General features: G+C 61.9%; 56 protein-coding genes (2 of these 56 running past the window's edge). 25 read left to right on the forward strand and 31 right to left on the reverse strand.

Annotated features, from left to right (window positions below):
* The 3 genes from ABH945_RS32160 to ABH945_RS32170 form a co-directional block, all read left to right on the forward strand.
* Window positions 1-964, forward strand: partial view of an NAD(P)/FAD-dependent oxidoreductase gene (locus tag ABH945_RS32160; RefSeq protein WP_074768174.1) — the 3' portion only. It extends 377 nt beyond the left edge of the window; only the last 964 of its 1,341 coding nucleotides appear in the window; its start codon lies beyond the left edge, outside the window; its stop codon occupies window positions 962-964.
* Window positions 965-1,015: 51 nt separating this feature from the next.
* The gene (locus ABH945_RS32165; protein WP_429253346.1) at window positions 1,016-1,648 is read left to right on the forward strand and encodes a C39 family peptidase; all 633 of its coding nucleotides are present in this window, start codon (window positions 1,016-1,018) and stop codon (window positions 1,646-1,648) included.
* Window positions 1,649-1,722: 74 nt separating this feature from the next.
* Window positions 1,723-1,986 (forward strand): hypothetical protein, encoded by a 264-nt coding sequence (locus tag ABH945_RS32170; protein ID WP_074768178.1) that lies wholly within the window; start codon window positions 1,723-1,725, stop codon window positions 1,984-1,986.
* A 113-nt stretch (window positions 1,987-2,099) separates the two neighbouring features.
* Here ABH945_RS32170 and ABH945_RS32175 read toward each other — a convergent pair whose 3' ends face one another.
* On the reverse strand, window positions 2,100-2,324 hold the full coding sequence (locus tag ABH945_RS32175; RefSeq protein ID WP_429253347.1) for a hypothetical protein: 225 nt from the start codon (window positions 2,322-2,324) through the stop codon (window positions 2,100-2,102).
* Between the two features lie 20 nt (window positions 2,325-2,344).
* Between ABH945_RS32175 and zwf the strand changes: the two genes are divergently transcribed.
* Together zwf and ABH945_RS32185 are read left to right on the forward strand one after the other, a co-directional pair.
* Entirely contained in the window at window positions 2,345-3,829 is a 1,485-nt protein-coding gene (gene zwf, locus ABH945_RS32180) for a glucose-6-phosphate dehydrogenase (protein ID WP_429253348.1), read from the forward strand.
* A gap of 321 nt (window positions 3,830-4,150) precedes the next feature.
* Window positions 4,151-5,254: a nucleoside hydrolase gene (locus ABH945_RS32185; protein WP_429253349.1), complete on the forward strand. Its 1,104-nt coding sequence runs from the start codon at window positions 4,151-4,153 to the stop codon at window positions 5,252-5,254.
* Window positions 5,255-5,315: 61 nt separating this feature from the next.
* Here ABH945_RS32185 and ABH945_RS32190 read toward each other — a convergent pair whose 3' ends face one another.
* Together ABH945_RS32190 and ABH945_RS32195 are read right to left on the reverse strand one after the other, a co-directional pair.
* The gene (locus ABH945_RS32190; protein WP_429253350.1) at window positions 5,316-6,272 is read right to left on the reverse strand and encodes a LysR family transcriptional regulator; all 957 of its coding nucleotides are present in this window, start codon (window positions 6,270-6,272) and stop codon (window positions 5,316-5,318) included.
* Between the two features lie 851 nt (window positions 6,273-7,123).
* Entirely contained in the window at window positions 7,124-8,176 is a 1,053-nt protein-coding gene (locus ABH945_RS32195; RefSeq protein WP_074768188.1) for an NAD(P)-dependent alcohol dehydrogenase, read from the reverse strand.
* Between the two features lie 331 nt (window positions 8,177-8,507).
* Here ABH945_RS32195 and ABH945_RS32200 point away from each other — a divergent pair, with 331 nt between their 5' ends.
* Complete coding sequence (locus tag ABH945_RS32200) at window positions 8,508-9,476, forward strand: AraC family transcriptional regulator (protein WP_074771079.1); 969 nt, start codon at window positions 8,508-8,510, stop codon at window positions 9,474-9,476.
* A 234-nt stretch (window positions 9,477-9,710) separates the two neighbouring features.
* Window positions 9,711-10,022, forward strand: coding sequence for a putative quinol monooxygenase (locus ABH945_RS32205; RefSeq protein ID WP_429253351.1), 312 nt, complete (start codon window positions 9,711-9,713; stop codon window positions 10,020-10,022).
* Window positions 10,023-10,050: 28 nt separating this feature from the next.
* Here the strand turns inward: ABH945_RS32205 and ABH945_RS32210 are convergent, their stop codons facing one another.
* The gene (locus ABH945_RS32210) at window positions 10,051-11,562 is read right to left on the reverse strand and encodes a sensor domain-containing diguanylate cyclase (RefSeq protein ID WP_074768192.1); all 1,512 of its coding nucleotides are present in this window, start codon (window positions 11,560-11,562) and stop codon (window positions 10,051-10,053) included.
* 311 nt (window positions 11,563-11,873) lie between these two features.
* On the opposite strand from ABH945_RS32210, the gene ABH945_RS32215 reads away from it, so the two are divergent.
* Window positions 11,874-12,806, forward strand: coding sequence for a 2-hydroxyacid dehydrogenase (locus ABH945_RS32215; RefSeq protein WP_429253352.1), 933 nt, complete (start codon window positions 11,874-11,876; stop codon window positions 12,804-12,806).
* 155 nt (window positions 12,807-12,961) lie between these two features.
* On the opposite strand, the gene ABH945_RS32220 is transcribed toward ABH945_RS32215, so the two are convergent.
* Window positions 12,962-13,252, reverse strand: coding sequence for a hypothetical protein (locus ABH945_RS32220; RefSeq protein ID WP_429253353.1), 291 nt, complete (start codon window positions 13,250-13,252; stop codon window positions 12,962-12,964).
* Between the two features lie 101 nt (window positions 13,253-13,353).
* Between ABH945_RS32220 and ABH945_RS32225 the strand changes: the two genes are divergently transcribed.
* Window positions 13,354-14,304 (forward strand): YncE family protein, encoded by a 951-nt coding sequence (locus ABH945_RS32225; protein ID WP_429253396.1) that lies wholly within the window; start codon window positions 13,354-13,356, stop codon window positions 14,302-14,304.
* Window positions 14,305-14,397: 93 nt separating this feature from the next.
* Complete coding sequence (locus ABH945_RS32230) at window positions 14,398-15,405, forward strand: sterol desaturase family protein (protein ID WP_429253354.1); 1,008 nt, start codon at window positions 14,398-14,400, stop codon at window positions 15,403-15,405.
* Window positions 15,406-15,467: 62 nt separating this feature from the next.
* Here the strand turns inward: ABH945_RS32230 and ABH945_RS32235 are convergent, their stop codons facing one another.
* Together ABH945_RS32235 and ABH945_RS32240 are read right to left on the reverse strand one after the other, a co-directional pair.
* On the reverse strand, window positions 15,468-18,074 hold the full coding sequence (locus ABH945_RS32235; RefSeq protein WP_429253355.1) for an adenosylcobalamin-dependent ribonucleoside-diphosphate reductase: 2,607 nt from the start codon (window positions 18,072-18,074) through the stop codon (window positions 15,468-15,470).
* Between the two features lie 360 nt (window positions 18,075-18,434).
* On the reverse strand, window positions 18,435-18,719 hold the full coding sequence (locus tag ABH945_RS32240) for a DUF3331 domain-containing protein (RefSeq protein WP_429253397.1): 285 nt from the start codon (window positions 18,717-18,719) through the stop codon (window positions 18,435-18,437).
* Between the two features lie 341 nt (window positions 18,720-19,060).
* Here ABH945_RS32240 and ABH945_RS32245 point away from each other — a divergent pair, with 341 nt between their 5' ends.
* Entirely contained in the window at window positions 19,061-20,176 is a 1,116-nt protein-coding gene (locus ABH945_RS32245; protein WP_074768230.1) for an AI-2E family transporter, read from the forward strand.
* Window positions 20,177-20,339: 163 nt separating this feature from the next.
* Here ABH945_RS32245 and ABH945_RS32250 read toward each other — a convergent pair whose 3' ends face one another.
* Together ABH945_RS32250 and ABH945_RS32255 are read right to left on the reverse strand one after the other, a co-directional pair.
* Window positions 20,340-21,251 (reverse strand): alpha/beta hydrolase, encoded by a 912-nt coding sequence (locus ABH945_RS32250; protein ID WP_429253356.1) that lies wholly within the window; start codon window positions 21,249-21,251, stop codon window positions 20,340-20,342.
* A gap of 92 nt (window positions 21,252-21,343) precedes the next feature.
* Entirely contained in the window at window positions 21,344-22,453 is a 1,110-nt protein-coding gene (locus tag ABH945_RS32255) for an OpgC domain-containing protein (protein WP_074768233.1), read from the reverse strand.
* Window positions 22,454-22,984: 531 nt separating this feature from the next.
* Between ABH945_RS32255 and ABH945_RS32260 the strand changes: the two genes are divergently transcribed.
* Entirely contained in the window at window positions 22,985-24,157 is a 1,173-nt protein-coding gene (locus ABH945_RS32260) for a porin (RefSeq protein ID WP_429253357.1), read from the forward strand.
* A 54-nt stretch (window positions 24,158-24,211) separates the two neighbouring features.
* On the opposite strand, the gene ABH945_RS32265 is transcribed toward ABH945_RS32260, so the two are convergent.
* Window positions 24,212-24,541: a hypothetical protein gene (locus tag ABH945_RS32265; RefSeq protein ID WP_429253358.1), complete on the reverse strand. Its 330-nt coding sequence runs from the start codon at window positions 24,539-24,541 to the stop codon at window positions 24,212-24,214.
* Window positions 24,542-24,912: 371 nt separating this feature from the next.
* Here ABH945_RS32265 and ABH945_RS32270 point away from each other — a divergent pair, with 371 nt between their 5' ends.
* Window positions 24,913-25,329, forward strand: coding sequence for a hypothetical protein (locus ABH945_RS32270; protein ID WP_429253359.1), 417 nt, complete (start codon window positions 24,913-24,915; stop codon window positions 25,327-25,329).
* Window positions 25,330-25,935: 606 nt separating this feature from the next.
* Window positions 25,936-26,979, forward strand: coding sequence for a peptidoglycan DD-metalloendopeptidase family protein (locus ABH945_RS32275; RefSeq protein ID WP_429253360.1), 1,044 nt, complete (start codon window positions 25,936-25,938; stop codon window positions 26,977-26,979).
* 12 nt (window positions 26,980-26,991) lie between these two features.
* Here ABH945_RS32275 and ABH945_RS32280 read toward each other — a convergent pair whose 3' ends face one another.
* The 3 genes from ABH945_RS32280 to ABH945_RS32290 all read right to left on the reverse strand — a co-directional run bounded on the left by ABH945_RS32280 (window position 26,992) and on the right by ABH945_RS32290 (window position 28,934).
* Window positions 26,992-27,819, reverse strand: coding sequence for an alpha/beta fold hydrolase (locus ABH945_RS32280; RefSeq protein ID WP_429253398.1), 828 nt, complete (start codon window positions 27,817-27,819; stop codon window positions 26,992-26,994).
* A gap of 397 nt (window positions 27,820-28,216) precedes the next feature.
* Window positions 28,217-28,618 carry a hypothetical protein gene (locus ABH945_RS32285; protein WP_429253361.1) on the reverse strand — a complete coding sequence of 134 codons (402 nt, stop codon included), beginning with the start codon at window positions 28,616-28,618 and terminating at the stop codon, window positions 28,217-28,219.
* A gap of 40 nt (window positions 28,619-28,658) precedes the next feature.
* Entirely contained in the window at window positions 28,659-28,934 is a 276-nt protein-coding gene (locus tag ABH945_RS32290; protein ID WP_429253362.1) for a hypothetical protein, read from the reverse strand.
* Between the two features lie 137 nt (window positions 28,935-29,071).
* On the opposite strand from ABH945_RS32290, the gene ABH945_RS32295 reads away from it, so the two are divergent.
* Genes ABH945_RS32295 through ABH945_RS32305 form a run of 3 tightly spaced genes read left to right on the forward strand, consistent with a single transcriptional unit; the run spans window position 29,072 to window position 33,080 of the window.
* Entirely contained in the window at window positions 29,072-29,527 is a 456-nt protein-coding gene (locus ABH945_RS32295; protein WP_074768245.1) for a (2Fe-2S)-binding protein, read from the forward strand.
* Between the two features lies 1 nt (window position 29,528).
* Window positions 29,529-31,775 carry a molybdopterin cofactor-binding domain-containing protein gene (locus ABH945_RS32300; protein ID WP_429253363.1) on the forward strand — a complete coding sequence of 749 codons (2,247 nt, stop codon included), beginning with the start codon at window positions 29,529-29,531 and terminating at the stop codon, window positions 31,773-31,775.
* Between the two features lie 12 nt (window positions 31,776-31,787).
* Window positions 31,788-33,080: a c-type cytochrome gene (locus tag ABH945_RS32305; RefSeq protein WP_429253364.1), complete on the forward strand. Its 1,293-nt coding sequence runs from the start codon at window positions 31,788-31,790 to the stop codon at window positions 33,078-33,080.
* Window positions 33,081-33,176: 96 nt separating this feature from the next.
* On the opposite strand, the gene ABH945_RS32310 is transcribed toward ABH945_RS32305, so the two are convergent.
* The 7 genes from ABH945_RS32310 to ABH945_RS32340 all read right to left on the reverse strand — a co-directional run bounded on the left by ABH945_RS32310 (window position 33,177) and on the right by ABH945_RS32340 (window position 39,649).
* On the reverse strand, window positions 33,177-33,833 hold the full coding sequence (locus tag ABH945_RS32310) for an amino acid ABC transporter permease (protein ID WP_074768251.1): 657 nt from the start codon (window positions 33,831-33,833) through the stop codon (window positions 33,177-33,179).
* Window positions 33,834-33,835: 2 nt separating this feature from the next.
* Entirely contained in the window at window positions 33,836-34,603 is a 768-nt protein-coding gene (locus ABH945_RS32315) for an amino acid ABC transporter permease (RefSeq protein WP_429253365.1), read from the reverse strand.
* 70 nt (window positions 34,604-34,673) lie between these two features.
* Entirely contained in the window at window positions 34,674-35,504 is an 831-nt protein-coding gene (locus tag ABH945_RS32320) for a transporter substrate-binding domain-containing protein (protein ID WP_429253366.1), read from the reverse strand.
* Between the two features lie 67 nt (window positions 35,505-35,571).
* Window positions 35,572-36,651, reverse strand: coding sequence for an ABC transporter ATP-binding protein (locus ABH945_RS32325; protein WP_429253367.1), 1,080 nt, complete (start codon window positions 36,649-36,651; stop codon window positions 35,572-35,574).
* Window positions 36,652-36,696: 45 nt separating this feature from the next.
* The gene (locus tag ABH945_RS32330; RefSeq protein WP_429253368.1) at window positions 36,697-37,593 is read right to left on the reverse strand and encodes an ABC transporter permease; all 897 of its coding nucleotides are present in this window, start codon (window positions 37,591-37,593) and stop codon (window positions 36,697-36,699) included.
* Window positions 37,590-38,558, reverse strand: a complete 969-nt coding sequence (locus ABH945_RS32335; RefSeq protein WP_429253369.1) for an ABC transporter permease — start codon at window positions 38,556-38,558, stop codon at window positions 37,590-37,592. The genes ABH945_RS32330 and ABH945_RS32335 overlap by 4 nt, the downstream gene beginning before the upstream one ends.
* The gene (locus ABH945_RS32340; protein ID WP_429253370.1) at window positions 38,555-39,649 is read right to left on the reverse strand and encodes an ABC transporter substrate-binding protein; all 1,095 of its coding nucleotides are present in this window, start codon (window positions 39,647-39,649) and stop codon (window positions 38,555-38,557) included. Before ABH945_RS32340 ends, ABH945_RS32335 begins: the two co-directional genes overlap by 4 nt.
* 509 nt (window positions 39,650-40,158) lie before the next feature.
* Here ABH945_RS32340 and ABH945_RS32345 point away from each other — a divergent pair.
* Window positions 40,159-41,061 (forward strand): LysR substrate-binding domain-containing protein, encoded by a 903-nt coding sequence (locus ABH945_RS32345; RefSeq protein ID WP_074771083.1) that lies wholly within the window; start codon window positions 40,159-40,161, stop codon window positions 41,059-41,061.
* A gap of 55 nt (window positions 41,062-41,116) precedes the next feature.
* Here ABH945_RS32345 and ABH945_RS32350 read toward each other — a convergent pair whose 3' ends face one another.
* Both ABH945_RS32350 and ABH945_RS32355 read right to left on the reverse strand, forming a co-directional pair.
* Window positions 41,117-42,199 (reverse strand): calcium:proton antiporter, encoded by a 1,083-nt coding sequence (locus tag ABH945_RS32350; protein WP_074768265.1) that lies wholly within the window; start codon window positions 42,197-42,199, stop codon window positions 41,117-41,119.
* A gap of 469 nt (window positions 42,200-42,668) precedes the next feature.
* The gene (locus tag ABH945_RS32355) at window positions 42,669-43,031 is read right to left on the reverse strand and encodes a BON domain-containing protein (RefSeq protein WP_074768267.1); all 363 of its coding nucleotides are present in this window, start codon (window positions 43,029-43,031) and stop codon (window positions 42,669-42,671) included.
* A 467-nt stretch (window positions 43,032-43,498) separates the two neighbouring features.
* Here ABH945_RS32355 and ABH945_RS32360 point away from each other — a divergent pair, with 467 nt between their 5' ends.
* Window positions 43,499-44,140, forward strand: coding sequence for a DNA-3-methyladenine glycosylase (locus ABH945_RS32360; protein WP_429253371.1), 642 nt, complete (start codon window positions 43,499-43,501; stop codon window positions 44,138-44,140).
* A gap of 293 nt (window positions 44,141-44,433) precedes the next feature.
* Complete coding sequence (locus ABH945_RS32365) at window positions 44,434-44,778, forward strand: DUF4148 domain-containing protein (RefSeq protein WP_074768271.1); 345 nt, start codon at window positions 44,434-44,436, stop codon at window positions 44,776-44,778.
* Window positions 44,779-44,864: 86 nt separating this feature from the next.
* On the opposite strand, the gene ABH945_RS32370 is transcribed toward ABH945_RS32365, so the two are convergent.
* Both ABH945_RS32370 and ABH945_RS32375 read right to left on the reverse strand, forming a co-directional pair.
* Complete coding sequence (locus ABH945_RS32370) at window positions 44,865-45,080, reverse strand: hypothetical protein (protein ID WP_429253372.1); 216 nt, start codon at window positions 45,078-45,080, stop codon at window positions 44,865-44,867.
* Window positions 45,081-45,177: 97 nt separating this feature from the next.
* Window positions 45,178-45,621 carry a CBS domain-containing protein gene (locus tag ABH945_RS32375; RefSeq protein ID WP_074768273.1) on the reverse strand — a complete coding sequence of 148 codons (444 nt, stop codon included), beginning with the start codon at window positions 45,619-45,621 and terminating at the stop codon, window positions 45,178-45,180.
* A gap of 336 nt (window positions 45,622-45,957) precedes the next feature.
* Here ABH945_RS32375 and ribA point away from each other — a divergent pair, with 336 nt between their 5' ends.
* The gene (gene ribA / locus ABH945_RS32380; protein WP_074768275.1) at window positions 45,958-46,608 is read left to right on the forward strand and encodes a GTP cyclohydrolase II; all 651 of its coding nucleotides are present in this window, start codon (window positions 45,958-45,960) and stop codon (window positions 46,606-46,608) included.
* Window positions 46,609-46,713: 105 nt separating this feature from the next.
* On the opposite strand, the gene ABH945_RS32385 is transcribed toward ribA, so the two are convergent.
* The 3 genes from ABH945_RS32385 to ABH945_RS32395 are packed head-to-tail and all read right to left on the reverse strand — an operon-like array spanning window position 46,714 to window position 48,104.
* On the reverse strand, window positions 46,714-46,932 hold the full coding sequence (locus ABH945_RS32385) for a hypothetical protein (RefSeq protein WP_074768277.1): 219 nt from the start codon (window positions 46,930-46,932) through the stop codon (window positions 46,714-46,716).
* Window positions 46,933-46,956: 24 nt separating this feature from the next.
* The gene (locus tag ABH945_RS32390) at window positions 46,957-47,859 is read right to left on the reverse strand and encodes an NAD(P)H-binding protein (protein ID WP_429253373.1); all 903 of its coding nucleotides are present in this window, start codon (window positions 47,857-47,859) and stop codon (window positions 46,957-46,959) included.
* A gap of 38 nt (window positions 47,860-47,897) precedes the next feature.
* Window positions 47,898-48,104: a hypothetical protein gene (locus tag ABH945_RS32395; protein ID WP_429253374.1), complete on the reverse strand. Its 207-nt coding sequence runs from the start codon at window positions 48,102-48,104 to the stop codon at window positions 47,898-47,900.
* Window positions 48,105-48,115: 11 nt separating this feature from the next.
* Here ABH945_RS32395 and ABH945_RS32400 point away from each other — a divergent pair, with 11 nt between their 5' ends.
* Window positions 48,116-49,039: a helix-turn-helix domain-containing protein gene (locus tag ABH945_RS32400; RefSeq protein ID WP_429253375.1), complete on the forward strand. Its 924-nt coding sequence runs from the start codon at window positions 48,116-48,118 to the stop codon at window positions 49,037-49,039.
* A gap of 99 nt (window positions 49,040-49,138) precedes the next feature.
* On the opposite strand, the gene ABH945_RS32405 is transcribed toward ABH945_RS32400, so the two are convergent.
* The 3 genes from ABH945_RS32405 to ABH945_RS32415 form a co-directional block, all read right to left on the reverse strand.
* The gene (locus tag ABH945_RS32405) at window positions 49,139-50,044 is read right to left on the reverse strand and encodes an anti-sigma factor family protein (protein WP_429253376.1); all 906 of its coding nucleotides are present in this window, start codon (window positions 50,042-50,044) and stop codon (window positions 49,139-49,141) included.
* Window positions 50,041-50,559, reverse strand: coding sequence for a sigma-70 family RNA polymerase sigma factor (locus ABH945_RS32410; RefSeq protein ID WP_074768287.1), 519 nt, complete (start codon window positions 50,557-50,559; stop codon window positions 50,041-50,043). Before ABH945_RS32410 ends, ABH945_RS32405 begins: the two co-directional genes overlap by 4 nt.
* A 171-nt stretch (window positions 50,560-50,730) precedes the next feature.
* Entirely contained in the window at window positions 50,731-51,465 is a 735-nt protein-coding gene (locus ABH945_RS32415; RefSeq protein ID WP_429253377.1) for an anti-sigma factor family protein, read from the reverse strand.
* A gap of 246 nt (window positions 51,466-51,711) precedes the next feature.
* Here ABH945_RS32415 and ABH945_RS32420 point away from each other — a divergent pair, with 246 nt between their 5' ends.
* From ABH945_RS32420 to ABH945_RS32430, 3 genes are all read left to right on the forward strand, one after another.
* A complete protein-coding gene (locus ABH945_RS32420) occupies window positions 51,712-51,987 on the forward strand; it encodes a DUF4148 domain-containing protein (protein WP_429253378.1) in 276 nt (91 codons plus the stop codon).
* Between the two features lie 161 nt (window positions 51,988-52,148).
* Window positions 52,149-53,255 carry a catalase family peroxidase gene (locus ABH945_RS32425; protein WP_429253379.1) on the forward strand — a complete coding sequence of 369 codons (1,107 nt, stop codon included), beginning with the start codon at window positions 52,149-52,151 and terminating at the stop codon, window positions 53,253-53,255.
* A complete protein-coding gene (locus ABH945_RS32430; RefSeq protein ID WP_074768293.1) occupies window positions 53,252-53,791 on the forward strand; it encodes a cytochrome b in 540 nt (179 codons plus the stop codon). Before ABH945_RS32425 ends, ABH945_RS32430 begins: the two co-directional genes overlap by 4 nt.
* A gap of 49 nt (window positions 53,792-53,840) precedes the next feature.
* Here ABH945_RS32430 and ABH945_RS32435 read toward each other — a convergent pair whose 3' ends face one another.
* A protein-coding gene (locus ABH945_RS32435) for a GcvT family protein (RefSeq protein WP_429253380.1) crosses the window boundary here: on the reverse strand, window positions 53,841-55,704 show its 3' portion. 632 nt of this gene lie beyond the right edge of the window; 1,864 of the gene's 2,496 nt are visible here — the last part of the coding sequence; its start codon lies off the right edge, out of view — the gene reads right to left on this strand; its stop codon occupies window positions 53,841-53,843.

Consider the following 55,704-nt stretch of genomic DNA (forward strand, 5'->3'; position numbering starts at 1 on the left):
TCAATACGGGCTCGACACCCGCACGCTTGACCGCAAGCAGATCGACGCCGTCGTGACCGGCATGCAAGGTCCGGCGCTCGGCGGCCTCTACACGCCGAGCGACGGCCAGGCCGAACCGCGCCGCGCCACCGCCGCGTTCGCCGCGCGCGCCGCCGAGGCCGGCGCATTGTTTTTCGAAGGATGCGGCGTGGTCGGCGTCGAGCGCGCGGGCGGCGCGATTGCGGGCGTGGTCACCGAGCGGGGCACGGTGCGCACCTCGCGCTTCATCTGTGCGGCGGGCGCCAGCAGCTGGAAGCTGCTCAGAACGCTCGGTCTGGAATTGCCGCAGCAGGTCGTGCGCGGCACCTGTTCGCGCACCAATCCGCTGCCGCAGATCACTGCGTCCACGTTCTGGGGGCACGGCCTCGGCGTGCGGCAACGCGCGAACGGCGCGATCAACCTCGCCGACGATATGCAGGTCGACGTCGACATGACGCTCGGCCATTTCCGCGCGCTCAAGTGGTTCTTGCCCGAATTGTGGAAGCAGCGCGAGAAGTTCAGTTTCCATCTGAATGGCGCGTGTTTGCGCGATCTGCGCGAGCGTCTGCCGGGCGGCGTGCCCGAAGCCGAGCGCGTGCTGTATCCGCGTGATCCGCATCCGCAGCCGAATGCGAGCCAGGCGCCGAGCGCGTTGAAAAAATTGCGCGCGTTGTTCCCGGCGCTGAAGGACGCGCAGGTGGTCGAATCCTGGGCTGGGCTGATCGACGTGCTGCCCGACGGCATCCCGGTGATCGATGCGCCGCCGCAGGTCAGCGGGCTGACGATCGCCACCGGCTTTTGCGGACACGGCTTCGCGATGGGGCCGATCGTCGGCAAGCTGCTCGCGGAAATGAACGACGGCGGCAAGCCTTCGCTCGATTTGTCCGCGTTCCGATTGCAGCGCTTCTTCGATGGCACGATGCAGCGGCCTCGCAGCATGCTGTGAATGTAAAAGCATCTATTCGCAATTTTTGGCCATTCACGCTCAACGCAATCGATGAACGAACCGGCACTGCGCCACACGGGCGTACCGTATTACACGCAATGGGGCAGCCCCGAGTGGGTTCGCCATATCGTCGAGCGGCAGGGCGATCCGTGCGACGATCCGCACTGGCGCAGGAGCGGTTTCGCCGACCCGGAGCGCTACCGCTTCTGGGCCAAACGCCTGTGCGGTTTGACATGTCTCGAATCCGCGCTCGATTATTGGGGTGTCGCGCACGCACCTCGCGCCGCGTTACTCGATGAAGCCCTGCAACACGGCGTGTACCGGATGCGCGAGGACGGCGGCGTCGACGGATTGATTTACCAGCCGTTCGCCGACTGGTCGCGCGGCGCGTTCGGGATCGAGGTCGAGGTGTTGCCGCAGGTGTCGCTTGAAGAGATCGCGGCGCGGTTGAACGCCGGTACCCTGGCTATCATTTCGGTGAGTGCGGAGATTCGTTATCCCGAGCGGCCGAACCAGCGGCAGGGCGGTCATCTGATCCTGCTGCACGGACGCGATCGCGACGGCGTGTGGTTTCACAATCCTTCGGGCATCGCGCCGCATCAGGCCGACGTGTATCTGCCGTTTGCCATGGCGGCCAGGTTTTACGCGGGGCGGGGCATGACGCTGAAGCGGACGTCGGCATAGGCGAGCCAGGCACAGTGTTCAGGCCCGTTTTCTGCTCATGTGATTTCGTCGACATCTGCAATACCGGACCTGACATGAATCGAATCTATTGCCTGTTTGCTGCCAGCCTTGTCGTCCTCGGAGCCGCCAGCCCGGCGAGCGCCGCGAGTGAGGACGAACAGGCGAAAGCCTGTCGCGGCGACGCGATGCATTTCTGCGCGGCCGAGATCCCGAACAAAGAGAAGATCACTGCCTGCATGAAGCAGCACCTCGACGAACTGAGCCCGCCGTGTCGCGCGATGTTCAAGGGCGGCAAGAAGGATGGCGGCAAGAACGGCGACCAGGGCGCGTCGCAATAAGCGTTCGGGATGGGGCGCTGTGTGCGGTCTTCGCAGATCCAAAGGTGAGGATCAGTGGGCAGACCGCACGCACACAGTGGGCAGACCGCACGCACACATTAGCCAGCTGAATTTCATTCTCCGCGCGCCTTAAAAAAACGCCTTAAAAACAACCGCCTGTCCGCCAGGTTGGCAAATTGCGCCAACCTGAGGCACATGTTGCCGTGCAAACAATCCCAAAAAGTTGCACCATAGGCGTTTGCCAGAAAAAAGTGCCGGTGCCGGATGCCGTTATTTGCAGCTTTTTGTGCGGCTACCGCGCCAGACTTTTTCTGTCCTTTGACCGACGCCTTCTTCATCACGACGCTGCGACCGCGCTATGACGACCCAACACGCTTCTGCCATTCCCGATTTGCCGCTCGACATGATCATTTTCGGCGGCACCGGCGACCTGTCGTTTCGCAAGCTGCTGCCCGCGCTCTACATGGCGCATCTGCATTGCAACCTGCCGCCGGACACCCGCATTCTCACGATTGGCCGCAAGCCGTGGTCGCGTGACGAATACATCAACGAATTCATGGAAGCGAAGGCCAAGCCCTTCATCGAAAAGAAAGCGTTCGATGCCGCCGCATGGGACAAATTCATGGCGCTGTTCGAATACGTGCGGATGGACGTCGATTCGATCGACGACTACCAGCGCCTGAAAGAAGTGTCGCGCGAAGGCGTGCGCCGCGTGTTCTATCTCGCGACGTCACCGGATCTGTTCACGAATATCTGCGACAACCTTTCGTCGGCGGGGCTGGTCGATGAGAATTCGCGCGTCGTGCTCGAGAAGCCGCTCGGTCACGATCTGGCGTCCGCGCAGGAAATCAACACGGCGGTCGGCAAGCACTTCAACGAAGCGCAGATTTACCGGATCGACCACTACCTCGGCAAGGAAACCGTGCAGAACCTGATGGTGCTGCGCTTCGGCAATCCGATTTTCGGGCCGCTGTGGCAGGCTCCGTATATCAAGAGCGTGCAGATCACGGTCGCGGAAACGGTCGGCGTGGGCAGCCGCGCGGGTTTCTACGACAAGACCGGCGCGCTGCGCGACATGGTGCAGAACCACCTGCTGCAACTGCTGTGCATCGTCGCAATGGAGCCGCCCGTGTCGCTCGACCCGGATGCGGTCCGCGATGAAAAGCTGAAGGTGCTGCGCTCGCTGCGTCCGATGACTGCCGAAGATATTTCGCGCGATACCGTGCGCGGTCAGTACACCGCAGGCGCGGTCGACGGCGAGGCGGTGAAAGGCTACCTCGAAGAAGACAACGTGCCGGCCGGCAGCCGTGCCGAAACCTTCGTCGCGTTGCGCGCACATATCAACAACTGGCGCTGGGCCAACGTGCCGTTTTTCCTGCGCACCGGCAAGCGGATGCAGAAGAAGGTGTCGGAGATCGTCATCGAGTTCTCCGAGTTGCCGTTCTCGATCATTCCGAGCGGTGGCCGCAACTATGGCAACAAACTCGTGATCCAGCTGCAGCCGGAAGAATCGATCCAGTTGCAGATGCTCGCGAAGGAGCCGGGCAGCGGCATGCATATGCTGCCGGTGAGCCTGAATCTGGATTTGCAGCAGGCGTTCACCGAGCGTCGCGCGGAAGCGTACGAGCGTTTGCTGATCGACGTGATTCGCGGACGCCTCACTCACTTCATGCGCCGCGACGAACTGGAAGCCGCATGGGCATGGGCCGAACCGATTCTGGAAGGCTGGGCCAAGTCGGGCGAACGGCCGCGCGGTTATACGGCGGGGACGTTCGGGCCTGCGGCGTCGACGGCACTGATGGCTCGCGAGAAGAACGCCGTGTGGGCGGAAGAATCGCAGTAAATGTGAAGGTTTGATCTCGCGCGCCGCTATTCTGGCGGCGCGCTTTTATTGCGCGGGTGTTGGCGCGAGTCTCTGACTGTTCTCATTGCTTTTGTCCCGTTGCGCATCGTTCATTAGTCATCCCTGGTATTGGGCGGCGCGTTTGCGTCATCGTTATTCTGATCTCGTCAATAACTCAACGACCATGACGATTTGATTTCATCAAGTTTACGTCTATGATGATTTTCCTTACCCGCATGGCACTGCGGCGTGACACGACACGATAAAAAGGAGACATCAGTGAGACGAGTTTTCCTGGCACTCACCTGTGTAGCAAGCGTAATGACCGTTATAAGTATCTCAGCGTGCGGCGGCAATGAACTCAACGCACCTGATAACGCACCCAAAGTAATTATCGACAGCGATTACAACACGCTGAGTGACGACGGCCAGCTCGGCGTCATGGCCGCGCAATTACAGGCGCAAGGCTCGCTGAAAGTACTCGGTATTACGGTCGTGTCCGGTAATCAATGGCTGAAGCAGGGCGTCGCGGATGCACTGAAATCCGTCGAACGGCTCGGTGTGGAAAATCAGATCGGCGTTTATGCGGGCGCCAATTACGCTTTATCGCATGACTTCGCGACGATTCAGGCCGAACTGAAACAATTCCCCGGTGGTGACGGTTATCTCGGTGCGTGGAGTACGCCCGAGCCGGCATCCGACAGCGACCTCGTTGCGCCGCCCGACGGTTTCGCAACACACACCAAAGTGCAAGGCAAAAGCGCGGTCGATTTCATTGTCGATTCGGTCAAGCAATATCCCGGCGAAGTGACGATCCTGGCCATCGGCCCGCTGACCAACATTGCACTCGCAACACGTCAGCATCCCGAGATCGTGCCGTTGATCAAGCAGATCATCTACATGGGCGGCGCGATCGACGTGCCCGGCAACACGACGCCGACTGCCGAATTCAACTGGTGGTTCGACCCGGAGGCAGCAAAGACGGTATTGCATCTGCCGATCAAACAGGTGGTCGTGCCGCTCGACGTGACGGACACCGTAAAAATGGACAAGGCGCTTTACGACCGGGTTGCGCATGATCCGGCGAAGCAGACCATCATTACGCAATTGTTCAAGACGTTGAACGGCTATGGCTTCGACGGCAAGAATGGTTTCGAAACCAATCCGGACTACACGACGAATATCTGGGACACATTGACGCTCGCCTATCTGATGCATCCTTCGTTCGCGACGCAGACGGTCGACGAGTGGGTGGACGTGGATACGAGTTTTGGCGCCAATGACGGCAAGGCAACGGGTTATACGAGTTCGCCGCCGGCGGGTTTGCAGAAGATGACGATCGTCAAACGCTTCGACAATCCAGCCTTTTTCAATTTCTACGTTGATCTGCTGACGCGGCCGGTGCCGGTCAAATTATCGAATTAATGCGCTGAGCCGCGCGAGTTCGTGCGGCGCGTGCCTGCATTAAAACTTTCGTTAACCCGCCTCAGGCGGGATGCAGGCCGCGCAACAACTGGCGCACGCGCGTGAGATCCTGATCGACGTGTTCCGCCTTTTCAAACAACTCCGCGAGCCAGTCGACGAAAGCCCGCACGCGCGGCGAGACCCGGCGGTTCTTCACATACGCGACCGAGACCGGCATCGGCACGGGCTTCCATTGCGGCAGAACTTCGCGCAGTAATCCCGAGTCGAGGTAGGGCTGAGCGGCGATCCGCGCGGGCTGAATGAGGCCGAGGCCTTGCAATCCGCAGGTGAGATACGCCTGTTCGTCGCTGACCTTCACGAAGCCTTTTACCTTGACGCTTTGTGCTTCTCCGTCCACTTCGAAATCGAAATCCACTTCGCGGCCGTTATGCGGCGACATGCAATTGACCGCTACGTGTCCGCGCAGATCGTCGATATCGACAGGTGTGCCTTGACGCGCCAGGTACGCGGGACTTGCGCAGGTCACGTGTTCGAGCGTGCCTAGCTGTCGCGCCACGAGATTCGAGTCGGGTAACTCGCCGAGCTGGATACTGCAGTCGATTGCTTCGGAGATCAGATCGACCGTGCGGTTGCTGATGCCGATTGCCAGATCCAGGTTCGGATAGCGCGTGTGGAAGTCGTCCAGTGCCGGCAGCACGATTGCGCTTGCCACCGCGCCCGGTATTTCGATGCGCAGGCGGCCCGTGAGGTTATCCGTTGCGTGACGGATGCTTGCTTCCATATCGTCGATATCCGCAAGGATCTGCGCACAGCGTTCGTAGTAGGCGGCACCTTCTGGTGTGACGCTTAAACGTCGCGTTGTACGGGCGAGTAATGCTGTGCCCAGCAGGGCTTCCAGGTTCTGGACGATCGTGGTCGCCGTCGCTCGCGGGATGTTTAGGGACTCCGCTGCGCGGGTGAAGCTGTTGGTGTCCACGATTCGGATGAATGTGCGCATGGCGGTTATTCTGTCGATCATTGGTTGCTCCGGTTTTTGGGGTTTTGCTTTTTTTGCAGCGGGGTTTCGGGTTTGTTGTTGTTGTTGTTGTTGTTGTTGTTGTTGGCCTTTCCTTGTGATCACGGTGGTCTATTAGCGTTGCCCCTGTGCGGGGCAGCACTTACTTTCTTTGCCGCCGCAAAGAAAGTAAGCAAAGAAAGCGGGCTCACACCGCTAACTCTTAAGCGGGTCCCTTGGCTTGGAGGGGGCAGTGGTGCATCTGGAATCTGTGCTCCCGCACACTCCGCGCTCGTGACAAAGCAGTCATTCTTCCGGCGGCGCTTCGCGCGCCGACGCGTAATTCGCGGGGCGCAGATGCCTTATTTCAATCCGAACGGAACTTCGAGCGCCAGGAACCAGGGACTGGTTCTTACGCATTTTTTATTCTTCGTTTTTGAAGGCGACCACCAGCTTCGCTATGCGGAAACTCGACCGGTTTCCCACGCAAACCCATCCGCGACGCACGCAGTGCGGAGTGGGAGCGAATGATGGCTGTGTCACTAAAGCGGAATGTGCGAGTGCACGGATTCCAGATGTACCACTACCCCCTCCAAGCCAGGGGACCCGCTTAATGGTTAGCGGTGTGAGCCCGCTTTCTTTGCTTACTTTCTTTGCGGCGGCAAAGAAAGTGAGTGCCGCCCCGCACAGGGGCAGTGCTAATAGACCACCGTGAATTCAAGGAAAGGCCAACATCCAAAAAGCACAACCAAAAAAGCGAAAAACAAAAAAGCGAAAAACAAAAAAGCGAAAAACAAAAAACAGCAACAGCCCCACGCAGCAGCGGGCCAACAAAAACCACCGCCGCCGCGCAGGCCCAAACCCAAACCTTTACATCACTTCCGCAAAGAATCCAGATCAATCACAAACCGATACTTGACATCACTCTTCAGCATCCGTTCATAAGCCTCATTGATCCCCTGCATCGGAATCACCTCGACATCCGAAGTAATTCCATGTTCACCGCAGAAATCCAGCATTTCCTGCGTCTCGGCAATGCCGCCAATCAGCGAACCGGCCAGACGGCGACGCTTCATGATCAGGTTGAAAACCTGCGGCGACGGATGATCGTGCTCCGGCGCGCCGACCAGCGTCATCGTTCCATCACGCTTGAGCAGCGTCAAAAACGGATTCAGATCGTGCTGCGCAGCCACCGTATTGACGATCAGATCGAAGCTGTTCGCATGCGCTTCCATCTCAGCGGCATTCTTCGAAATCACCACTTCGTGCGCGCCAAGTCGCTTCGCGTCTTCGATCTTCGACGGCGACGTCGTGAACAGCACGACATGCGCGCCCATCGCGCGAGCCAGCTTCACGCCCATATGGCCGAGGCCGCCGAGGCCGACAATGCCGACCTTCTTGCCAGGACCCGCACCCCACGTGCGCAGCGGCGAATACGTGGTAATGCCCGCGCACAACAGCGGAGCGGCGCCCGCCGGGTCGAGATTCTCCGGCACACGCAACGTGAATTCTTCGTCGACGACGAGTTGCGTCGAATAGCCACCGAAAGTGATCTGACCATCGACCTTGTCGACGCCGTTATACGTGCCGACAAAACCGTTTTCGCAATACTGTTCGAGATCTTCCTTGCAACTCGCACACGTGCGGCACGAATCGACCAGACAGCCGACGCCCACCAGATCGCCTGCCTTGTACTTCGTCACGTCCGGCCCGACAGCGGTCACGCGGCCGACGATCTCGTGGCCCGGCACCACCGGAAACACAGTGTTTTTCCACTCATTGCGCGCCTGATGCAGATCGGAATGGCACACGCCGCAAAACAGGACTTCCATCTGCACGTCATGGGCGCGCAGTTCGCGACGCTGGATTTCGAACGGGGCGAGCGGCGCGGTAGCGTCGGTCGCTGCATAGGCATAAGTCGTGCTCATGGGTAGCTCCAGCAAAGAAGATGAAGATGGCGCGAGGTCCGGGCAATCGGCAAACGCAGAGAGAAAAACACGCGATGCAGAGCCCGCCTCGACATGAACCGGGATCACGGCGCAGACGGTGGCTGACGAATTCGCCGAAGCGTGAATTGACAGCCGGGCCCGGCGCAGCGCGGAAAGATTGATCCGGCAGGGTTCCCATAATAGGATCGGGTCGCGACTCCGGGAATACCTGAATGTCTTGAAGATTTGCCTAAAACTCCTGGCGAGAAGCGCTGTAGGTTGTTTGGTGCTAAATTTCAAGCATTATTCTCTTGCAGGTCACCATACCGTCATGTCAACCCATTCCGCAGCGCCCGTCAACGCAGATTCCGCGCAGCAGCGTCTGGTCGAATTATTCGACCTGCTCGCGCCCACGCCGGGCTTTACACGGTCGAGCCTGGAAGGCGTCAGTCTGATGCGCGCCAACACGCCGATGCCGCGCATGCCGGTGATGTACGAGCCGAGCATCGTGATCGTCTGCCAGGGCCGCAAGCGCGGTTTTCTCGGCGATCAGACGTTCCAGTATGACGCGCAACAATATCTCGTGCTGTCGGTGCCGCTGCCGTTCGAATGCGAAACCGAGGCGAGCCCCGAAGAACCGTTTCTGGCGATCTCGGTGCGCGTCGATCTGACGATGGTGGCCGAGTTGTTGATGGCGCTCAACGAATCGCAGGGCGCGACGCAGAACGAGCCGGTCGGCATCTATTCGACGCCGCTCGACCCGGCGCTCAGCAGCGCAGTGCAGCGTCTGATGGAAGCGTTGGCATCGCCGCTCGATGCACGCATTCTCGCGCCGGGGGTGGTGCGGGAAATCTGTTATCGCGTGCTGACGGGCGAGCAGGGCGACGCGATTCGCGCGGCGCTCACGCATCAGAATCATTTTGGCCGCATCGCGAAGGCGCTGCGCCGCATTCACGCCGACTATCACGGGCAGCTCGATGTCGATACGCTTGCTTCCGAAGCCGGCATGAGCCTCGCCGTGTTCCATGCGCAATTCAAGGCCGTGACCGCGACTTCGCCGATGCAATACGTGAAGACCACGCGCCTGCATCACGCGCGTTTGCTGATGGTGCAGGATGGTCTGAACGCGGGCGCGGCAGCGGCGCGGGTCGGTTATGAGAGCGCGTCGCAATTCAGCCGCGAGTTCAAGCGTCTGTTCGGCCTCAGTCCGGTGGATGAAGTCAAACGCATGCGCACGGTCTACGATGCGCCGCCGCCGCGCGTGGTGAAGCCGGTTGCGCGCTATGTGACTGCGGTTTGAAGGCGCTCGGCGAAAGAGGGGGCGTGTGCGGGTGCAGGATGTGTACGGCCCTCGAGCATCAAACCTGCTTCAGACGTGCGCCCTTCGTTCTGAAGTTGCCCGTGTTCTGTCCAACGCGGGCCTATACTTTTTTGACGGCAGACCAGCGTTTGCCGGCGTGTCCCGCGTTGCATATAACCTGAAAAAAACAGCAAGGCGGACCCATTCCCTTCGTCTCACCTCAGGAGCCGCGTCATGGTCAAACTCGCGTTGTACGTGCATCTCGAAGCGAAGCCCGGCAAGGAAAAGGACGTCGAGGCTTTTCTGCTCAGCGGCCTGTCGCTCGTCGAAGACGAGCCCGCGACGACTGCCTGGTTCGCGTTGAAGATGGGGCCGTCCACGTTCGGTATTTTCGACGCCTTTCCCGACGAAGCCGGCCGTGACGCACATCTGAACGGCAAAGTCGCGGCCGCGTTGATGGCGAAGGCCGGCGAGCTGCTGGCGTCGCCGCCGAGCATTACGAAGGTCGATCTGCTGGCCGCCAAATTGCCGGGGTCGGGGAGCTGAACGGGCGGACCTGCTTCAAATCCGCTTCCTACTTCGAACTGTCGCCGGCGTTCGTCGACGGCTGGTTCGCATAGTGCAGGCGTTTCTCTTCATACATCAGCAGATCGGCGCGCTGCACGCCCGCTTCGAGCCTGTCGCCGCGCTGACAGGTCGCCGCGCCCATCGAGAAACTCAGCGGCGAGCCCGGATAGAACTGGTTGTTCATCTCCACCAGTTGGCGGATCGAGTCGATCATCGCCGCGCCGCCGCGTTCGTCGGTGTCCGGCATCAGGATCGCAAATTCGTCTCCGCCGATCCGCGCCGCGTGGAACGGCGCTTCCATCGCCTTCGCGAGCACTTCGCCGGCACGCCGCAGCAGCGCGTCGCCGGCGGCGTGGCCGAGCTGATCGTTCACGCGTTTCAGACCGTTCAGGTCCGCCATGATGATCGTCACCGGCCAAGGGCCTTTGCGTTCGAGCCGGTTCAGTTCGTCGACGTAAAAAGAGCGGTTGCGCAGCTTGGTCAGCACGTCGTGTTTGCCGAGGAATTCCAGGTAGGCTTCGGCTTTCTTGCGCGCGGTGATGTCCGTGAGTGCGACCAGCACCAGGTCCCAACTCTGTTCATGCCCCGGCAGCACCGAGAATTGCAGGTGAACGTGGACCTCGCTGCCGTCGAGCGAATAGTTGAGCACTTCGCGCTGCTGGAACAGCTTGTTGTCCCACAGGTCGATCAGCTGCTCGCGAAAATGCGGACGCATGTCGTCGCGGAATACGCTCGGCAGGTGCGCCAATAGCGTTTTTTTGTCTTTGGCGGCGAACATGTCGAGTGTGTGCTGGTTCACGTCGAGCACGTGAATCTCCTGCATGCAGCGTTCGACAAACTCCGGGTGCACGTCGGTAAACACGCGGAAGTCGTTGATGCCGGCCGCCCGCGCATCGTCGAGCAGACGTTTGACCGCACTGAAATCCTCGACCCACAGCGACACCGGCGAGTGTTCGAACAAACCGCGCACGTACTGTTCGGCGAGCGTCACGCGGTGCCGTGCGCCTTCAAGTTCCGTAATGTCTTCAACCGACACCAGCACGCGGTCCCAGTTGCCTTCGTGGCCCGGCAACACCACGCCCTTGAGCAGCACGTCGAGGCGCCGGCCGCCCAGCGTGTAGTTGACCGTGTGGCTCGTGAACTGCGATTTGCCTTCCCACAACTGGCAAAGCTCTTCGAGATGGGTCTGCAGCATGTCGTCGCGGAACACCGACGCGAGATTGCCGGTCAGCGCGTCGAAGTCGGCGGCTTCGAACTGAGTCAGCGTCTTCTGGTTGACCTTGATCACGCGGATGCTGTGCGCGCATTCGGCAACCCGCTCCGGGTCGGCGGCGAAATGGGCGCGCAGATCGGTCACGCCGTCGGCTCGCCATCCGTCGAACAATGCGCGTACAGCGCTGAAATCTTCGAGCCACAGCGAGACCGGCGCGAGTTCGAACATCTCGGAGTCGTCTCCGGTGGAGACGTTCTTCGGGGCGCCATCGTCGGGCGTGGAGCCGCGTGCAAGGATATCCAGCATGGGGTTCTCGTAAGCGGAATTGCGGCTATTTTAAGGCGGCTTGGGCGTTCAACGAAAAGAAACGCGTGGAGTGCATGATTTCGCTCGGTTTCTCTCAACGGAATAACGGCCGGGGTTCAACGGATTTGAGGCTCGTAAGGGTTGTCGAGCCGAGAGGTAGTTCTAAAAGCGGTCCCCGCCGTTTCCAACCATCTCGACGGGTGCCGAAGACCGCGTGTTGCGACCCAGGCGGCCAGCAAGCCTTCAGGAGCCTTGTTAAACTCGGCCGTCCCGGATTTCGTCCATCAACGCAGTCAAGAAAAAGCGCCGTCATGAAGCCATCCCTGCTGGTCCTGATCCATCTGAACGACGAGAGTCTCGCCAAAATCGGCGCGGACTTCGACGTCATTTATGCCCCCGACACCGACCGGCGCGCCGCTGCGATTGCCGACCACGGCGCCACGATCCGCGCGGTGCTGACCAATGGCGGGACCGGTGTCACCGCTGCGGAAATCGACCAGCTGCCGCAGGTCGAACTGCTCAGCGCGATCGGCGCGGGCTACGAAAACCTTCCCGTCGACCACGCCCGTTCGCGCGGAATCGTGCTCATCAACGGTGCGGGCACCAACGACAGTTGCGTCGCCGATCACGCGTTCGCTTTGCTGCTCGCGGTGGTGCGCGACATGCCTTATCTCGATCGGGCCACGCGCGATGGCGTCTGGCGCGACGAACTGCCGTTGCGCCCGAACATTTCCGGCAAGCGGCTGGGCATTCTCGGGCTGGGCAATATCGGCGAGAAGGTGGCGCGGCGCGGTGCCGGGTTCGACATGGAAATCGGCTATCACAATCGCAAGCCGCGCGAAGGGTCGCCGCTGCGCTACTTCGACAGCGTGACAGCGCTCGCGCAGTGGAGCGACTTTCTGGTGGTGGCGACGCCGGGCGGTGCGGGCACGCATCATCTGATCGACGCGAAGGTGCTGGAGGCGCTGGGTCCGCAAGGGTTTGTCGTCAACGTGTCGCGGGGCAGTGTGGTCGATACCGCCGCGCTCGCGCAGGCGCTGACTAGCGGGACGATTGCCGGCGCGGGTCTCGATGTGTACGAGGGCGAGCCGAATCCGCCGCAAGCGCTGCTGGCCTTGCGCAATGTCGTGTTGACACCGCATCTGGCCGGGCGCTCGCCGGAAGCAATCACGGCATCGGTCGATAACTTTCTGAACAACGCGAAGCGGCACTTTGCAGGCGAGCCGGTGTTGACGCCGATCTAACGCGGGGCATCTCGCTTCTCTTATAGCCGCGCCCGCCTGGGTGCGGCTGCGGAATGTCTGATCGGCGCTTGACCCGGTGGTCAAATCGGAGCGCGCGATAGTTCACGCATCAGATCGGCATCAGTTCCGTATCCCTAACTAAATCGCGCGCGACGTCACTCGACCAGTACGGCCGAATATCGCGGCACGTTGCATCGTCGGCGCGCCTTTAAATCTTGCGAATTCTTAGCGCAAATTTCAGGTGCGTACGCCTCCTGTAAGACGCCGCCGGTATATTGAACGCCGTCTTTCGCGCACAAAAAACACGCACATTGCCGCTGCCGGTTTGTCGCGGCAATTTCTGCCTCCGGCGCGTGTTTTTTGTCATCGGTAACGTCGGTATAAACGTTAGAGAGTGTGATGGTCTCGACAACGGCGGTTATCCGACGAATGTCCGACATGTTCATTACATTCCACTTCTGTTTTCTTCCGCGTGAATACGATCCCCATGCCATTTTCTATCGTTTCCATTACAAGGATCGGAGCGCTCGCTGCATCGCTATGCGGCATGCTGGCCATCACGAATGGCGCCTATGCCGCCGACCGCGTGATCGTGCTCGATTCAGGTGAAGCGCAACTCACGCTGATCGACCCCGTCACGCACAAGGTGGTCGGCACGGAGCCGACCGGCAAGGAACCGCATCACCTGATGATCACGCCCGACGGCAATTCACTGATCGTCGCCGATTCCGTGTCGAACAATCTGATGTTCGTCGACCCGCACAGCGGCAAGGTGCAACGCACCGTGCCGGATATCGAGGACCCGTATCAACTCGGTTTCTCGCCGGATCACAAGTGGTTCGTCACGGCTGCGTTGCGCATGGACCGCGTCGATATCTACCGCTATGACGGCGCGAATATGACGCTGGCGAAGCACATCGAACTTGCGAAAACGCCGAGCCACATGACGTTCGCCTCCGATAACCGTACGGTGTTCGTCACGCTGCAGGACTCCGGCGAACTCGCAGCGATCGATCTGCCGACGCAAACCGTGCTGTGGAAAATGCACGTAGGCAACGAGCCCGCAGGCTTGTGGATGACGCCTGGCGACCACTACCTGCTGGTCGGCATGACCGGCGAGGACGACGTGACCGTGGTGGACTGGCGCAAGCAGCAGGTCGTCAAGAAGATCCATACGGGGCGCGGCGCGCACAACTTCCGCAATCTCGACGACGGCAAGCATGTCGTGGTCTCGAACCGCGTGGACAGCACGATCAGCATCATCGACTACACGACGCTCACGAATACCGGCGACATCACCGGCCTGATGCCCGGACCGGACGACATGGAACTGACACCGGACAAGCGCTACCTGTGGGTGGGTTTCCGCTTCGCGCGGCATGTCGGCGTGATCGATATGACGACCCACAAGCTGGTCGATACGATTGCTGTTGGCCGCTCGCCGCACGGTATCTTTTTCGACAACCGTGCACCCGTTATTGCGCCGAATCCTGACTGATTGCAGGCGCAATCGGCTCAATCGGCGTTATCCGTTTTGAAACTGCTGCTCAACAGGCAATCGCAGAACCGGTAAAACACGAGGCTTTTTTTGATGTTTCATGAAATCGTCGCGCAACTCGACAACATGGTGTCCGCTTTGCAGACGCTGTTGTACGTCGATGTCGTGCAACCGTTCTTCTATCGCTTTGGCCTGATGGGCTATGACGAAGACACCTATGACGCGCTGTACTGGGTGATCGTCGGCGTGCTCGAAATTGGCGTGACGTATCTCGCGTTGCGTCCGCTCGAAGCACTGCGGCCCGTCGAGCAGTGGCAAAACCGCAAGGCGTTGCGCGCGGATGTGATTTACACGTGGATCGTGAAGCTCGGCATCATCAACATAGCGTTTTTCTTCATGTTGCAGCCGCTGTTCGATCATTGGCAGAGTCTGATCGCGATTCACGGCATACCGAATATCGATATCGACAGCCTCTGGCCGGGCGTAACCGATCAGCCGTTCGTGTCGTTCGCGATCTACCTCGTGCTGCTCGATTTCGCGGGCTACTGGTATCACCGCTGGCAGCATCGCTTCGGCGTGTGGTGGGAATTGCACGCGGTGCATCACAGCCAGCAGCAGATGTCGCTGTGGGCCGACGACCGTAATCATTTTCTCGACGACATCATCCAGGCCGCGTTTTTCGCGTCGATCTCGCTGTTTATCGGTGTGCAGCCGAACCAGTTCGTCGTGTTGATTGCCGTCAGCAATTTCATGCAGAGCATCCAGCACGTCAATGCGCGTTTGCCGTATGGATGGCTGCTGGAGCGTCTGATCGTCAGCCCGATTTTCCATCGCCGTCATCATGCGATCGGGTATGGGCATGAAGGTACCGCTTATGGCTGCAATTTCGGCGTGCTGTTTCCGTGGTGGGACATGATGTTCCGCACGGCATCGTGGAACCGCGCGGTCGAGCCGACCGGGATTCGCGATCAGCTACCCGCGCCGCACGGCTCGGGTCGTTCATACGGCGATGGCCTGATTTCGCAGCAGTGGCGCGCGTTGGGGCGGATCGTGAAGCGTCTGCGCGGGCAGCGGAATTACGCGGGTAGCGCGGCGGAGTGACTTTGATTGTTCCGCCGCGTGTTAGTCAGAGCGGCGGAACACGAACTGTATTCAGCGTCGCATCATCCGCACGCGCCGACTTCTCCGCATGCGGTACAAAAGTCGCAGCCGTCCTTGCGAATTACCGCATTCGCGCCGCACGATCCGCATTTGCGTCCGAGCATCACATGCATGCCCGAGGCTCCCTCGGATTGCGTGACCGCCCTGGCGTCCGCTTCCGAAGGAAATGGACGAATACCAAAGTCCGCCGGTAACGCGCTCTCCGCTTTCATCTGCCCGCGCGGCAAACGCGCCAGCACACGCGACGGCAACTGGTTGCCTTCGGCGTCGAGAAAGCCGCGCCGATGCAGAATCTGTTGAATCGCGAACGCCAGCGCGGCGACTTCCGAATCGTGCCAACGCGGCGTGCGATGACCGTCGAGCCGCTGCACTTCGCCGAGCCTCACTTGCCCGCGATCCCACGACACCTTGCGCATATCCTGCAGGTTTCGCCCGACAAAACCGCCGCGCGCGGCGAGCGACAGCGACCGCATGGTCGCCGTGATCCATTGCTGCGATTCGTCGCGCTGACCGGTCGGAATAAAGAACTCGATAGGCCGCTCGATCGTCACGTCTTCACCGCCCAGGCGCCCGGTCACTTCAATGAACGACACCGCCACATACAGCGACTTCTTGCCCGCCTGCGTCAGATACTCGACTTTCTCGATGATCGCCGGCAACTCACCTTTGGGCCGATGATCGATCGCAATCCGCAGCGGGTCGAGATCGGTGTCGGCGAGCGTGTCGTCGCTGGTTTGCGGCGGCGGACTCACGCTGAGCACCGCGCCGAGCGTCTCGTTCGGGCGATAGGTGGCAAGCCCCTTGAGGCCGCTTTTCCAGGCATCGAAGTAAAGGCTTTCGAACGCGTGGAATGGATAATCGGCGGGCACGTTCACCGTCTTCGAGATCGATGTGTCCACGTACGGTTGCACGGCCGCCATCATCTCGAGATGGTCGCGCGCCGACATCTGCAGCGCGCTGACGAAATAGTCCGGCAGCTTGTCTACATCGCCACCCAGCTCGCGATACAGACGGTACGCGTAATCTTCGACATCGAACGACTCGCGGCCGCCGTCGGCCATCACCTTCATGCGCGTATAGGTCCACGAGAAGGCCGGCTCGATACCGTTCGACGCGTTGTCGGCGAACGCGAGGCTCACCGTGCCGGTCGGCGCGATCGACAGCAAATGGCTGTTGCGAATGCCGTCGCGGCGAATGGCCTGCTTGATGTCTTCGGGCAGCCGCGACGCGAAAGTACCCGCTTCGAGATAGCGCTCCGCGTCGAACAGCGCAAACGCGCCGCGTTCTTTCGCCAGTTCGACCGACGCGCGATACGCTTCGTCGCGCATCAACTTCGCGATGCGCACGGCGAAGTCGCGGCCTTCCTGCGAGTTGTAGCGCAGACCGAGCATCACGAGCGTATCGCCGAGACCGGTAAAGCCCACGCCGATGCGCCGTTTCGCACGCGATTCATCGTGTTGCTGCTGCAGCGGCCACAGCGTGACGTCGAGCACGTTGTCGAGAAAACGCACCTGCGTGCGCGTGCGTTTCGCGAGCCCGTCCCAGTCGAACGACGCTTGACGGCCTTGCATTTGCGCGAACGGATCGATGACGAAACGTGTCAGGTTCAACGGCCCAAGATTGCAGCAGCCGTACGCGGGTAACGGTTGCTCGCCGCACGGATTGGTCGCGCGGATCGTTTCGACCGCGCGCAGGTTGTTGTCCTCGTTCATCCGCGAAATGAACACGATGCCGGGTTCGGCGACGTCGTAAGTGGAGCGCATGATGCGATCCCAGATCTCGCGCGCCGGGCGTTCGCCGTACACCCACAGGCCGTCTTCGCGCTGACGCACGTCGTCGGCCGAGCGCATGGCCGGCGACGGCTCCGCGCGATGCACCAGTTGCCAAGGCTGATCTTCTTCGACCGCGCGCATGAATTCGTCGGTGACGCCGACCGACACGTTGAAGTTGTTCCAGCGTCCCTTCGAATGCTTGGCCTCGATGAATTCGAGCAGGTCGGGGTGATTGCAGTCGAGCACCGCCATCTGCGCGCCGCGCCGTGAACCGGCGCTTTCGACGGTGCGGCACGACGCGTCGAACACGTCCATATAACTGCACGGGCCCGACGCCGACGAACTCGTGGTGCGCACGCGAGCGCCCTTGGGCCGGATCGCGGAGAAGTTGTAGCCGACGCCGCCGCCGCGCCGCATCGTTTCGGCCGCTTGCAGCAACGCCACGTAAATGCCGGGCAGACCCTGTTCGTCGACACCCTGAATCGCGTCGCCGACCGGTTGCACGAAGCAGTTGATCAACGTGGCCGCGATGCCGGTGCCCGCCGCGCTCATGATGCGTCCCGCGCCGAGCGCGCCGTGCCGGAGGTTGTCGGCGAACAGCGCTTCGACCGATTCACGCAGCGCAGCCGGTTCGGCCTGGGCGACGCCTCGGGCGACGCGCTGGAAGACGTCGTCGGCGGATTGCTCGTCGCCTTTCGCATACTTCTCGAGCAGGACATCCACGGAAAATTGTTGCGGCGCGACGAGGGGAGCGGGCGGGGTGATTGGCGCGGATTGTGCGGATGGTGCGGCAACAGCAGGTGTTGCGGCGCGGGTGCTGGGCGTGTCTTCTGCCATGGTAGGCCCTCAAACGGCGCCGCAGCGGCACGGCGCGGTGGTGGATGCCGGTCAGCGTAACGCCGCGGATCGAGCCGGCGGCTGACGTGACGCAATGAGGTCCACCTTAACGCACGCGGCGAAGGGCCGCAATCGGCGGGTTTTGACCTTTGAGGGAGCGCGGGTTACGCGGTCCGCCGCGTCCCGCACGAGGCAGTTTTTGCGCAGATGGCGGGGCGGGCGATCACAGATAACGACAGGCGGGTGGACATGAACGGCTCCAGGCGCGTTCGCGGTCACTAACGGCGTGGCCCAGGCAAGGAGGGTTGAAGCAGAATCAGAACAGACTCGGAACAGAACCCGGCTCGCCCGATAAAACCGTCAGGCTTCAGCCAGCGCACCCAGAATTTCAGCACAGATCATCGCGGATGCATTCGACGGAGCCGGCCGCTCAGCCGGTTTGAACACTGCGTCACCGCGACGGATCTTGCGGCGCGATACCGCGCAGGTCCCGGAGGTATGCGCCGAGCGGCGACGCCAGCGCTGTTCTCCGTAATGACATCGCCCCGGCTCTACCCAGCGGATCACCAGCGCCGTGTCGGAGCGCTCGAGAATCTCGATGCGTACGCCATTGGTACCGTCAAGGGGGATGGACTCTAAGGTCATCATCATCGGCTCCGTATTGTGGTGTGCCGAATGTAGTCCCGCGCGCGCCGGATAGCCATTGTGCCGCGGTTGAAACACTGTTCTCGAAATAGCAATAATCCCCCTTGACAAATGCGGTCAGCCGCAATGACGGGCTTTGCGGGTCGTTTTGTATGTGAATTTTTAATAGTGTGGATTTTTGCAACGCAGTGTTGTGCGTAGCGCGACGAAAGTGCCGCCTGGAAAGGGCTCCGGCGCTTCCTTTAAGATGTGGTTATTGACGAGCGACCGTGCGCTGCAAGTGTAGCGGTTTTGATTTTTTCCGGTCGGCTCGCGCACATCTCCCCAACCGACGAGTCCACATGATTTCACGCCCGCCCGCTGCACCGCCTGCCGCACCGCCCGCCGCACCCCCCGAATCCGCAGCCACGCCGCCCAGGCCGGATCGATTGAAAAAGCAGAAGGCTGCGTCGCTCGCGCTGTATATCGGGCTGGTGCTGCTGGCGCTGTGGGTCGTGCGCGACTTCATTGCGGTGGTCGCGTGGGCCGGTGTCGTGGCGATCGCGCTGTGGCCGCTTTTGCGCAGGGTCGAGGGCAACCGCTGGTTCACCGGCCGCACGACGCTGATCGCGGTGGCGATGACGCTTGCGATTGCGCTGCTGGTGGTGCTTCCGGTCGGGATCGTGATCGCCCAGGCGTTGGGGGAGGCGCACGACCTGAACGAATGGTTCAAGTCCGCGCAGGAGAACGGCATTGCGGTTCCGGACTTTATCGGGCGTTTGCCGTTCGGGGTTCAGCAGATTTCAGACTGGTGGCAGGCCAATCTTGCCCAGCCCTTGCGCGGATCGGCCGCGATGAAAGGCCTGCACAGCACCACGGTGATTACGCTCGGCCGTCATTTCGGCGCGCGCGCGGTTCATGCGATGGTGGTCTTCGCGTTCATGCTGGTCACGCTGTTCGTGATTTTCCAGGCGGGGCCGCGGCTGTCCGGCTCGTTGCTCAAGGCAATGCGCAAGGGTTTCGGCGAGGACGGCGCAGCACTGCTTCAACGGATGGCGGCAGCCGTGCGCGGCACCGTGTCGGGCCTGGTGGTGGTTGGACTCGGCGAAGGCGCGTTGATGGGCGTCGCGTATTTCGTGGCGGGTCTGCCGCATGTCGCGCTGCTCGGGTTCATCACCGCGATCGCCGCGATGTTGCCGTTCTGCGCGCCGATCACTTTCGGTCTCGCGGCGTTGTGGCTGGTGGCGCAAGGCTCGGTGGCCGCGGCGATCGGACTGGCGGTATTCGGCTCGGTGGTCGTGTTCATCGCCGAGCACTTCGTGCGGCCGGTGCTGATCGGCAACTCGACGCGCCTGCCGTTCCTGCTGGTGCTGTTCGGCATTCTCGGCGGGGCGGAGACGTTCGGCCTGCTCGGCATTTTCATCGGCCCCGCGCTGATGACCGTGCTGATGGTTTTGTGGACCGATCTGGTGAAATAGGCGGGTGGTCAGTCAGGCCAACGCACGCCGCGTGCATGCCACCCGGCGTGCGTTGGCGCTTCGTGCGGATTAGCCGTTCGGATCGATACCGCCACAGTCGAAGCGGCAGTAATCGCGATCGCACACCGCATCCCACGTATGCCGCCAACCGGCAATCAGCCGCTCAAGGCCGCATATACGACGGATGTTCCTGCGCCGGCACGCCCGAAGCCGACGACGGCCCCTGAGCCGCAGGTTTCACGCAGCCGAGCGTGTATTTCAGCGCGGCGGGCAGCAGCGCGCTCCAGACATCCCAGGTGTGACCGCCGTCGATAATGCGCAGCGCCGCCGGGTTCCCCGCCTGCCGCAAATGCGTGTACAGCACGGAGGCATCGGCCTGGATATCGAGGTCGTCGTCGCCCGCTGCGATGAACATCGGCAGGCGATACGGGCGGCTTATGTAGCGCTCCCACTGCGCCGGATAGTTCAACTCGTGCCAGACGCGCGGATCGAACTGACGGTCGCCGAACACGCCCACACGCCGTGCCGCCGATGCGCGCGGCGGCTCGTTCGAATAAATCGCCGGACTCAGCAGCAACGCGCCGCAGAACAGCTCCGGCTGCGTCAACGCGTAACGCAGCGCGCCGAACCCGCCCATCGACACGCCGCCGATCATCCTGCCGCCGCGTTGGGTCGACACCGCGTAGTGCGCTTCGATCTCGGGGATCAGGTCGTCGAAGAACGCGGTCTCCATCTTTTCCTTCCGGTCGACGTACCAGTCGGTGCCGCCTTGCGGCATCACGATCACGACGGGCGGCATGTCCTTGTGGTCGATCAGCGCGTCGGCGGCGCTTTGCAGATGACCTTGCGTGAGCCAGTCGTTGGCGTCGCCGTTGTTGCCGTGCAGGAGGTAAAGCACGGGCAGGCGTGGCGCGTCGTGGCGATAGCCAGTCGGCAGATAGACCGTGTAGGACCAGTCACGGCCGAGCGCGTCGGAGTGGAAGCTGCGGCTGACGACAGTGCTGGCTTGAGCCGACGTGTTGGCCGTCGTCACGGCGCATAGCGAAACAAGTGCGAGAGGAAGGAATGGACGCATGTCAGTGTGAGAGGCCGGCGCGGAGTTTGCGCGGCCGTCATGCTATCAGCATCGGAGGCAAAATTGAGATGGGGAAAGTGCGATTTCGCCGCTCAAGGCGAGGTCCGCAACCGCGTGCCGACGAAGCGGCCCACCAGGCGCTTCAGCGGCTCGACCCCCAGCGCGACGGCGAACAACGCGCCGACGGCGATCGCGTCCGCGAGCAGCCCGAGCGGATAGTTCAGGTAACCGTCCGTGGCCGCATACAGCACCGAGTCGACCACCAGCGAGATCACCGCGCCCGCGATAAAGCACAGCAGCCCCTTGCGGCCTATCACACCGACCCACGGCAGCCATTGAGCCAGCTTCCTTGCCCAGCCAAGCTGGATCAGGTTGGCGACGAGCCACGCAATCGCGAGAAAGTTGATCGCCCGCAAGTAGGACAGATTCTGCTTGAGGCTCGCGCTGAGCGGTTCATGCGCCATAAATAGCTTGTAGTACGCGGCGGCGATTACCACGCCGAACGCTGTCACGCTGACGATCCACCCGAGCCGGTGCGCGCTGATCCGCTGATACACCGGCTGGCAACGCGCCAGTACGCCGAGCACGAACAGCAGTTGCCAGGCGAACGGATTGAAGTCCCAGTGCATGTCGGGCGCGGCGGGCAGATACGCGTCGATTGCCGGCGCACCGGCCCACAACGCGACGCTACCGGCCAGCAGCAGCCATGGCTTGCTGCGCGCGAGCGGCAGGATCATCGGCACCAGCAGCGCGAAGAACGCGTACATGGGCAACACGGAAGCCAGATAAGGCTGGCGGCGGAACAGCAGAATGTCGCGCAGCGCCGACAGCGGGGCGTCGATCAGGTCGTCGAGGTCGGTAGTCGCGAGATTCGGCCCGTCGATGCTGAGCGCGCTCAACACGGCGCTGACCAGCAGCATCAACCCCGCCGTGACGAGGAACGCGCGATAGATTTCGAGCGAGCGTCGCAGGAAGCGGCTGCGCGCGATCGTCTCGTTGCGCCGCTCGGCAAGCGCGGCGTAGGCCGTGGCCGTGGCGAATCCGCCGAGGAACACGAAGACTTCGGCGGCATCGCACAACGCGTACGCGTGCAGCGTGACGCGCGACAGGATGCTGCCGCCGATGTGATCGACAACGATGATCAGGAGGACCAGTCCGCGGAAAAAGTCGAGTTCGATCAGCCGGGAGGATGATTGTTGCATTGTTTGCGCCAAAAGCAGCCCCGTGCGACGGCGCGCTGATTCAGCGCGGCGGACGTCTCACAAGGCTTTTTAGAAATTGGATTGGGTATTGCGGCGGATTCGCGATCCGCGTTGCCCCGATGGCCGGCCTCGCGAGGCTGTGTCAGGGGACTGTAAAAATGACCTGCTGAGCAACGCGGAGTTCCGCTGCGCTGCCGCAAAAGCCGGGGATTATATTTCCTTCTGTGACAAATCCGGCGCGGATCGCGCAGGTCGTCCAGTGGACGACCTGCCGCTACTTTCAAGTCCCGGCGGCGCTTTGCCGTTTACCTGAACACGCGCGGAGACAGAAGAGGCACGCGCTTGCAGTGGAGAATTAGCAACATTTTAAAAGATCAAAGCGTACCCCAATGGACGGCCAGCTAACGGCGTGTGAGGATTTCTGAACAGCGCGGCGCGTTAAAAAGCAGCCTGTCGAAGCACCAGAAAAGCGTCGAGAACAACGAGCGGCCGGATCGAGTTGTCCCATTACTCGAGTGCAGGGAGATCTTCATGAGCAGGCAAGTGTTCGCGCTGGCTGTCTCCGCCACTTTGTCCGTCACTTCTGTCATCGGCTTCGCTTCGTCGGCGTCGGCGCAAACCAGCGTCACGCTGTATGGCGTGATCGACGAGGGCATCAACTACACCAATAACGTAGGTCGCGGCCATGTCTACGAACTGGCCAGTGGTTTTGCGCAAGGCAGCCGCTGGGGTTTGAGCGGAGCCGAGGAACTGGGCGGCGGCCTGAAGGCCATCTTTCAGCTCGAAAACGGTTTTGATCTCAGTTCCGGCCGACTGGAACAAGGTGGCCGGATGTTCGGCCGCCAGGCTTTCGTCGGACTCAGTTCGGCGCAGTACGGCACGTTGACGTTCGGCCGCCAGTACGACTCGCTGGTCGACTATCTGGCCCAGACCACGGCCAACGGCAACTGGGCCGGTCAACTGTTCTCGCATCCATACGACAACGACAACACCGACAACTCGTTTCGCCTCGACAACACCGTCAAATATACGAGCCCGTCGCTGGCCGGGTTCCAGTTCGGCGGCACCTACAGCTTCAGCAACGATGTGGGCTTTGCGAACAATCGCGCGTATAGCTTTGGCGGCCAGTATGCGTACGGCGGCCTGCTGGTGGCCGCGGCCTATTTGCAGGCCGACAATCCGGGCAACGGCGCCAACGGTGCGATTGCGGGCAACGACGCCAATTTCATCGCCGCGCGCATGCGGGTGTTCGGCGGCGGTATTACCTACACGTTCGGTCCGGCGACGGCGGGGTTTGTCTACAGCAACTCGAACTATCTGGACCCGACCGCCAACGGCTATCTCGGCGTGACGCCGCTGGTGCCTCCCGGTGTGCTGCTGAACTCGTTGAAGTATCAGAACTTCGAGGTGAACGGCAAGTATCAGATTTCGCCGATGTTCTTCGTCGGCGCGCAGTACGTGTACACGATGGAAACCTACGATGCGTCGACCGGCGGCGTGAAGCCGCACATTCACTCGTTCGGTCTGATGGCGGATTACAACCTCTCCAAGCGCACTGACGTTTATCTCCAGGGCGAATATCAGCAGGTGACGGGCGACCCGACCTATTCGATTCTCGACGATGCCTTTACACCCGGCACCCAGGCGCCTTCATCGACCTCGCGGCAGGTTGTGGTGCGCGCGGCGATACGGCATAAGTTCTAGCTTCGCGGCGCTGCACGTGTCGCGCGTCATGGATCACACGTCACGTCATACGGCTCAGTTCATCACGTAGTTCTGGATCAGAATGCCGAGAATCACGCCGGCCGGAATGCCTGAGGTTCTGCCGCGCAACGTTGCGCCCAGATCTTCGTCGAGCACGAAGCTGCTGCGGCGCTCGCGCCAGAAGCTTTTATAAGCCAGCGGTTTTATATCGACGATGACCAGCGCGACGAGGGCGGTCACGATCACCTGTTGCCACGCGTTGAGCTTCGCGGCCAACGGCGAAAAATTACCGGCATTGCACAGCAGAACCATGATGACGGCGGCGACGACGGTGCTGAAGAAAAAGCCGCCCATGAAGCGGTTGGCCGAATGAAGAGAATCCACTTGCGCCTCAACTGTCTTCGCGATGTCGATGTCGATGCCGATTCAACGAGCGAAGTAAAAAATAATCTGATAGACATCCGTTTCCCTTTCGATGTAAAGCCGACCTGCGTTTCACGAAAATTCAAACGGACGCGTAAGGATATTGACTTCCGGTTTGCGAGCCTATCGTTTTTGTCTTAATGCTGCTTCCGGGAATTCCCGAAACGTCGCTGCATTGCGATGCATGAGTGCGAACCTGGATCACGTATCGGCTGCAATGAACTCCCGCGTCATGGCAGGCTCAAACAGTACCGCGCTGTTGTCGCGCTGCTGCTTCATCGCGCGCCTTACGTTTCGTCATCGGCAAGCCGGTTTTCTTTCACGGAGACTTCATGAGTAATCGTGCAACGCAGATTCTTCCGCATCATCGTTATGTTCATTCGCTGGGCGCGCCGCTCGCCTGCGTACAAGGGACGATCAGCAAGGTGTTCGATAGTCCCGAGAACCACCACGGCGCGAATCATCAGCAGTTCGTGATCAAGATCGACACGGTGGTGAAGTTCGAAGGCGGCACGGAGAACCTCGTCGGCACCGAGGTATTCGTCGCGGTGCGTTTCGGCGATAACGAAGGCCTGGCGCAGGAGATTCCCGGGCTTCAGGCGGGGCAGCCCATCGAGGCTCAAGGCGAATACATTCCCGAGGCAAAAGCCTATCCCACTGAAGACAATGACAATCCCGTGCTGCCGGTGTTGCACTTCACGCATCATCCGGTGGGGTATGTGAAGTACCAGGGGCAGTACTACAGTTGACCAGCGCTCATTTCGTCGGGCGCACAGATGACGTTCTGTCCGCTCGATGAAATGCGTTTGCGTGACCCACGCGGCCGCGATCCGTCCGCGATTCAAGTTCCGACGACGATTGCCGTTAAAGGTCTAATTAGCGACCGTTAGCGCGTGATTACGAGGGCATTTCTTTTTCACCGCTTCTCTACCGCTTGTTTGCTGCTTTTTTCCGCAAATTTATCGATGCGTGCCCGCATGAAAGGGCTGTCGGGCGCATCCGCATCGGCGCGTAAAACGAAGCTGGAAATACCGTGCGTAATGTTTGTATCAGTTTGTTTGGAGCGGGGCGTTTGAGGTTGAGCGCACTTTACAATTCCGCGTGAATTTTAATCGGCAACCCCGCTGGCTTCGCTGAAAACCGGCTGTTTTGAAGCACCGGCATCCGGGCGCTGGGCGTCTGTGTTTCCGGGCATCCGGCGAGCAGCAAGCAGGGTTGATCAGCAGGGCATTGGATGAGCGCCGCACGAGGCGGCTCGCCATGTCGCGAAGGTGGCTGCGCGGCGCAAGACCGCGCGCATCTTACGCGTCAGGTGGCATCCGGCCAGCCCAGGAACGAGGCAGGAATCGAACAAGATGGTAAAACGCTTCAACAGAACAATGATGGGCAGTCTGACCGGCGTCTGGGTTGCGCTGGCCGTGAGCGGTTGTGCCAACGTGGGCCAGCAGGGCGCGCAAAACGGCGCGGCAACGGATCCGGCGTCCGGCGTACCGGCAACCTCGACGGCAACGGCGACGGTGGCAAATCAGGCCGCTGCGCCTGGAAGTAATGCGTTGGCTGCGCGAACGTCGGTCCGCATCAATGCCGATGAGAGCAAGCCGCTCAGGAAATCGCCGCCGCTGGTTTATCGCGTGAAACACGGCGACTCGCTCGCGCGCATCGCGCAGCATCACCACTGCAGCGTCAAGCAGTTGCAGGCGTGGAATGGATTGAAGAACTCGTCGCGGCTTAAGTTGGGGCAGGTGCTGCACGTGGCATCGCCGGAAACGGTGCGGGAGGTTAAGGCGGCGCAAGCAGCGCAGGCAGCGCAGGCAGCGGCTGCGAAGTCCGCGGCGGCTTCGGTGGCTTCGTCGACTACGGCTGCACCGGCTGCACCGGCTTCACAACAGGCAGTGGCGTCAACTATCGCAACGCAGCAGTCCGCAGTGCCCGCTACGTCAACCGTCGCGGCTCTGCAATCCGCCGCACCCGCGCCGTCCGCTGCCGAAGTCCGCGAGGTCGCGCATGAGACCGCTCGCCATGCGAACAGCGTGTCGTTGGCATGGCCGGCAGGGGGCCGCGTAGTCGAAGGATTCCAGCCCGGCGAAACGCGTGGGATCGAGATTGGCGGCAAGCCTGGCGATCCCGTGATGGCCGCCGCCGACGGCAAGGTGATGTACGCCGGCACCAGCCTGAACAGCTACGGCAGTCTGATCATCGTGCAGCACAACAAGGACTTCCTGACCGCGTACTCGCATAACCGCAAATTGCTGGTGAAGATCGGCGACGTCGTTCGACAAGGCCAGCAGATTGCGGAAATGGGCGACGAAAACAACTCGCGTGTTTCCGTCGGCTTCGAGGTGCGCCGCGACGGCAAGCCGGTCGATCCGATGCCGTATCTGCCGCAAGGGCGCGGCTAATTTCCCTGCGGGTCACGCATCGTCATTGAACCAGCGTAGCGCCGCGGCGACGATCGCCTCCGGCGCGTCCTCCTGCATCAGATGACCGGCATCCGGCACCGCGTGAAAGCGCGCTGCCGGAATCACACCGGCCAGGTGGCGGCCACGTTCGAGTGGAATCCACTGATCCTGCTCGCCCCACAGAATCTGAACCGGACAGCGGATCTGCGAATAGCGCGCTTCGATCTCGTCGGTGTAGCGCTGGTCCATCTGTGCGATCTGCCGGTAGAACGCGGCTTGTCCCGTTACGCCGAGCCACGGTGCGACGTAAGGCGCGAGTTCCGCATCCGGGATCTCACGGGCGATCGCGCCGCGCACATACGCGTTAACCACCGCCTCGTGGATATAAGGCGGCAGTCCCGCGAACGCGTCGATGTGTTCGCGCACGTGCCGCACGAACGGCGAACCCCATGGCGCGACCGCGACCGGGTCGATCAGCGTGAGGCTGCGATAGTCGCACTGATCGATCAGATGCGCGCGTAACGACGTCGCACCGCCGAAGTCGTGCGCAATCACGTCCGGTTTCTTCAACCGCCAATGCGCGAGCAATTGCGCCAGCAACACGTTCTGCACGCCGAGCGAGACATCCTGAGCGTCGCGCTGCTCCGACTGGCCATAGCCGAGCAGATCGTAGTAATACACGGTGCGAGTTTCGGCGAGATGCGCAGCGATGCGATGCCACACATACGAAGAAAACGGCGTGCCGTGAACCAGCACCAGCGGCGGACCATTGCCGGTCACGCGATAGCGCACGGTTTGATCGCGGAAGGTATAGCTTTCGGGAAGCGGCCAGTTTTGCATGAGATCGAATGGGGAAATCGGCATTGGCGTCGGCATCGTAAGAATGTGCGCTTACGTTTGAGCAGGGGTGAGTCGAGTGGGCTGGCCAGGTTGTCGATAGCTTCCCGTAGAAGCTCACCTTTGTTTTATTCAGCAACGCCAGGCAAATTGAAAGCTCGGCGAGCTACAGCCTGGTCTGGACCGGAAGCAGAGAGTGCCAGCCGCTCATACTCTTACTGATCGAGCATAAATCGGCTGAAAATAACGGGTATTTTCGATGGCTGCGCGCGGGAACGCCGCTAATCTTTCGACGGCCTGCTTGTGAGATTCCTAGCCCGACGACTGGAAGCCATCGAAACACCCATTTTCAACGGTGAGGGAATACAGGAGCCGACCGCGTATTCCCTCTTGCCACGAGCTACTTTTTCTCCTGCACTCCGCGCAACAGTTGCGACACCTGGCCATGCTGATGCAGGATCGCCGGATCGGCCTGCAGCAATGGCAGGTAGCGCGGCAGGAACATATTGTTCGGTTGATCGGCGGAAAACAGACCTGTCACGGCTTCCGCTGCGGCCAGCCGGTCGGTGGCGTCGGCTTCGTGGTCGTCGAGAATTTCGTCGACGTTCGCAATCACCGTCGACAGCGGCGTCAGCCAGCGAAACCCCGATCCGTTGATGAGCACCTGCAGAAACGCAGCAGGCGTCACCGGACCGAATTCCTTCTCATACACCGCTCGCTCGTGATCGAGAATGGCCTTGTGCAGCGCCAGCAGCGGCCGGCGAATGTCCGAGAGGAATTGGGTGCATTGCGTGTCGTTCATGATGCGGCTCCTTCGGATATGTTCGGATCAGGCAGCGGATTCAGCCAGCACTCATGCTAACAAAATCGCCGCCTGGATGATTCGGCGGGAATCGACCGCCACGCGCCGGTGGGAGCCCGCTGTGTGCTAGCAGCAGGCCGCCACGCGCCAGCACGAGCCCACCACGCGCCAGCATGAACCCACCACGCAGTCGCAACGCATGCCGCCTTGCAGCCACCTCACCCACAAAGCAGATTTCTTTTTCCACGACTACAATTTTTTCGTTTGCGCTCGCACGGTCGTGCCGCGCATGATTGCCGTGGCGCTTAAGCTTCATCGTCGATTTGCAGCAGGCAGCCGGAACCATCGTGCATTAGTCCGGCTGTCCGAATAAACGCAGCAAGTCTTTACGTTTTGGTTCGACGTCTCTGTCTAAACAGCCTCATCAACAATAATCCCCACCCGGAGCCGCTCATGACAACGTTCAACATCAACGGTCAGACTCATACCGTCGACGCCCCGCCCGACATGCCCCTGTTGTGGGTCCTGCGCGATCTCGTCGGCCTGACCGGCACCAAGTTCGGCTGCGGCATCGCGCAGTGCGGCGCGTGCACCGTGCATCTCGACGGCGTCGCGATCCGCTCGTGCGTGTTTCCGGCGGCGGCAGTAGGCGAGCGCAAGGTCACCACGATCGAAGCAGTCGGCAGCACGCCCGCTGGCGCGAAGGTGCAGCAGGCATGGCGTCAACTGGACGTGGTGCAGTGCGGCTACTGTCAGTCCGGGCAGGTGATGTCGGCGGCATCGCTGCTGACCAGCAACCCGAACCCCAGCGACGCGGATATCGACGCCGCCATGGCCGGCAACATCTGCCGCTGCGGGACCTACAACCGCATCCGCGCGGCGATCAAGCAAGCCGCGAAGGGGGCATGACATGTCCCAGGGACTGCTCGATGCACAGAACGGCGCAGAGCCGTCGGCAGCGCACGCCAGAGGCTTGTCGCGCCGCACGTTTCTGAAGTTCGGCGTAACGATCGGCGCGGCGGCGAGTGGCGGTCTGCTGCTCGGCTTCAGCATGCCGGCCGCGAGCCAGGATCAGAAGGCGGGCAAATCGGTGATCGGCGGAGACGGCGTCGAGACGCCGCAAACCGGCGTATTCGCACCCAACGCGTTTATCCAGATCGACAACACGGGCAAGGTCACGCTGGTGATTCCGAAGGTCGAGATGGGCCAGGGCGTGTACACATCGATTCCGATGCTGATCGCCGAAGAACTCGAAGTGCCGCTCGGTTCGGTCACGGTCGATCACGCGCCGCCGAACGAAAAACTGTTCATGGACCCGCTGCTCGGCGGCCAGCTTACCGGCGGCTCGACCTCGATCCGTTTCGCGTGGGAGCCGATGCGCCGCGCCGGCGCGACCGCTCGCACCGTGTTGATCGGCGCGGCGGCGCAGCAATGGCAGGTCGATCCGGCGAGTTGTCACGCGCAGGCCGGCCAGGTGATTCACGCGGCCAGCAATCGCAGCATCGGCTACGGACAACTGGTGGACGCCGCCGCGAAATTGCCCGCGCCGCAGAACGTGCCGTTGAAAGACCCAAAGGATTTCAAGCTGATCGGCACGCCAGCCAAGCGCCTCGACTCGCCGGAGAAAGTGGACGGCACCGCGCTGTTCGGGCTGGACGTGCGCGTGCCCGACATGGTCTACGCGGCGATCGCGAACTGCCCGGTGTTCGGCGGCACGCTCGCCAGCGTCGACGACACCAACGCGAAGAAGATCCCCGGCGTGCGGCAGGTCGTGAAGATCGACAACGCGGTCGCGGTGATCGGCGATCACACGTGGGCCGCGAAGCGCGGCGTGCAGGCGCTCGACATCAAGTGGAACGAAGGCGCGGGCGCGAACGTGTCGATGCAGCAGATCGTCGACGATCTCGCCAATGCCGCCGCCAAAGGCAACGGCGCGGTGGCCCGCAAGGAGGGCGATGTCGGCAATGCGTTTTCGAACGCGAAGTCACGCGTCGACGCGGTGTACCAGCAGCCGTTCCTCGCCCACGCGACGATGGAGCCGGTCAACTGCACGGTCCACGTGCGCGCGGACGGTTGCGATATCTGGCTCGGCTCGCAAGTGCCGACCCGGGTGGTCGACGCAGCCGTCGCGGTCACGGGCCTGCCCGCCGACAAGATCGTCGTGCATAACCATCTGATCGGCGGCGGTTTCGGACGGCGGCTCGAATTCGACATGGTCACGCAGGCGGTCAAGGTCGGCAAGCAGCTGCAAACGCCGGTCAAGGTGGTGTGGACGCGCGAAGAAGACATTCAGCACGACATGTACCGGCCGTATTACTACGACAGGATCTCCGCCGGGCTCGACGCGAACGGCAAGCCGGTGGCGTGGCAACACCGGATTGTCGGCTCGTCGGTGATGGCGCGCTTTGCGCCGCCCGCGTTCAAGAACGGGCTCGACCCGGACGCGGTCGAGGTTGCGTCGGACCTTCCGTACGACCTGCCCAATCAACTGGTCGACTATGTGCGTCAGGAGCCGCACGCGGTGCCCACTGCGTTCTGGCGCGGCGTGGGCCCGACGCGCGGCACCTTCGTCGTCGAGAGTTTTATCGACGAACTCGCCGCGCAGGCGAAGATCGATCCGGTCAAGTACCGGCAGGACCTGTTAGGCAAGACACCGCGCGCGCTGAACGTGCTGAACACCGCGACGCAGGCGGCCGGCTGGGGCAGCGCGTTGCCGAACGGGCAAGGGCGCGGCGTGTCGGTCATGCACGCGTTCGGCAGCTTCTTCGCGATCGTCGTCGATGTCGCGGTCGATCAGGGCGAGGTGGCGGTCAAGCGCGTGGTGTGTGCGGTCGATTGCGGGATGGTGGTCAATCCGAACACGATCGAAGCGCAGGTGCAGGGCGGCATCATCTTCGGGATCACGGCGGCGTTGTACAGCGAGATCACGATCAGGGACGGTCGCGTCGAGCAGAACAATTTCACCGACTACCGGATGTTGCGGATCGACCAGACGCCGCCCATCGACGTGCATATCGTGAAAAGCACCGAGGCGCCGGGCGGTATCGGCGAACCCGGCACAGCCGCGCTCGCGCCCGCCTTGACCAACGCGATTTACGCAGCCACCGGCAAGCGGCTGCGGCAATTGCCGGTTGGCAGCCAACTGAAAACCGCCTGACCGGAGCCCGACATGAAAAACACACTGAAGGGTGTCGGTGCGGCGTTGTGCGTCGCACTGCCGTTTATTTTTCAGGCCTCGGCGCATGCGGCGGACAGCACGGCCGACCAGGCGCTGGTACAACACGGCGCGTATCTGGCGAAGCTCGGCGATTGCGTCGCGTGTCACACGGCGCCGAAGGGCAAACCGTTCGCGGGCGGCCTGCCGATGACCACGCCGATGGGCCAGATCTACACCACCAACATCACGCCCGATCCGCAAACCGGTATCGGCGGCTACACGCTCGCGGACTTCAAGCGGGCGATGCGCGAAGGCGTCGCCAAAGACGGCCACAACCTGTATCCGGCGATGCCGTATCCGTCGTATGCCAAGGTCAACGACAACGACATGGCGGCGCTGTACGCGTTCTTCATGCACGGCGTCGCGCCCGTGCAGCAGGCGAACCGCGAGCCGGACATCAAATGGCCGTTGAACATGCGCTGGCCGCTGAAGTTCTGGAACATGGTGTTCCTCGACAAAAACGTCTATCAGGACAAACCGGGCAAGGACGTCGCTTGGAATCGCGGCGCGTACCTGATCCAGGGACTCGGACACTGCGGCTCGTGCCACACGCCGCGCGGCATCGCGTTCCAGGAAAAGGCGCTCGACGAAAGCGGCAGCGAGTTCCTGACCGGCGGCGTGCTCGACGGCTGGTTCGCGGCGAATCTGACCGGCGAGCATAACGTCGGGCTGGGTCGCTGGAACGAGCAGGATCTGCAGGCGTTCCTGAAGACCGGCGCGAATCGCCACGCCTCGGCGTTCGGTTCGATGACCAGCGTGATCAACAACAGCACGCAGGCCATGACCGACACCGATATCGCGGCGATGACGACGTACCTGAAGTCGCTGCCGCCGGCGGGAGGCAACGGCAAGCCGCCTTACACGTACGATCCGCAGGCGACGAAGGTGTCGCTGAACCGGCCGGCCAACGATGCGGGCGCACGGGTCTATACGGCGTATTGCATGCATTGCCACGGCGCAAACGGACAGGGTTTCGCGCCGATGCTCGCGCCGCTGGCGGGTAATCCGAACGTGCTGGAAAAGGACGCATCGTCGTTGATCAACGTCACGCTGAACGGCACTGCGGATCTGGTGATTGGCGGTGTACCGTCGCCGTTTCCGATGCCGAAGTTCGCACCGGTGCTCGACGACCAGCAGATCGCCGATGTGCTGAGTTTCGTGCGCGGAGGGTGGAACAACGGCGCGGCGGCGGTAACGGCGGCGGACGTGGCGAAGTTGCGCAAGTCGACCCAGGCGGCGAGGTAGCGGCGAGTTTTAACTCGTAAGCAAAGAAAAAGCGGCACCCGTGTTTTGCACGGTTGCCGCTTTTAACATGAGGTTCTTTTCGCGTGCGCCGCTTTTTCAGCGATGCTGCCCGACCTTCTGCCGCTTCTCCAGTACCCTTGCATACCACGTCAACGGGAAGCACATCGCGAAGTAAATCATCGCGACCATCCCGTAGATCGGAAACGGGCGGAACGCGGCATTGGTGATCATCGTGCCGGTCTTGGTCAATTCGGTGAACCCGATGATCGACGCCAGCGCCGTGCTTTTGACGACCTGCACGAGAAAACCGACCGTCGGCGCGACGGCGATTTTCAGCGCCTGCGGCCACACGATGTAGCGCAGTTGCTGGCCGAACGTCATGCCGAGACTGGCGCCCGCGGCCCACTGTCCGCGCGGCACGGCTTCGACACAGCCGCGCCAGATATCGACCAGATAAGCGCTCGTATAAAGCGTCAGCGTAACGGTGGCGGCGACCCACGGCGAGACGTCCACGCCGAGCAACGGCAAGCCGAAGAACGCGAGGAACAACTGCATCAGCAGCGGCGTGCCCTGAAACACTTCCACGTACACGATAACCACGCGCCGCAGCCACGCAACCGGCGACACGCGCATGCCGAGCAGAATCAGCCCAACCACGCCGCCGCCGACAAACGCGATCAGCGACAGCAGCACCGTCCAGCGCGCTGCGAGCAGCAGATTGCGGGCGATGTCCCACAGAGTGAATTCGACCATGATCAGCGCTCCGTCGGCAGGGTGCGCGCGCCGCGCCACATCAGGCGGCTGCGCCAGTTACGCGGCGTGCCGCTGTCGCTATTGCTATTGCCGCATTGATTGCGCGCGACACGTCCCGCGAACAGCCCACGCCCGAAGCGGTTGAGAATTTGCCGCAGCACGATCGACATCAGCAGATAGGTCGCGGTGATGATCACGTAGCTCTCGAACGAACGGAAGTTGCGCGATTGAATGAAATTGGCCGCATACGTGAGATCGGGCACGGAGATTTGCGATACGACCGCCGAGCCGAGCATCACGATCAGCACCTGGCTCAGCAACGCGGGAAACACGTTGGCGACGGCCTGCGGCAGCACAACATGGCGAAACACCTGGCGCTTATGCAGACCGAGCGCCTGCGCCGCCTGAACCTGTCCGCGCGGAATCGAATCGATCCCGGCGCGCACGATTTCGATCGCGTACGCACCGAGATTGACGGTCATCGCCAGAATCGCGGCCTGGATTTCGTCGATATGAATGCCGAGGCTCGGCAAGCCGAAGAACACAAAAAACAGTTGCACGATGAACGGCGTATTGCGGATCAGTTCGACGTAGCTCGCGACGATCCAGCGGGCCCATTTCGGACCGCCCACCGCAATACTCGCGCCGCCAATGCCCACCAGACCGCCGAGCACCGTGGAGACCGCGGTCAGCCCCAACGTGACGGCGGCGCCGTGCGCGAGCATGCCCGCATAGAGGCCGAAGCCGCTGAAATCGAACGCATAGGTCATTGCGTGGCGCTCATCATGAGGTCAAACTCCGCCGCGAACCGGGGTCCTTCCCGGTCCGCGCAAAAAAGGTTCAGAGATCGGCCGGCAGCGGTGCGCGCAGCCATTTCTGCGAGATCGCGTTCATCGTGCCGTCCTTGCGGGCCTTGGCAATCGTGTCGTCGATCTTCTGCTTCAGGCGCGGTTCGTTCTTGTTCAGACCGACGTGATCGGGCGAGCTGAACAGCGAGAACTTCTGCTCCGGGTCGTTCGCCGGATGACGCGCGAGAATCGTCGCGCCGACGTCGTTGCCGACCACCATCAACTGTACCTGACCAGAAAGAAACGCCGAAATAGCGCCGTTCGGATCGTCGAAACGTTTGATGTTGGCGGACGGCGGCGCGATCTTCGTGACGCTCAGGTCTTCCAGCGTGCCGCGCGCGACCGAAATCGACTTGCCGGCGAGGTCGGTGGCGTTCTTCACGGGCAGGTTTTTCGGGCCGAACACGGCGAGGTAGTAGGGCGCGTACGGTTGCGAGAAGTCGATCACCTTTTCGCGTTCCGGCGTCTGGCCGACCGACAGCAGCATGTCGGCCTTGTGGTCGGCGAGATAGGCCATCCGGTTGTCGCCGGTCACCTGCACGAGTTCGACCTTCGCGTTCAGCGCCTTGCCGATCAGGTTCGCGACGTCGATGTCGTAGCCCATCGGCTTCATGTCCGGGCCGATCGAGCCGAACGGCGGGTAGTCCTCGAACACGCCGATACGCACAGTGCCCGATTTCGCGATGTTGTCGAGTGCGTCGGCATGCGCGGTGCCCGGCAGCGCGGCGAGTGCGCCGAGGGCCGTGAACGCCAGCGTCGCGGCGAGCGTGGCGAAGGTGCGGCGGGTGGTTGATTGAATAACGGAAACGGGACGCTGATTCATGATCTTTCCTCTGTCTAAAACCGTGGTTCTTTGAATTGATTGGTTGCCTGTTTATTGCGCGGCGGATTCAGTGCGCCGCGCGTGCGGCGATCAGTTTGCATGCGTGAGGTGGCAATTCGGCGAACACCGGCATGCCAAGCGTCAGACCCGGCGTTTCGCGCGGCGTGGTGGCGGCCGTCAGCGTGAAGCCGGTGCAGTCGATGGTCGCCTCCAGTGACGCGCCCACGTCGCGAATAAACGTGACGGTGCCGCTCAGGCGGTTCGCGCTCGCGGCCTCGTCCTTCGAAGACGCCTTCAGACACACGTCTTCCGGGCGGATCAGCAGACGGATTCCGTCGTGCGATTCCGGCACGCGCGCGTTCTGCGCGACCGCGATACGCCGGCCGCCCGGCAAGCTCACGCCGCCCGCGCCATCGTACGTGACCGGCAGGATATTACCGAGGCCGATAAAGTCCGCGACGAATTCGCTGACCGGTTCGCGATAAATATCGAGCGGCTTGCCTACCTGCGCGATGCGGCCTTTTTCCATCACGACGATTTCGTCGGCCATCGTCATGGCTTCGCGCTGGTCGTGCGTGACCATGATCGTCGTGATGCCCAAGCGCTGTTGCAGCAGGCGGATCTCGACCTGCATCGCTTCGCGCAGCTTGGCGTCGAGCGCGGACAGCGGTTCGTCGAGCAGCAGCAGTTTCGGCTCCGACGCAATGGCGCGCGCAATCGCCACGCGCTGACGCTGGCCGCCCGACAGTTGCGTGACCGGCCGGTTTGCCATGTGCGGCAACTGGATCAACTCCAGCAATTCGGCGACGCGCTTCGTCTGCCGATCTTTCGCGGTCTTGCGCAATTTCAGCGGATACGCGACGTTTTGCGCGACCGTCATATGCGGAAACAGCGCGAGTGACTGGAACACCATGCCGAAGTCGCGCTGGTTGGCGGGCACGCGCGTGATGTCGCGTCCGGCGAAATGGATGCTGCCCGAGCTTGGCGTTTCGAGCCCGGCGATTATCCGCAGCAGCGTGGTCTTGCCGCAGCCGGACGGGCCGAGAAAGCACACCAGCTTGCCGTCCGGCACGCTCAGATCGACGTTGTCGACGGCGTGCGCCGCGCCGAAGCGGCGGGTCACGGCCTGCAAGGTCAGATGGGTCATCGGAGGCTCCAGCAAAGAAGTGTCGTGAGCGGGATCAAAGCCGAATCAAAGCGCCACGCCTTCGTCGCCGATCAGCTTTTCGAGCAGCCAGATCAGCGCGAAATCGATCGCGACGATGAACACGGCAAAGCAGAACACGGTCGGATCGAGCGACGACACCGTGCGGCTGTAGAGCCACACCGGCAGCGTCATCGTGTCGATGCCGTAGAGGAAAAACGTCACCGTGAATTCGTTGAACGAGATGATGAACGCGAACAGCATGCCGGCGAGAATGCCGGGGCGCATCAGCGGCAGGATCACATCGACGAGCGCGCGGCCGGGGCTGGCGCCCATCACGCAGGCGGCTTCCTCGAACTCCGGCCCGATCGACGCCACCGACGCCGCGCAGTTCTTCACCGTGAACGGCAACGCCAGGATCACATGCGCGATGATCAGCCGGAACACGCCGAGTTCGACCGGCAGCACGTTGAACACCAGCAGCAGCGACAGCCCGAGCATCACCAGCGGATAGACGAGCGGCAGCGCGACCAGTTGCTCGACCATCGGCTTGCCGCGAAAACGGTAGCGGGAGAGCGCGTAGGCGGCGGGAACGGAGACGAGCGTGGCGATCAGCATCGTCGACAGCGCGACGATCAGGCTGGTGCTCAACGCGGCGCCCATCGACATCGAATCGCTCGCATCCGGCGACACGAAGCTCTGCCATGCCGCGCGATACCAGTGCAAGCCGTACGCGTGCGGTGGGAATTCGAGCGTGTCGGCGGCGCTGAACGACATCACGATCATCGTGAGGATCGGCAGCGCGGCGAGGAACAGAACGACCGCGGCGAGCAGTGCAGTGGCCTTGCCGAGCTGGCCTGGCATCACGTGCGGCAAGCGTGGAAAGCGCGGTGAAGGCGGTGCACTTTGCGGCAGACGCGCGGAGGTTGGGATCGGCGTGCTCATGCGTGCGGCTCCTCGGCGAGACGTTGCGTGCGGCGGACGAGGCGTTGCGACAGCGCCATCACGCTGAGCGTGGCGATCATCAGCACGACGCCCGATGCAGACGCCGCCGGCCAGTTGAGCAACGGCGCGACCTGATCGTGGACCAGCACCGCGAGCATCGGCACGCGTCGTCCGCCGAGCAGCAGTGGCACGGCGAACGCGCTCGCGTTGTATGCGAACACCAGCAGCGCGCCGGACACGAGGCCGGGCATCGCCAGCGGCAACAACACGTGACGTAGCGTCTGCCAGCGCGTTGCGCCGAGCGTGGCCGCGGCTTCTTCAAAGGACAGGGAAACGGCGCGCATTGCGCTGGACAGCGGCAGCACGGCGAGCGGAAACGCGGTCTGGATCAGCCCGAGCAACACCCCATGCTCGCGATACAGCAACATCAGCGGACGCTGCACGAGGCCGCTGCCGAGCAGCGCGTGATTGAGCAAACCGGCCGGTCCGAGAATGATCAGCCAGCCATAGCCTTGCAGCAGCAGATTCACGAGCAGCGGCAGCAGCACGCCCGCCAGCAGAAGCCGGCGCGCGAGCCGCGATTTCGTGCGCGCCATCGCCAGCGCGACGGGAATGGCCAGCAGTACCGCGCAGACCATGCTCTGGAACGCGAGCTTCAGCGTGAGCCACAGCGACTTCATGAAATAGCCGTCAAGCAGGTCCGCGTAATTCTGCAGCGTGAAGCCGCGCCACTCGTCGCCCTGCGCGCCGAAGCTCATGCGCAACACGACGAGCGCCGCCGCGCCGAGCACGGCGAGGAACAGCAGGATCGGCGCGAGCAGCAGCCACGGGCGAGCTTTCGACATGGCCGTGGCGGAAGGTTCGTCCAGTGGGCCAGGCACCGCGCCCGGCGACGAACTAGGCGCCGCTGGATCAGCCGGCCCCGCTGCGCCACGCCGCGAAAAGCGCGCGAGCATCGTCGTCATGCCGAGAAGATTTCGGTGTAACGCTTGATCCACGCCGGTTGCACGACGGCGAGCGCCTTGTCGTCATGCAGCACGGCTTTTTCGGCGATCTGTTGCGGACTCGGCACGAACGCGCGGCTCTCGACCGGAATCACGGCTTTCGAATTGACCGGACCGTTCAGTACGTCGGCGGCCATGCGGCCTTGCACGCCGGCATCGAGCGAATGATTGATGAACGCGTGGATCACGTCGCTGTCGCCGGGATGCGCTTTGGGGATCACGGTGAACATCAGTTGCGTCGCGAAGCCTTCCTTCATCCCGTAGGTCACGCCCATCTTGTATTCGGGCTTGCGGATCTGGTCGGGGAAAAACGCCGGCGAATAGATGCCGCCGATATCGAGCGAGCCGGTGCGGAACAGGTCGGCCACCTGGTTCGGGTTCTCGCCGAGCGTCATCACGTGATCTTTCAGTTGCATCAGCTTCTTGAAGCCCGGCTCGATGTTCTGCTGCGAACCGCCATTCATTTTCGCGGCGATGATCGCGAGGTCCACCGCTTCGGCCCACTCGGGCGGCGGGAGGAACACGCGGCCGGAATACTTCGGGTCCCACAGTGCTTCATACGAAGTGGGTGCGCTTTTGACCGTCGCCGTGTTGTAGATCAGACCGTCCGACCACAGCAGATAGCCGACCCCGAAGCCGTTCGCGCCCGTGCGGTATTGCGGCGCGACGTCCTTCAGATTGGGCAGCTTGTCGAGATCGGGCTTCATCAGCAGACCGGCGTCGCCGAGACCCGACGCGCCGACGCCCGCCAGCGTGATCACGTCGTAAGTGGGACGATCGCCCGCAGCCTTGAGCTTGGCGACCATGCCGGAGGTGCCGTCGGCGCGATCGGCAATCACCTTGCAGCCGGTTTTCGCGGTGAACGTCGCGGCGATGTTGCGCAGCGCGGCCGCGCCGGTGTCATCCGACCAGGTCAGCACGCGCAGCGTCTTGCCGCTGAAGTTGTGCTCCTGCGCGCGCAGGTTCACGAACGGCATCGGCAGCGTGGAGGCGGCGAGCGCCGCGCCGATCGTCTTGATAGCCTGCCTTCTGCCCCGTTTGATCTCTTGCATGGCGGTCTCCCTGTGTTGAACGCCTGTTACCTTGACCGGTTACCTCGGGTTGTCTGAGGTGTCCGCTTTGACCGCTGCGCTTCGTTGCGTGTTGATGCACTCTAGGTTTGTCAAAATCCCGCGCCAAACGAAATATGCGCATGGGCGGTATGACATAAGCTCATGCGGCTGACCTCGTGGGGTTCATTTCGCCAAACCCGATAAGTCGGGGAGAACGCCGACGCAGTGGCGCATGCGGGTTAACGTCCATGATTTGCGCGCATCGCGGTTCACGTCGAGGTATGAGGAAAGCTCGGTTCTGGTGCGGATGTTCTACTGCGTTGCCCTTTCCCGGTGCAGCAGCGGCGCGAAAACGCCATTTTTTAAAGCGGCATGAGCCGGACGCATGCCGATAGGGTCGAGGTATCTCGTGCGGCCCTTTCTGATCGCGTATCCTGTGGGCTTGTCGGGCAAGCGGGCGACCTGATCGCCACGCCTGCGTAATGATTTTTTTTGATCCCGGATACCCGATGCGACGACTCCCGCCGCTCAACGCGCTGCAGATTTTCGAAACCGTAGCGCGCCACCGCAGTTTCACCCGCGCCGCCGACCATTTGTGCCTGACGCAAGGCGCGGTCAGCCGCCAGATCATCGCGCTCGAGGACTACTACAAATTTCCGCTCTTCAAGCGTCACGCGAAAGGTTTGACGCTGACCGCCGAGGGCGAAATGCTGCTGCCCGCCGTCAAGGAAAGCTTCGCGCGTATTGAGGAAATTTCGCTGCGGCTGACGCGCCAACGCACCGATCTCGCGCTGAAAGTGCCGACCTGCGTGATGCGCTGGATGCTGCCGAAAATCATGCGTTTCCAGGCCGAATACCCCGATCTGCATGTGCAGATCACGACGACCTGGCAGCACGATGTCGATTTTCAGAGCGAGCCGTTCGACGCGGCGATCATCTATGCGTCGTCGCCGGGGGCGGACGTGCAGGCGGTGCCGCTGTTCGAAGAGCGTCTGACGCCGGTATGCGCGCCCGAATTGCTGAAGGACAAGCCGCTAGCCGGGGTCGCCGATCTCGCGCGCCATACGCTGCTGCATCCGACCCGCGATCATCGGGACTGGAAAATGTGGCTGGCGAAGGTGACGGAAGTGGGCGAGGTGAGCGGCCCGGCCGCTGGAGAGATCGACGCCGAACTCGGCCCGAGCTTCGATACGCTCGATATGGCGACCAACGCGGCATTACAGGGCTTCGGCGTGGCGATCAGCGACCTTGCGCTGATCGACGAGGATGTCGCCGCGCGCCGCCTGGTGCGGCCGTTCGATACGGTGCTCAAAACCGGCTGGCGCTATTACTTCGTTTATCCGGATTCGGTCGCGCATCAGCAGAAGCTGAATCTGTTCCGCGAGTGGATCGCGGAACATTGGGAAGATTAGGCCGCCCGCTTTTACGTTGCCGTGATCGGCCACGCCAAGCAGACGGCCCGTCGCCTCAAGGCGCGAACGACAGGAACAGATACGCGGCGAACAGCGACAGATGCACCGCGCCTTGCAAAATCGTGGTGCGCCCGGTGCTCAGCGTGAGCGTGCCGACCACCAGCGTGAGCATCAGCAACACCGTTTCCTTGCCGTTGATGCCGAGCACGAGCGGCTGACCGGTGTACAGAAACACCCCGGCCACGGTCGGAATGGTCAACCCGATGCTGGCGAGAGCCGATCCAAGCGCAAGATTCAGGCTGTTCTGCAGACGGTCGGCACGCGCGGCGCGTACGGCCGCAAGCCCTTCGGGCAGCAGCACCAGCGCCGCGATGATGATCCCGACCACGGCGGGCGGCGCGCCCGCATTCTGGACCGCGGTTTCGACCACCGGCGACAGCACCTTCGCGAGCAGCACCACGGCAACGAGACACACCAGCAGCAGACCACCGGCCGCGAGCGCGAGACCGGCACTCGGCGGCTCGGCGTGGACGTCTTCGTCGGGCGTACCGGCCAGAAAATAATCGCGATGACGCACGGTCTGCACGAACACGAACACCCCATACAGCACCAGCGACGACACCCCGGCAAACGCGAGCTGTGACGGCGACAGGATCGGACCGACGCTGGTGGTGGTGTAGTTCGGCATGACCAGCGTCAGCACGGACAACGACGCGAGCACGGCCAGCGCCGCCGCCGCGCCACGGCTTTGAAAATCCTGCTCCCGATGGCGAATACCGCCCACCAGCAGGCAGATGCCCACAATGCCGTTACAGACGATCATCACCGCCGCGAACACCGTGTCGCGCGCGAGACCGGCTTTCTCCGGCCCGGACGTCAGCATCACGGACACGATCAGCGCCACCTCGATCACCGTCACGGCTACCGCCAGCACCAGCGTGCCGAACGGTTCGCCGACGCGATGCGCGACCACTTCCGCGTGATGGACCGCCGTAAAGACCGCCGCGCACAACGCGAGGCCGACCAGTATGAGCAGCAGCGCGTTGGCCGCCATCGCGTGCGAGGCGCCCAGCACGATCCACGCGACGAAAGGCGTGACAAGGGTCCAGCGGGGCAAAACGGCCGAGGGCTTGCTCATTCGAACTTCCTTTTGAATGCCGGTTCTGGCTGGAAAAAACGTGCGGAGCCTGCGAACAAATCAGGCAAAAATGTTAAAGCGGTGTGTCAGAAATGCGATATAAGCCGTTAAATTATAAAGGATAAATTTCACGGATCTGTGCATTCTCGTGTGATGGGGCGTCATCAACGGAAATACGTCATTATGACGCCCGAGTTTGACACCGCAGGGTGCAAAAACGGCGATAACTCGAGAGAAAGGACGTTTGCGCAGAATGGCGCAACTTACGGCGAGAAATTCTGAAGACGGCGCGTTCGCGCCAGAGTGGAAACCAGACGGAAATCTAAGCAAAAGCGGAAGTTTGGCGACGCGATTCGTGACGCGCGGCATTCGACGGGAGGGTTATCGAATCCGAATCCGAACCCGGACGCCAATGTCATACGTCGAAGACATCGGCGCCCGTGAATTGCTCTACAGCTGAATTACCCGATTATTGGCCTTCGGCACGGATCGTCAGCGCGTTCTTGACCGACTTCACGCCAGCGACGCCTTGCGCCGTTTGCGTTGCGAGGTCGACCATTGCCTGTTCCGGCACCGAACCTTGCAGCGTCACGTCACCACTACGTGCGCGCACGGTGATGTTCGACACGCTCAGGCCCTTCGTCTTTGCCAGTGCGCCGCGAACCTTGCGGCTCAGTGCGCGGTTGGCTGCCTTGGTTTGCTTGGCCGTCGGCGCAGCCGACGTGGTTGCGGCTGCGGGAGCAGCTGCATCGCTAGCTTGTGCGTAGGCATTGATGGACGCCAGAACGATCAGTGCGCCGCCGATCATCTTGATTGCCGGGAATGCTTTCATTCAACTTTCTCCTATTGTCATTAAGTATGCGGTCCCCAGATGAGGACGATTTGCTACACCAACGGGTAAATCGGAATTAAATCTGAATGGAACGTGCAGCAGGCCATACCAAAAGCTTTCAGACTGTAGGCTGATGCGGGCGCGACGGGGCGCGCACGAGCAGACAAAGCCTATGCCACCGGCTGGACAGACACGATACTCCAATTAGTGCCATGTTGAATGCTACGGTGTACCGAAATGAGGCTTTGGTACAACGAATGCGCCACTGACCGCCGGCAAATGGCGTTTTATCGCTGGATCAGGGATTTGTTTAATACCGTTTTGCCTCTGTTTGTGCATTGTTTCATTCACTGCTTATTGTCTGCGCTTTGCGAATTTTTCTCTGATGTTCCCACTATTTAACGCAATCGCGGCTGGTGATTTTCATAATTCGAAGTGATGCGTTTGGCGAGAAAAGGATTGAACGCATGCGAAAGGAATCACTCCCGATCCGGCTATTGCGGCGAGCCGATCTGCCGGTCGACACCGTCGAACTGGCGCGCTTCATGATCGGCAAATACCTCGTGCACGATCTGCCCGAAGGGCGCATGAGCGGGCGGATTGTGGAGACCGAGGCTTATCCGCTGGGGGATTCGACCAGTCACGCGTTCAAGGGGCGGCGGCCGCATAACGGGTCGATGTTTCTCGCGCCAGGCCATGCCTATGTGCGGCTCACCTACGGGCTGTCGTACATGCTGAACATGTCCGCCGAGGTGGAGGAGGTTGGCGCCGGTATCCTGTTTCGTGCGATCGAACCGCTCGAAGGACTTGCGTTGATGGAAGCGCGGCGTCCCGGCGTACCACTGCGCGATCTCGCGCGCGGACCAGGCCGGCTCACGATGGCACTCGATGTCGGACCGTCATTCGACGGCCATGACCTTTGCGCGGGACGCGATTTATGGATTGGCGTAATAGAGATAGGGGAAATGCCAATTGGCGTGACGACGCGAATCGGTTTGTCGCGTGAAATGCATTTGCCATTGCGTTTTTTTGAACCGGGAAGCGGATTTGTCAGCGGTCCACGTAAATTGCTGGTCGCGCCGCATTCGGCGCTACATTCTGGTGCATAAGCGCGTGCGTAGTTTTAACCGCGCATAAAACGGTTTATGGAAAAAGCCGCTCGCATCAGACGTATTTTTGAAACGTCAGACACATCGGGTTACGTTTCCGACAATTATTACGACATTGCCCAATCATGGGGCGTTCAAGCCGGTATCTTCTTTAGAATCCTTGCGATTTCAGCAATTATCTATCTCTAAATCAAGGGTTTTCCCTTGGCATTCTGGTGACTAGACTGAAACCACTCGCTTCTCATGAATATGACAAGCGACGCAAATAAAACCAGATATGGAGGTAGGTCATCATGAAATCGCTTATCAAGGCAGTCGCCATTGCAGCCGTTCTTGCAGCCCCGGTCGCCGCATTTGCCCAGGCCAGTCAACAGCCCGCGACCCGCGCGGAAGTCAAAAACGAATTGATCCAGCTTGAACAGGCGGGTTACAACCCGGCCATTTCGAACGACGTCACCTATCCGGCCGATATTCAGGCCGCCGAACGCCGCGTTCAGGCGGAAAATCCGGCTGTCGCGCAGACTCAGGAGCCGGTCGCCGACACCAGCGGCTATGGCGGTGCGATGAGCGGTTCGTCGCAGTCAGGCGGTATGGTTCAGCCCACCTCGGGTCCGAAGTCGGTCTATTTCGGCAACTAACTGGTTTGTAGATAGAGGCGGTTGGCCATTCAGCCGATCGTCTCGCGCCATTTGCCAGGTTGAATCGCAGCTACTCGCGTACGAATCTAGCCGGCACACATTTTTGATGCGGCATGCAGTTGAATCAGGATTGCCTGCCAATCGACATCCGGCCGGTCGGAATAACGATCGGCACATCCGCCTGTGAGCAATGCGCCCGGCATCGAAAGAGCGTTGGGAAGCTCGGCGCGCGACATCTCGCACAGAAACATCCGCGGCAACGGACGGCCAGCATTACATTGCACGCGTCCGTCCAGCTGCATCAGAGTTCAATGAACCTCCGCTGCCGCAAGGTAGCTTTGCCCAACCTGTTGAAGGATTGGGCTTTTTTTGCGTTCTACGGGTTGTGCCGACGTCCGGTCAGGGGCGCTCGCCGTGAATATAAAACTCGAGCTGTTGAATCGTGAATTGCTGCTCGGCGATGATGTTCTTCACCAGGTCGCCGATCGACACCATGCCGATCAGCCGGTCATTCTCGATGACCGGCAAGTGGCGCATGCGGCGCTCGGTCATCAGCGCCATGCAGTCGTCAGTTGTCTGGTCGGGGCGCACGAATCGCACAGCGCGGCTCATGATGTCGCGCACCGGCGTTTCCTTCGACGAGCGGTCCATCAGCACGACCTTGCGTGCATAGTCGCGCTCCGTGATGATTCCGGCGATGCTGTCGCCGTCCGTGACCACCAGCGCGCCGATGCCCTTTTCGGCCATGAGTTTGATCGCGTTATAGACGGAATCGTCGGCGCCGATCGTGAAGACGGGCGTGTTGGTCGGTTTCGTTTTTAGTAGCTGTGCAACGCTTGTCATGGAGCGCTCCATTTCGCAGTGCAGCACGCCGAGGCGGCGCGCTGTCGAGAGGGAAAGGCCATTCCAGTATAGGCGTGACGTGCCGCCGCAGTAGTTCGGGAATACCTGTGGCGCGCGGTACGTTTAACTCGGGTAGCGGCAGGGTACGGCAAGTTCAGGCGGCGTTATTGCGGCCGCGTGCTGGCTAAAGCGGCGGCGGCCTGGAACGCACGCAAGGCCCGCCTCAGCGCTGCTTGAGGGGACATACGCATGCGTCACGCGGATTAGCGGTAAACTCCCAGTCCGTACCTTATTCCCGGTTTGATCGGGTTCATGTCAGCAATACTGTCTAACGCCATGCTCACGTCTCACGATCCGTCGCCAGCAGCAGAGGGCGCAACCAACGGCGAATGCGTCATTCTCGACGCCACCGCCACGCTTCCCACGCGCTACGGCACGTTCACTTCGTATGTCTTCCGTGTATGCGAAAGCGGCGCCGAACATCTTGCGCTCGTGATGGGCGATGTCGCCAATCAGTCGTCCGTGTTGACGCGCCTGCATTCCGAATGCCTCACCGGCGACGTGCTCGGCTCCTATCGCTGCGATTGCGGCGAACAGCTCGATCTGGCGCTGCGCTACATCGCCGCCGAGGGTTGCGGTGTGCTGCTCTACTTGCGCGGGCACGAAGGGCGTGGCATCGGTCTGTCGAACAAGATTCGCGCGTATGCGCTGCAGGAGCAGGGGCGCGACACTGTCGAGGCCAATCTCGATCTCGGTCTGCCTGACGATTCGCGCGAATACGATTCGGCCGCGGGCATTCTGCGCACGCTGAAGGTCACGTCGGTGCGCCTGATGAGCAACAATCCCGAGAAGTTCGACACGCTGTCCAAGCACGGCATTCCGGTCTGCGAGCGCGTGGCGCTGGCGATTCCGATGCGTGAAGAAAACGAGCGTTATATCCGCACGAAGCAGGTCAAGTTCGGCCACTACTTCGACGAGAACGAATAAGCGACGCATGTGAACTGGCCGCCGTTTTTGCAAACGGCGGCCAGTGTCGGTTTGTTTTAGCGTCGTATTTCGCGCGATATTGCCGAAGTTTGACCCGGTAGCGCGTCAGAACAAACCGAAGTCGTCGTTACTGTCGGGAATCGCGCTGAGCAGGTCTCGCAGCGCGTGCCAGCCGGTCCATCCCAGAAGCGTTATCGATACTGCCAGCCAGCGCCGCGCGCCGGCGCTTCCGCACGCGGTGGACGTTTCAGTGCCGCGAGCCGTCGCAGTCCCATTCGATTTCTTCGAGCCGTGCAGCAGAGGGTACAAAGGGCACGTTTGCATGATGTGTCTCCTTGCGAACGACGCTCAGCGAACCGTCGCGTCGATCTGCGGCACGAGTGCTGCAAATACCTGCGATAACGTCGTCGTGCCGAAGCGCCGCTCGCCGACATCCGCTTCGACGTCGATGCGGCCCGCGTTGTGCGCATCGTACAGATCGGCGATCAGGCGCGCATGAAGTTCGCCGAGTCCCGAGCGCTGAAGCACGGCATTCCAGTCGTCGCGCGGCACTTCGTGCGCAGTGACGGCGTGCCCTGATACCTCGCTGATCGTGCGGGCCACGTCCAGCACACTGACGCGCTGCTCGCTTTCGACACTCACTACGCGCGGTGAAACTCGCGAAACCCGCACGTCAGCATCGAGTAGCAATCTCGCTGCAACAATGCCCACATCCTGTGCAGCCACCGTCGGAAAGCGCTTGTCCAACGGATGATGCAGACTCGGCAGCACGCCCCTGGCAAGCGCCATCGGCAATACGCGGGCCCAGTTATGCATGTGTTCGGCGGAACGTAGAAACGTCAGCTGCGCGTCGACCGTGCGGAGTTGCGTTTCCAGATAATGGAACAGCATCGTAATGCCCGTGCCGCTCGCGTGTTCAGCGCCGTAATCGGACAGCGCCAGCACGTGATCCGGCGGATCGGCGCGCAACGCGGTGACGCACGCGTCGATCATGCTTCGCATCGCGGCGGCCGGATCCGCGTGATGATGCGGCAGCGGACACAGTAACTGCACCGCCTGCGCACCGCGAATTGCCCGCGCCACTGATTCCGCGTCGAACAGATCGACCACCACCGTCTCACAGCCGATTTCATCAAGCGCTCCACGCTGCTTTTCGTGACGAACTGCCGCCCGCACCTCACGTCCCGCGCGACGCAAAGCCGCTGCGGCCGCTGTCCCCACATTTCCCGCTGCACCCAGAATCACGTACACGTTTAGCTCCTTTCGACGATGACCCGCATGACGTCATCTTAGGAACGCGGCAATAAAGAAACGCGCAGGTAAAGATGGCGATGCGCAGATTCGGATGACTGTTTTTCCTGCGGCGCCGAATGCGCAACATCGGCGATACGCTCAGCTCCCACCGTCCATTGAGTCATCCCGTAGCGCCAGGCAAAGCCGCGAAAAACGCAGCACAATGGACGGACGCGAAACACGCCCGCCATGCCGTCCTTCACGAGGTAAGCCGATGAACGCCGTGACTCCTTTATTGCAACCGCACAGCGGCGCACGTGTCACCGTGCGTTCCAGCAAAACGCTTGGCTGGCGGGGCTTCGGCGCGGAGCTGGTCAACGTGTCGGCGGGCTTGCACAAAATGCCCGCGTTCAACTATCACCGGGTCGGCGTGCATGTGGGTGCGCCGGTCAGGGCGCGTTGCCTGTGCAACGAGCGGCGTCACTCGCGGATTCAGGCGCACGGCGATGCCGACGTGATCCCCGCAGGACTCGACGGGCAATGGAGCGACGAAGCGGCGTGCACGATTTTCAGCGTGTGGATCGGCGAGGATTTTGCGCAGCAGACCATCGCGCAACTGGCGCTGAGTTCCGCCGATGCGCAGCTTCGTCCGCAGTTCCAGATGCGCGATCCGCGCTTTCAGCATCTCGCATGGGCGCTACATGCCGAACTCGAAGCCGACGATGCATCCGATCCGCTCTACGCCGAAAGTCTGTGTACGGCGATGGTGGTGCGGCTGATCGGCGGAGCTCCGTCGCTAGAGAAGACTCGTGGAAGGCTTGCGCCGAAAACGGCGGCACGGGTGATCGAATTTATCGAAGCGCATCTGGACCAGCGTCTCACGTTGAGCGAACTGGCCGCGCTGGCTGACTTGAGCGTGCCGCATTTCAAGGCGCTGTTTCGCGAGACGCTCGGCGTGCCGGTGCATCGGTACGTGCTGCAGCGGAGGGTGGAGCGGGCGAAAACCTTGTTGCTGCAAGGCCGGTTCAGCGCGAGCCAGATCGCGCTGGAGACGGGCTTCGCGCATCAAAGCCACATGGCGCACTGGATGGGGCGTTTGCTCGGCGTTACGCCGCGCGAGTTGCGCTTTACGCGTGCGGGCGAGATGCCGAATGACGCATCGCGTGAAAGCGGCGGCGATCCGGTCACGGGGCCATAAACCGCCTGCACGCGATGTGCGGTGTGCCCCGCGCCTGAACGGCATATCAACGTCAACCTGCGCCGCTATTTCCCGCACGGCCATACAGCGCGGCAGCAATCAACCCGGCGTGGCCCCGGTCAACTGCGAATAGACATCGTGCGCAAGCTGCAGCAACTGCTTGCGCTCGATCCCGCCCGACACCGCATATCCGAAGTCTCCGTCGATCCAGTAAAACACGTTCACCGGGCCGTCCTGATACAGCTTGAACGCCGTGGTATTCGAGTTCACCTGACGACGCGAAATGCACAGCGTCACGCGTTCGCCGTTCGGCCCGCGATACATGAACTGCGCGGTCGGTCCATCCGCGCCCGGCAGCAGGCGGCCGCCCGACAGATTGAAGCCGCTTTTCGACAGCATCGGCGGATGCACGTTGGTGCCGAGCTTGTCCGCGAGCCATTGGACGAAATCCTGTTCCTGATCGTCCGCGCTCATTGCACTCGGGCGCTCGACCGTGGGCATATAAACCACGTGCGCGACCGCCGCCTGCCGCGCGAACAATTCCGGGCTCTCCGCGCTGACGGGCCGCGTGTTCGAATCGCGCGAGCTTTCCAGATGCCCGCTCGCCACCGGCGCAATCACGTCCTGTCCCATATGCGTGCCCACGCCGATACCGATCCCCATCACCAGCGCTGCCGCCATCCCCGCGAATTGCGGCCAGTTCGCGGCAATCCGCCAACGTCGCGAAGGCAACGGCGATGGCGGCGATGGAGACGGCCTGGGCGACGACTGCACGTCGGCCTCAGCCGCCGCTGCCTGCAACCGTTTGGGCACCGGCTCGTTCAGCACGCGGTCATAGCGCTCATGAAACATGTTGTTCAGCGAGAAAAAATCGCTGACGCGCGCGGCCATCTCGGGGTTGTGTTCGAGCGCGCGCTCCACGTCGGCACGGCGTTCGTCGGACAGCGTGCCGTCCACGTACGCATGCAGATCTTCTTCGCCAATCGGCGTATGTTGGTCGCTCATCGCACCACCTGTAATTTCGCACCGGGCTGCGCGCCCGCCATCAATGCCCGAAGCCGTTCGCGTCCGCGTGAAAGCCGCGACATGACCGTGCCGATCGGAATGTTCAGCGCGAGCGCCACGTCGGCATAACTCATTTCTTCGAGGCCCACCAGCAGCACCACTTCGCGCTGCTCCATCGGCAGACGCTGCAACGCGTAGTCGAGGTCGCGCATTTCCAGTGAGCGGGTCTGGTCGGACGGCACCGCGAATTCGCTTTCGGCGACGCTGTCGTCGTCGACGGCGACATGGACCGCGCGCGTGGACGCCTTGCGTGCCTGGTTGGCGAACACGTTGTGCATGATCGTGAACAGCCACGCCCGCAGATCGGTGCCGGGCTGGAACATGTCGGTGCGGCCAAGCGCGCGTTCGAGCGTGTCCTGCACCAGATCGTCGGCGAGATCGCGATTGTTGATCAGCGCTCGTGCATAGCGCCGCAAACGCGGCACATGATCCATCAACTCGTCACGGACGTCCATTTTTCATCCCGTTCGAGGGGCTTTGCGCGGGCATCGGGCGGGCGGCCGATCGGGAAAGTGTCCGCGAAGGCACACAGGCCGTCGGACAGGCTGAAACGGCTGACACGCGTGCGCGCATTTTATTCCTCCGGTTTGCCGGGAGCCGCGCAAAAGCGCAATTCGTATGGGGCTTCATGGCGTGGTCAGTACGTCGGCGGCGCGCATCAAACCGTGGGTGCGGGCGTCGCCGGCCACCACGAAGCGCTGGCGCTGCGCGGTCCACGTCAACAGCCTGATTGCGTCGATGCGCCGTGCCGACCACTGCGGTTGCGCGGGCGCGAGCAGGGCGAGCGTCGAGATCACCACGACCGGCAGGTTGTCGCCATTCAGATAAACGAATTCGGTGGCGCGCTGAAAGTAGCCGAGCGACAGCACCCTGCTATCGACCAGACGCAGCCCGATGGCCGCGAGGTCCGGCGCGGAAGGATCGCTGCGGGTCGGCGACGCCGCAGAGAAATGACGTGCGCCGGTTTCCGCGAGGCCCATCATCGCGGCGTTGTTGAGCGCCTGCGCGGACACCTGGGTTGCCGCCAGCCAGCCGCTCGCGGCTGCCAGCGCCAGAACCAGCATCACCAGCGCACTGACCAGCTTGCGTGCGCGCCTCGTGTTCTGCATGCGCTCAAATGCGCGGCGCACTTCGGCGAGCGGCTTCCGGCTGCCGGAATCGGGTTCGTCAGTCGTTTGAAAGGCTGCCTGGATTTGCGCGTTGAGTCTGCCGTAAAACGCGACCCGCCGCGCTTCCGCCGGGTCGCGGCCGAGATAGTCACGCAGATAGGCGGCGCGTTCCGGCGTCAGGGTGCCGTCGGCATAGGCCTGAATGTCGGCTTCCGACAGCGGCGAGGCGGGTGGGGCGTGGGTCGAGGTCATGGCATTGGGTGCATCGAGTGGCGGCTGTTGATGGGCGAACACCGGCACGCGCGGTTTATTCCATCCATTCGTAAAAGCATTTTTCTATTCGCCAATGTGTGCCGGAAACCACGCGCAAACCGATCTTCACACGACTTTATTCCCACTTCGGAATTTGTTTTTGCAGCGCCATCCAAGCAGGAATAAACGCGATGAGGCCGTGGTTCTCCCTGATGCGAACCCGCACAACACTCTCTGGAGTTCATCATGAAGAAGATCGCTTTTGCTGTTATCGCCGCGTCGTCCGTGGTTGTTTTCGCGGCTTCGTCGAACGTCTTTGCCGAGGGAAAAACACGGGCCGAGGTTTATCAGGAATTGATCCAGGCCCAGCAGGACGGGCGGGACTACATCACCGACACGTCGTATCCCGATGTCAATCCGATCTTCGCGCAGCAGGTCCAGCAGCGCAAGGACGCGCTCGCCGCGCAGGCAGCGGCCGGTCGCGTCGCGAATGATGCGGCGTCGGCGGCGGGTGCCAATTGATGTCTGCGGCAACCGGCGCACGCTTGTTACGCGCAACGACGCGGCCATCGACGCGCGCCGGTATCGATGGGAACGCTTGCGCACGATTGGGACGGCAGGGGAATAGATCGCCCGATCGTGTGTTAGCCGGTGAGTGTCTCTATCCCATCGAAGGAGTCTTCGTGACGAAACTACCCGTTCCCCGATCCCGGACTGTCTGCGTGCCATGCCGGCTCGGCGCGATTGGCGCGGTCGTGCTGGCGCTGGCCGGCGGCTTTGCGTACACGGCAGGCTGGCTGACACCGAAACGCCTGACGACCGCGCGCATCGTCAACACGTTCGAAGCAGTGGCCGGTCAACACCCCGGCTATCGGCGCAATCACGCGAAGGGGTTGTGCGTCGAAGGTTATTTCGACAGTAACGGCAAGGGCGCAGTGCTCTCGAGCGCCGATGTGTTTCAACCGGGACGCACGCCGGTGACGGGACGCTTCGCGGTGCCCGGCGGCAATCCGTCTGCGCCGGATACAAGTTCGCCGGTGCGCAGTCTCGCTCTGGAATTCCAGTTGCAGAACGGCGAGCAGTGGCGCACGGGAATGAATTCGACACCGGTTTTCGCGGTGCATACGCCCGAGCAGTTCTATCAGCAGTTGCTTGCCGCGAAGCCCGATCCGTCGACGGGCAAGCCGGACCCGGCAAAACTCAAGGCCTTTTACGCGGCCAACCCCGAGACGCTGCCGTTCCAGACCTGGGTGAAAGCGCATCCGCCTTCGTCGAGTCTCGCGAATGCGGCGTATTACGGCATCAACGCATTCCGCTTCACCAATAGCGAGGGCGCGACGCGTGCGGTGCGCTGGGCGATGGTGCCCGATACGCCGTATGCGCCGATCACCGACGCGCAGAAGGCCGAAAAGAATTTCCTCGCTGCCGACCTGAATCAACGCATCGCAAGTGGGCCGTTACGCTGGCATCTGATTCTGACCGTCGCGCAACCCGCCGATCCCATCGACGACGCCACGCTGCAATGGCCCGACGATCGTCAACGAATCGATGCGGGCACGCTGGTGCTGGAGCGCACGACATCGCAGGAAGACGGGACGTGCCGCGATATCAACTTCGATCCGACTATTTTGCCCACGGGCATCAAACCATCGAACGATCCTTTGCTGGCCGCGCGCTCGGCTGCGTATGCGCTGTCGTATCAGCGCCGCACCCGTGAAGAAACATTGAATCCGGCAGTCCATCAAACCCAGGCAGTCACGGCAACCACCCCGAACGGAGCACATTCATGAAGCCGACGCGTACTCATTTCAGTCCGCTCGCGCGGTTTTTGCACTGGACGATGGCGCCGCTGATCGTCGCGATGCTGTTCATCGGCGTGGGCATGGTGGGCACCGTGTCGCGCGCGCACACCACGTTGATCGCGATCCACAAGCCGCTCGGCATCGCGTTGTTGCTGCTGGTGATATTGCGCGTGGGGGTGCGTATTACGAGCGGCAGTCCGCCGCTGCCCGACGATATGGCGACACCTCAGCGGCTCGCCGCCAAAGCGTCGCATCTTGTGCTGTACGTGTTGATGGCGGCGATGCCGCTGATCGGTTGGGCGATGCTGTCGGCGGCGGGCTATCCGGTCCGCCTGATCGGCTCGCTGTATTTGCCGCCGATCGCGCCGCACAACGTCGAACTGTTCGCAACGTTGCGCGCATTGCACACGTGGTTCGCTTTCGCGTTGTTCGCGACGGTGCTGCTGCATCTCGCCGCCGCGCTGTTTCATGGATTGATCCGGCGCGACGGCGTGTTTTCCAGCATGGCGAGAAGCGGGCGTTGATCGGGGCAAAGCCCGGACAGCGTCCCGGCGTTGTTTCGGCAGCGAGCGGTCAGCTTTTCACACGCTCCGAGCGCGGATCGTAAGGCGCCTTCAGGTGCACGGTGGCCGGCAGCAACTCGCCGGCCACATCGATTTCATAGCGGCCGCTGCGAAGATAGTCGAGGTCCGCGACGCCTTCCGGGTTGTTCACGTAGCCCATCGCGACCGGACAGCCGACCGTGTGCCCGAACGCCGCCGAACTGACGAAGCCGACCGGTTTGCCGTCGCGCAGAATCGCTTCGCCGCCCCATAGCATGCGCCCGGCTGCGCCATCGGCGGTCAGCACCACCATCCGGCGGCGCAACGGTTCATCGCGTAACTTGAGCAACGCGTTGCGTCCGCGGAATGCAATGTCCTTGTCGAGCTTGCACGCAAACGACAAACCGGCTTCGAACGGATTCGTGTCCGGCGTGAGTTCGCGGCCCCACGCGCGATAACCTTTCTCGATCCGCAACGAATCGATTGCGTAATAGCCCGCGTTGACGAGGCCGAATGCTTTGCCCGCTTCATGCAGCGTCTCATACACGCCGGCCGCGAATTCGACCGGCACATAAAGCTCCCAGCCGAGTTCGCCGACATACGTGAGCCGCGTCGCGCGCACCGTCGCGTAGCCGAGATCGACTTCGCGGCTTTGGCCGAACGCGAACGCGTCGTTGCTCCAGTCCGCTTTCGATACGCTTTGCAGCAGCTCGCGCGAACGCGGGCCCATCACGGCAAGCACGGCATATTGGCCGGTGACGTCGACGAGCGTGCAGTGTTTGTCGCGCGGAATCGCCTTGTCGAGCATGTCGAAATCGCGCGTGGTTTGCGCGGTGCCGGTGACTAGCAGGTATTGATCGTCGGCGACGCGCGTGAGCGTGAAGTCGGACTCGTAGCCGCCGCGCTCGTTGAGCATGCCGGTATAGATGGTGGTGCCGTTCGCGACCGCGACGTCGTTGGCGACGATCGCTTGCAGCACCTCTTCTGCGTCGCGTCCCTTGACGAGAAATTTGGAGAACGACGTCATGTCGAACAGCGCGACGCCTTCGCGGCACGCGCGATGTTCGGCGCCGCTCCACGGCAGCCAGTTCTGCTGGCCGAATGCATAGTCGATTTTCGCCTGCTCGCGGGTTGGCGCGAAAAAGTTCGCGCGCTCCCAACCCATCTTGCTGCCGAAGCACGCGCCGTCGTCGCGCAGCATCGAATACAGCGGTGAGCGGCGGAAAGGGCGCGCGCTGTCGAGTTCGCGATTCGGCCACGGCATCGCGTAATGCAGGCCGAGCGTTTCCTTCACGCGATCGTGCAGCCACGTGTCGTTGCCGTTAAAGCGCGCAAAGCGCCGGATATCGACCGGCCACAGGTCCATGGTCGGCTCGCCTGCGACGATCCATTCCGCGAGCGCCATGCCCGCGCCGCCCGCCGACGCGATGCCCATCGAATTGAAGCCCGCGCCCACAAAGAAGCGCCGCAGTTCGGGCGCTTCACCGAGCATGAAGTTGTTATCCGGCGTGAACGACTCCGGTCCGTTGTAGAACTGTCGCACCTGCGCGGTTTCGAGAGCGGGCACGCGTTCCAGCGCGTTTTTCATCAGGATTTCGAACTGATCCCAGTCGTCGGGCAGCAGTTGAAACTCGAAATTCTCGGGGATGCCGTTCATGCCCCACGGCTTCGCGTCGGGTTCGAAGCCGCCCATCACGAGGCCGCCCACTTCTTCCTTGAAGTAGATGAAACCGTCTGGATCGCGCATGACCGGCAGGTCGGGATGCACGCCCGCAATGCGTTCGGTGACGATGTAGTAGTGCTCGGCCGAATGCAGCGGCACCGTCACGCCGCACAGGCGGCCCACGGCCTTGGCCCACTGGCCCGCGCAATTCACGACGATCTCCGCGCCGATT

The sequence above is a fragment of the Paraburkholderia sp. GAS333 genome (genome assembly GCF_050435665.1).
Taxonomy (GTDB): domain Bacteria; phylum Pseudomonadota; class Gammaproteobacteria; order Burkholderiales; family Burkholderiaceae; genus Paraburkholderia; species Paraburkholderia fungorum_A.

Bases quoted from the DNA above. Each gene is read 5' to 3' on its own strand.
- ABH945_RS32295 (WP_074768245.1), top strand. From the start codon at position 29,072: ATGACAACGTTCAACATCAACGGTCAGACTCATACCGTCGACGCCCCG.
- ABH945_RS32215 (WP_429253352.1), top strand. From the start codon at position 11,874: ATGAAGCCATCCCTGCTGGTCCTGATCCATCTGAACGACGAGAGTCTC.
- ABH945_RS32385 (WP_074768277.1), bottom strand. From the start codon at position 46,932: ATGCAAACGTGCCCTTTGTACCCTCTGCTGCACGGCTCGAAGAAATCG.
- ABH945_RS32335 (WP_429253369.1), bottom strand. From the start codon at position 38,558: ATGACGACGATGCTCGCGCGCTTTTCGCGGCGTGGCGCAGCGGGGCCG.
- ABH945_RS32195 (WP_074768188.1), bottom strand. From the start codon at position 8,176: ATGAGCACGACTTATGCCTATGCAGCGACCGACGCTACCGCGCCGCTC.
- ABH945_RS32220 (WP_429253353.1), bottom strand. From the start codon at position 13,252: ATGAACATGTCGGACATTCGTCGGATAACCGCCGTTGTCGAGACCATC.
- ABH945_RS32375 (WP_074768273.1), bottom strand. From the start codon at position 45,621: ATGACAAGCGTTGCACAGCTACTAAAAACGAAACCGACCAACACGCCC.
- ABH945_RS32320 (WP_429253366.1), bottom strand. From the start codon at position 35,504: ATGAATCAGCGTCCCGTTTCCGTTATTCAATCAACCACCCGCCGCACC.
- ABH945_RS32200 (WP_074771079.1), top strand. From the start codon at position 8,508: ATGTCAACCCATTCCGCAGCGCCCGTCAACGCAGATTCCGCGCAGCAG.
- ABH945_RS32170 (WP_074768178.1), top strand. From the start codon at position 1,723: ATGAATCGAATCTATTGCCTGTTTGCTGCCAGCCTTGTCGTCCTCGGA.
- ABH945_RS32330 (WP_429253368.1), bottom strand. From the start codon at position 37,593: ATGAGCACGCCGATCCCAACCTCCGCGCGTCTGCCGCAAAGTGCACCG.
- ABH945_RS32270 (WP_429253359.1), top strand. From the start codon at position 24,913: ATGAGTAATCGTGCAACGCAGATTCTTCCGCATCATCGTTATGTTCAT.
- ABH945_RS32250 (WP_429253356.1), bottom strand. From the start codon at position 21,251: ATGCGTCCATTCCTTCCTCTCGCACTTGTTTCGCTATGCGCCGTGACG.
- zwf (WP_429253348.1), top strand. From the start codon at position 2,345: ATGACGACCCAACACGCTTCTGCCATTCCCGATTTGCCGCTCGACATG.
- ABH945_RS32305 (WP_429253364.1), top strand. From the start codon at position 31,788: ATGAAAAACACACTGAAGGGTGTCGGTGCGGCGTTGTGCGTCGCACTG.
- ABH945_RS32210 (WP_074768192.1), bottom strand. From the start codon at position 11,562: ATGCTGGATATCCTTGCACGCGGCTCCACGCCCGACGATGGCGCCCCG.
- ABH945_RS32315 (WP_429253365.1), bottom strand. From the start codon at position 34,603: ATGACCTATGCGTTCGATTTCAGCGGCTTCGGCCTCTATGCGGGCATG.
- ABH945_RS32420 (WP_429253378.1), top strand. From the start codon at position 51,712: ATGAAGAAGATCGCTTTTGCTGTTATCGCCGCGTCGTCCGTGGTTGTT.
- ABH945_RS32260 (WP_429253357.1), top strand. From the start codon at position 22,985: ATGAGCAGGCAAGTGTTCGCGCTGGCTGTCTCCGCCACTTTGTCCGTC.
- ABH945_RS32285 (WP_429253361.1), bottom strand. From the start codon at position 28,618: ATGAACGACACGCAATGCACCCAATTCCTCTCGGACATTCGCCGGCCG.
- ABH945_RS32340 (WP_429253370.1), bottom strand. From the start codon at position 39,649: ATGCAAGAGATCAAACGGGGCAGAAGGCAGGCTATCAAGACGATCGGC.
- ABH945_RS32370 (WP_429253372.1), bottom strand. From the start codon at position 45,080: ATGCAGCTGGACGGACGCGTGCAATGTAATGCTGGCCGTCCGTTGCCG.
- ABH945_RS32365 (WP_074768271.1), top strand. From the start codon at position 44,434: ATGAAATCGCTTATCAAGGCAGTCGCCATTGCAGCCGTTCTTGCAGCC.
- ABH945_RS32310 (WP_074768251.1), bottom strand. From the start codon at position 33,833: ATGGTCGAATTCACTCTGTGGGACATCGCCCGCAATCTGCTGCTCGCA.
- ABH945_RS32345 (WP_074771083.1), top strand. From the start codon at position 40,159: ATGCGACGACTCCCGCCGCTCAACGCGCTGCAGATTTTCGAAACCGTA.
- ABH945_RS32275 (WP_429253360.1), top strand. From the start codon at position 25,936: ATGGTAAAACGCTTCAACAGAACAATGATGGGCAGTCTGACCGGCGTC.
- ABH945_RS32400 (WP_429253375.1), top strand. From the start codon at position 48,116: ATGAACGCCGTGACTCCTTTATTGCAACCGCACAGCGGCGCACGTGTC.
- ABH945_RS32235 (WP_429253355.1), bottom strand. From the start codon at position 18,074: ATGGCAGAAGACACGCCCAGCACCCGCGCCGCAACACCTGCTGTTGCC.
- ABH945_RS32430 (WP_074768293.1), top strand. From the start codon at position 53,252: ATGAAGCCGACGCGTACTCATTTCAGTCCGCTCGCGCGGTTTTTGCAC.
- ribA (WP_074768275.1), top strand. From the start codon at position 45,958: ATGCTCACGTCTCACGATCCGTCGCCAGCAGCAGAGGGCGCAACCAAC.
- ABH945_RS32255 (WP_074768233.1), bottom strand. From the start codon at position 22,453: ATGCAACAATCATCCTCCCGGCTGATCGAACTCGACTTTTTCCGCGGA.
- ABH945_RS32360 (WP_429253371.1), top strand. From the start codon at position 43,499: ATGCGAAAGGAATCACTCCCGATCCGGCTATTGCGGCGAGCCGATCTG.
- ABH945_RS32185 (WP_429253349.1), top strand. From the start codon at position 4,151: ATGACCGTTATAAGTATCTCAGCGTGCGGCGGCAATGAACTCAACGCA.
- ABH945_RS32230 (WP_429253354.1), top strand. From the start codon at position 14,398: ATGTTTCATGAAATCGTCGCGCAACTCGACAACATGGTGTCCGCTTTG.
- ABH945_RS32245 (WP_074768230.1), top strand. From the start codon at position 19,061: ATGATTTCACGCCCGCCCGCTGCACCGCCTGCCGCACCGCCCGCCGCA.
- ABH945_RS32325 (WP_429253367.1), bottom strand. From the start codon at position 36,651: ATGACCCATCTGACCTTGCAGGCCGTGACCCGCCGCTTCGGCGCGGCG.
- ABH945_RS32410 (WP_074768287.1), bottom strand. From the start codon at position 50,559: ATGGACGTCCGTGACGAGTTGATGGATCATGTGCCGCGTTTGCGGCGC.
- ABH945_RS32300 (WP_429253363.1), top strand. From the start codon at position 29,529: ATGTCCCAGGGACTGCTCGATGCACAGAACGGCGCAGAGCCGTCGGCA.
- ABH945_RS32205 (WP_429253351.1), top strand. From the start codon at position 9,711: ATGGTCAAACTCGCGTTGTACGTGCATCTCGAAGCGAAGCCCGGCAAG.
- ABH945_RS32415 (WP_429253377.1), bottom strand. From the start codon at position 51,465: ATGACCTCGACCCACGCCCCACCCGCCTCGCCGCTGTCGGAAGCCGAC.
- ABH945_RS32175 (WP_429253347.1), bottom strand. From the start codon at position 2,324: ATGAAGAAGGCGTCGGTCAAAGGACAGAAAAAGTCTGGCGCGGTAGCC.
- ABH945_RS32290 (WP_429253362.1), bottom strand. From the start codon at position 28,934: ATGAAGCTTAAGCGCCACGGCAATCATGCGCGGCACGACCGTGCGAGC.
- ABH945_RS32280 (WP_429253398.1), bottom strand. From the start codon at position 27,819: ATGCAAAACTGGCCGCTTCCCGAAAGCTATACCTTCCGCGATCAAACC.
- ABH945_RS32350 (WP_074768265.1), bottom strand. From the start codon at position 42,199: ATGAGCAAGCCCTCGGCCGTTTTGCCCCGCTGGACCCTTGTCACGCCT.
- ABH945_RS32190 (WP_429253350.1), bottom strand. From the start codon at position 6,272: ATGATCGACAGAATAACCGCCATGCGCACATTCATCCGAATCGTGGAC.
- ABH945_RS32225 (WP_429253396.1), top strand. From the start codon at position 13,354: ATGCTGGCCATCACGAATGGCGCCTATGCCGCCGACCGCGTGATCGTG.
- ABH945_RS32240 (WP_429253397.1), bottom strand. From the start codon at position 18,719: ATGACCTTAGAGTCCATCCCCCTTGACGGTACCAATGGCGTACGCATC.
- ABH945_RS32165 (WP_429253346.1), top strand. From the start codon at position 1,016: ATGAACGAACCGGCACTGCGCCACACGGGCGTACCGTATTACACGCAA.
- ABH945_RS32355 (WP_074768267.1), bottom strand. From the start codon at position 43,031: ATGAAAGCATTCCCGGCAATCAAGATGATCGGCGGCGCACTGATCGTT.
- ABH945_RS32405 (WP_429253376.1), bottom strand. From the start codon at position 50,044: ATGAGCGACCAACATACGCCGATTGGCGAAGAAGATCTGCATGCGTAC.